General features: G+C 36.9%; 41 protein-coding genes, 2 tRNA genes and 2 pseudogenes (1 of these 45 cut by a window edge). 12 read left to right on the forward strand and 33 right to left on the reverse strand.

Features of this window, described 5'->3' with window-relative positions:
* From atpA to ACG72T_RS04850, 10 genes are all read right to left on the reverse strand, one after another.
* A protein-coding gene (gene atpA, locus ACG72T_RS04805) for a F0F1 ATP synthase subunit alpha (protein WP_395264987.1) crosses the window boundary here: on the reverse strand, positions 1-1,316 show its 5' portion. The gene continues 232 nt to the left of window position 1, outside the view; only the first 1,316 of its 1,548 coding nucleotides appear in the window; it begins with the start codon at positions 1,314-1,316; the stop codon falls past the left edge of the window.
* 15 nt (positions 1,317-1,331) lie between these two features.
* Positions 1,332-1,880 (reverse strand): ATP synthase F1 subunit delta, encoded by a 549-nt coding sequence (atpH, locus tag ACG72T_RS04810; RefSeq protein WP_395264988.1) that lies wholly within the window; start codon positions 1,878-1,880, stop codon positions 1,332-1,334.
* Positions 1,867-2,385 (reverse strand): F0F1 ATP synthase subunit B, encoded by a 519-nt coding sequence (atpF, locus tag ACG72T_RS04815; RefSeq protein WP_395264989.1) that lies wholly within the window; start codon positions 2,383-2,385, stop codon positions 1,867-1,869. The genes atpH and atpF overlap by 14 nt, the downstream gene beginning before the upstream one ends.
* Before the next feature lie 83 nt (positions 2,386-2,468).
* Complete coding sequence (gene atpE, locus ACG72T_RS04820; RefSeq protein WP_395264990.1) at positions 2,469-2,681, reverse strand: F0F1 ATP synthase subunit C; 213 nt, start codon at positions 2,679-2,681, stop codon at positions 2,469-2,471.
* Positions 2,682-2,703: 22 nt separating this feature from the next.
* On the reverse strand, positions 2,704-3,414 hold the full coding sequence (gene atpB, locus ACG72T_RS04825; protein ID WP_395264991.1) for a F0F1 ATP synthase subunit A: 711 nt from the start codon (positions 3,412-3,414) through the stop codon (positions 2,704-2,706).
* Between the two features lie 87 nt (positions 3,415-3,501).
* A complete protein-coding gene (gene upp / locus ACG72T_RS04830; protein ID WP_395264992.1) occupies positions 3,502-4,131 on the reverse strand; it encodes a uracil phosphoribosyltransferase in 630 nt (209 codons plus the stop codon).
* 11 nt (positions 4,132-4,142) lie between these two features.
* The gene (locus ACG72T_RS04835) at positions 4,143-5,153 is read right to left on the reverse strand and encodes an L-threonylcarbamoyladenylate synthase (protein ID WP_395264993.1); all 1,011 of its coding nucleotides are present in this window, start codon (positions 5,151-5,153) and stop codon (positions 4,143-4,145) included.
* Between the two features lie 2 nt (positions 5,154-5,155).
* The gene (prmC, locus tag ACG72T_RS04840; protein ID WP_395264994.1) at positions 5,156-6,037 is read right to left on the reverse strand and encodes a peptide chain release factor N(5)-glutamine methyltransferase; all 882 of its coding nucleotides are present in this window, start codon (positions 6,035-6,037) and stop codon (positions 5,156-5,158) included.
* The gene (prfA, locus tag ACG72T_RS04845; RefSeq protein ID WP_395264995.1) at positions 5,982-7,079 is read right to left on the reverse strand and encodes a peptide chain release factor 1; all 1,098 of its coding nucleotides are present in this window, start codon (positions 7,077-7,079) and stop codon (positions 5,982-5,984) included. The genes prmC and prfA overlap by 56 nt, the downstream gene beginning before the upstream one ends.
* Positions 7,080-7,098: 19 nt before the next feature.
* Complete coding sequence (locus ACG72T_RS04850; RefSeq protein ID WP_395264996.1) at positions 7,099-7,680, reverse strand: thymidine kinase; 582 nt, start codon at positions 7,678-7,680, stop codon at positions 7,099-7,101.
* Positions 7,681-7,832: 152 nt separating this feature from the next.
* Between ACG72T_RS04850 and ACG72T_RS04855 the strand changes: the two genes are divergently transcribed.
* Positions 7,833-9,170, forward strand: a complete 1,338-nt coding sequence (locus ACG72T_RS04855; RefSeq protein WP_395264997.1) for a MurT ligase domain-containing protein — start codon at positions 7,833-7,835, stop codon at positions 9,168-9,170.
* 66 nt (positions 9,171-9,236) lie between these two features.
* Here ACG72T_RS04855 and ACG72T_RS04860 read toward each other — a convergent pair whose 3' ends face one another.
* From ACG72T_RS04860 to ACG72T_RS04870, 3 genes are all read right to left on the reverse strand, one after another.
* Positions 9,237-10,205, reverse strand: coding sequence for a serine hydrolase domain-containing protein (locus ACG72T_RS04860; protein WP_395264999.1), 969 nt, complete (start codon positions 10,203-10,205; stop codon positions 9,237-9,239).
* A gap of 74 nt (positions 10,206-10,279) precedes the next feature.
* Positions 10,280-12,154: an ABC transporter ATP-binding protein gene (locus ACG72T_RS04865; RefSeq protein ID WP_395265000.1), complete on the reverse strand. Its 1,875-nt coding sequence runs from the start codon at positions 12,152-12,154 to the stop codon at positions 10,280-10,282.
* Positions 12,154-13,875, reverse strand: a complete 1,722-nt coding sequence (locus ACG72T_RS04870) for an ABC transporter ATP-binding protein (RefSeq protein WP_395265001.1) — start codon at positions 13,873-13,875, stop codon at positions 12,154-12,156. The genes ACG72T_RS04865 and ACG72T_RS04870 overlap by 1 nt, the downstream gene beginning before the upstream one ends.
* A 96-nt stretch (positions 13,876-13,971) precedes the next feature.
* On the opposite strand from ACG72T_RS04870, the gene ACG72T_RS04875 reads away from it, so the two are divergent.
* Both ACG72T_RS04875 and ACG72T_RS04880 read left to right on the forward strand, forming a co-directional pair.
* Positions 13,972-14,670: a lysostaphin resistance A-like protein gene (locus tag ACG72T_RS04875; protein ID WP_395265002.1), complete on the forward strand. Its 699-nt coding sequence runs from the start codon at positions 13,972-13,974 to the stop codon at positions 14,668-14,670.
* Positions 14,667-14,885, forward strand: a complete 219-nt coding sequence (locus tag ACG72T_RS04880) for a hypothetical protein (RefSeq protein ID WP_395265003.1) — start codon at positions 14,667-14,669, stop codon at positions 14,883-14,885. The genes ACG72T_RS04875 and ACG72T_RS04880 overlap by 4 nt, the downstream gene beginning before the upstream one ends.
* A 123-nt stretch (positions 14,886-15,008) precedes the next feature.
* Here the strand turns inward: ACG72T_RS04880 and ACG72T_RS04885 are convergent.
* The 10 genes from ACG72T_RS04885 to ACG72T_RS04930 form a co-directional block, all read right to left on the reverse strand.
* Positions 15,009-15,081 (reverse strand) — tRNA-Glu (locus tag ACG72T_RS04885).
* A 278-nt stretch (positions 15,082-15,359) separates the two neighbouring features.
* The gene (locus ACG72T_RS04890; RefSeq protein WP_395265047.1) at positions 15,360-17,048 is read right to left on the reverse strand and encodes an alpha-glucosidase; all 1,689 of its coding nucleotides are present in this window, start codon (positions 17,046-17,048) and stop codon (positions 15,360-15,362) included.
* The gene (locus ACG72T_RS04895; RefSeq protein WP_395265004.1) at positions 17,041-17,457 is read right to left on the reverse strand and encodes a PTS sugar transporter subunit IIA; all 417 of its coding nucleotides are present in this window, start codon (positions 17,455-17,457) and stop codon (positions 17,041-17,043) included. The genes ACG72T_RS04890 and ACG72T_RS04895 overlap by 8 nt, the downstream gene beginning before the upstream one ends.
* Before the next feature lie 10 nt (positions 17,458-17,467).
* Positions 17,468-18,280, reverse strand: coding sequence for a PTS system mannose/fructose/sorbose family transporter subunit IID (locus tag ACG72T_RS04900; protein ID WP_395265048.1), 813 nt, complete (start codon positions 18,278-18,280; stop codon positions 17,468-17,470).
* On the reverse strand, positions 18,273-19,070 hold the full coding sequence (locus ACG72T_RS04905) for a PTS mannose/fructose/sorbose/N-acetylgalactosamine transporter subunit IIC (RefSeq protein WP_395265006.1): 798 nt from the start codon (positions 19,068-19,070) through the stop codon (positions 18,273-18,275). The genes ACG72T_RS04900 and ACG72T_RS04905 overlap by 8 nt, the downstream gene beginning before the upstream one ends.
* 14 nt (positions 19,071-19,084) lie before the next feature.
* Positions 19,085-19,552, reverse strand: coding sequence for a PTS sugar transporter subunit IIB (locus ACG72T_RS04910; protein ID WP_395265007.1), 468 nt, complete (start codon positions 19,550-19,552; stop codon positions 19,085-19,087).
* A 57-nt stretch (positions 19,553-19,609) separates the two neighbouring features.
* Positions 19,610-20,617, reverse strand: a complete 1,008-nt coding sequence (locus ACG72T_RS04915) for a LacI family DNA-binding transcriptional regulator (RefSeq protein ID WP_395265008.1) — start codon at positions 20,615-20,617, stop codon at positions 19,610-19,612.
* A gap of 319 nt (positions 20,618-20,936) precedes the next feature.
* Positions 20,937-21,122: a CsbD family protein gene (locus ACG72T_RS04920; protein WP_395265009.1), complete on the reverse strand. Its 186-nt coding sequence runs from the start codon at positions 21,120-21,122 to the stop codon at positions 20,937-20,939.
* Between the two features lie 25 nt (positions 21,123-21,147).
* Complete coding sequence (locus tag ACG72T_RS04925) at positions 21,148-21,285, reverse strand: hypothetical protein (protein ID WP_395265010.1); 138 nt, start codon at positions 21,283-21,285, stop codon at positions 21,148-21,150.
* A 13-nt stretch (positions 21,286-21,298) separates the two neighbouring features.
* On the reverse strand, positions 21,299-21,544 hold the full coding sequence (locus tag ACG72T_RS04930) for a GlsB/YeaQ/YmgE family stress response membrane protein (protein ID WP_395265011.1): 246 nt from the start codon (positions 21,542-21,544) through the stop codon (positions 21,299-21,301).
* A 223-nt stretch (positions 21,545-21,767) separates the two neighbouring features.
* Between ACG72T_RS04930 and ACG72T_RS04935 the strand changes: the two genes are divergently transcribed.
* The 4 genes and pseudogenes from ACG72T_RS04935 to ACG72T_RS04950 all read left to right on the forward strand — a co-directional run bounded on the left by ACG72T_RS04935 (position 21,768) and on the right by ACG72T_RS04950 (position 25,522).
* On the forward strand, positions 21,768-23,051 hold the full coding sequence (locus ACG72T_RS04935; RefSeq protein WP_395265012.1) for a replication-associated recombination protein A: 1,284 nt from the start codon (positions 21,768-21,770) through the stop codon (positions 23,049-23,051).
* A 75-nt stretch (positions 23,052-23,126) separates the two neighbouring features.
* Positions 23,127-23,865 (forward strand): annotated as a pseudogene (nfsA, locus tag ACG72T_RS04940) (oxygen-insensitive NADPH nitroreductase).
* Between the two features lie 171 nt (positions 23,866-24,036).
* Positions 24,037-24,852 (forward strand): helix-turn-helix domain-containing protein, encoded by an 816-nt coding sequence (locus tag ACG72T_RS04945; RefSeq protein WP_395265013.1) that lies wholly within the window; start codon positions 24,037-24,039, stop codon positions 24,850-24,852.
* A 43-nt stretch (positions 24,853-24,895) separates the two neighbouring features.
* Complete coding sequence (locus ACG72T_RS04950; RefSeq protein WP_395265014.1) at positions 24,896-25,522, forward strand: NUDIX hydrolase N-terminal domain-containing protein; 627 nt, start codon at positions 24,896-24,898, stop codon at positions 25,520-25,522.
* Positions 25,523-25,621: 99 nt separating this feature from the next.
* Here the strand turns inward: ACG72T_RS04950 and ACG72T_RS04955 are convergent, their stop codons facing one another.
* Positions 25,622-27,394, reverse strand: coding sequence for an oleate hydratase (locus ACG72T_RS04955; protein WP_395265015.1), 1,773 nt, complete (start codon positions 27,392-27,394; stop codon positions 25,622-25,624).
* A 451-nt stretch (positions 27,395-27,845) separates the two neighbouring features.
* Positions 27,846-28,928 carry a serine hydrolase domain-containing protein gene (locus ACG72T_RS04960; RefSeq protein ID WP_395265017.1) on the reverse strand — a complete coding sequence of 361 codons (1,083 nt, stop codon included), beginning with the start codon at positions 28,926-28,928 and terminating at the stop codon, positions 27,846-27,848.
* Between the two features lie 172 nt (positions 28,929-29,100).
* Between ACG72T_RS04960 and ACG72T_RS04965 the strand changes: the two genes are divergently transcribed.
* On the forward strand, positions 29,101-29,649 hold the full coding sequence (locus ACG72T_RS04965; protein WP_395265018.1) for a LemA family protein: 549 nt from the start codon (positions 29,101-29,103) through the stop codon (positions 29,647-29,649).
* A gap of 12 nt (positions 29,650-29,661) precedes the next feature.
* Entirely contained in the window at positions 29,662-30,567 is a 906-nt protein-coding gene (htpX, locus tag ACG72T_RS04970) for a zinc metalloprotease HtpX (RefSeq protein WP_395265019.1), read from the forward strand.
* A gap of 134 nt (positions 30,568-30,701) precedes the next feature.
* Here the strand turns inward: htpX and ACG72T_RS04975 are convergent, their stop codons facing one another.
* Complete coding sequence (locus ACG72T_RS04975) at positions 30,702-30,938, reverse strand: SHOCT domain-containing protein (RefSeq protein ID WP_395265020.1); 237 nt, start codon at positions 30,936-30,938, stop codon at positions 30,702-30,704.
* Between the two features lie 281 nt (positions 30,939-31,219).
* Here ACG72T_RS04975 and ACG72T_RS04980 point away from each other — a divergent pair, with 281 nt between their 5' ends.
* Positions 31,220-32,029, forward strand: coding sequence for a DNA/RNA non-specific endonuclease (locus tag ACG72T_RS04980; protein WP_395265021.1), 810 nt, complete (start codon positions 31,220-31,222; stop codon positions 32,027-32,029).
* Between the two features lie 4 nt (positions 32,030-32,033).
* Positions 32,034-33,278 carry a serine hydroxymethyltransferase gene (glyA, locus tag ACG72T_RS04985; RefSeq protein WP_395265022.1) on the forward strand — a complete coding sequence of 415 codons (1,245 nt, stop codon included), beginning with the start codon at positions 32,034-32,036 and terminating at the stop codon, positions 33,276-33,278.
* Positions 33,279-33,365: 87 nt separating this feature from the next.
* Here the strand turns inward: glyA and ACG72T_RS04990 are convergent, their stop codons facing one another.
* The 5 genes and pseudogenes from ACG72T_RS04990 to ACG72T_RS05010 form a co-directional block, all read right to left on the reverse strand.
* The gene (locus ACG72T_RS04990) at positions 33,366-34,190 is read right to left on the reverse strand and encodes a hypothetical protein (protein WP_395265023.1); all 825 of its coding nucleotides are present in this window, start codon (positions 34,188-34,190) and stop codon (positions 33,366-33,368) included.
* Between the two features lie 300 nt (positions 34,191-34,490).
* On the reverse strand, positions 34,491-35,780 hold the full coding sequence (locus ACG72T_RS04995) for an SLAP domain-containing protein (RefSeq protein WP_395265025.1): 1,290 nt from the start codon (positions 35,778-35,780) through the stop codon (positions 34,491-34,493).
* A 124-nt stretch (positions 35,781-35,904) separates the two neighbouring features.
* Complete coding sequence (gene yjeM, locus ACG72T_RS05000) at positions 35,905-37,440, reverse strand: glutamate/gamma-aminobutyrate family transporter YjeM (RefSeq protein WP_395265026.1); 1,536 nt, start codon at positions 37,438-37,440, stop codon at positions 35,905-35,907.
* Positions 37,441-37,486: 46 nt separating this feature from the next.
* A complete protein-coding gene (locus ACG72T_RS05005) occupies positions 37,487-38,917 on the reverse strand; it encodes a C69 family dipeptidase (RefSeq protein ID WP_395265027.1) in 1,431 nt (476 codons plus the stop codon).
* Between the two features lie 10 nt (positions 38,918-38,927).
* Positions 38,928-39,253 (reverse strand): annotated as a pseudogene (locus ACG72T_RS05010) (heavy metal-binding domain-containing protein).
* Positions 39,254-39,642: 389 nt separating this feature from the next.
* Between ACG72T_RS05010 and ACG72T_RS05015 the strand changes: the two are divergent.
* Entirely contained in the window at positions 39,643-40,497 is an 855-nt protein-coding gene (locus tag ACG72T_RS05015; RefSeq protein WP_395265029.1) for an SLAP domain-containing protein, read from the forward strand.
* A gap of 559 nt (positions 40,498-41,056) precedes the next feature.
* Here ACG72T_RS05015 and ACG72T_RS05020 read toward each other — a convergent pair.
* Positions 41,057-41,128 (reverse strand) — tRNA-Gln (locus tag ACG72T_RS05020).
* A gap of 97 nt (positions 41,129-41,225) precedes the next feature.
* Positions 41,226-41,420: a hypothetical protein gene (locus ACG72T_RS05025; protein WP_395265030.1), complete on the reverse strand. Its 195-nt coding sequence runs from the start codon at positions 41,418-41,420 to the stop codon at positions 41,226-41,228.
* Positions 41,421-41,521 lie beyond the last annotated feature (101 nt).

Consider the following 41,521-nt stretch of genomic DNA (forward strand, 5'->3'; position numbering starts at 1 on the left):
GCAAACAAGATCAAAACTTGTTTTTCAACTGGAACTGGTGAGTGTACTGGTTGTTTAAGAACTTCTTCAGTACGACGACCACGATCTAGTTTTGCTTTAGTTGCTTCGTCAAGGTCAGATCCAAATTGGGCGAATGATTCCAATTCATGGTATGAAGAAAGGTCCAAACGTAAAGTACCGGCAACTTTCTTCATCGCTTTGATTTGGGCATCCCCACCAACACGAGAAACAGATGTACCAGCATCGATAGCTGGACGTGTACCTGAGTGGAACATATCACTACTCAAGAAAATCTGTCCATCAGTGATAGAAATAACGTTTGTTGGAATATAGGCAGACACATCACCGGCTTGTGTTTCAACGATAGGTAGAGCAGTCATTGAACCGCCACCTAAATCGTCACTCAACTTAGCAGCACGTTCTAGTAAACGTGAGTGCAAGTAGAAAACATCACCAGGATATGCTTCACGCCCAGGTGGTCTACGAAGCAATAGTGATATTTCACGATAAGCATTAGCTTGCTTGCTTAAATCATCATAGACGATTAAAACGTGCTTGCCGTTATACATGAAATATTCACCCATTGCTGCACCAGCATATGGTGCAAAGTAAAGCATTGGGGCTGGTTGACTTGGACCAGCTTCAACGACGATCGTGTAATCCATGGCACCATGTTTTCTCAAGGTTTCAACTTGTGCTCTGATTGTTGATTCCTTTTGTCCGATAGCAACATAGATACAGATCATGTTTTGATCTTTTTGATTTAGAATTGTATCAATAGCAATTGATGTTTTACCTGTTTTACGGTCACCAATGATCAACTCACGTTGACCACGACCAATAGGAACAAGCGAGTCAACAGATTTCAAACCGGTTTGCAATGGTTCGAAAACTGACTTACGTTGCATAACACCAGGTGCAGGTGATTCAATAGGACGTGTTTTATCAGTCTTGATTTCGCCTTGACCGTCAACTGGTTCACCCAATGAATTTACGACACGACCAATCATTTCTTCTCCGACTGGAACTTCCATGATACGACCTGTTCTCTTAACAGTATCGCCTTCACGGATCTTATCGTAAGTACCTAAAATGATGATACCAACATCATCACTTTCAAGGTTTTGAGCCACACCAAAAGTACCGTCTTCGAATTCTAGCAATTCATTTGCCATAGCATTTTCAAGGCCATTAGCACGAGCAATACCATCACCGATGTATGTAACTGTACCTACTTCATCAACTGAGAGTTCATCTTTATAGTTCTTTAACTGTTCTTTGATCAGCGAACTAATCTCTTCAGTTTTGATGCTCATTCTTTTCACCTCGACTTAATTATTAACCAATAGCGTCTTCTTGATGTCATTAAATCTCTTAATAACACTACCATCGATAATTTGATCTCCAACACGGATTATAACCCCACCGATGATAGATGAATCAACTATTTTCGTTAAATTTACTTTATTTACTGAAAATCTACTCTTGATCACAGATTCAAGATTCTTAACTTGAGCCTCATCCAACTCAATAGTCGTAGTAACTGTAGCTTCCACAATCCCGTTTTCCTCATCATATCTCTTGATGAAAGCATCGGCGATTTCTTCCACACAGTCCATGCGGTTATTGTCAAAAATCATACCCAAGAAATCTTGCATTAATTCGCTAAATTGGCTCTTCAATGTATCCAAGATCTTAGCCTTTTCAGTGCGAGAAATAGAACGTCCTGCTAGAGCAAAGCTCAAACTAAGATTTTCTTCGTAAACCTGCTTTAAAGACTTTAAATCATCAAGCATTTCGTCTACAGAATTCTGTTCTAAGGCGACTTCATAAAGTGCCTTACTGTAACGCTTTCCCACTTGTTCTTTACTTAGATTCATTTGCCGTCAACTCCTTAATATAAGAGTCGATCAGTGACTTTTGATCGTCTGCATTAAGCTCTTTAGAAATAACTTTTGAAGCAATTTCCAAAGATAAGTTTGCTATGTCATTTTGTGCACTAGCCATAGCATCCTCTCTAGCTTTAGCTGCATCCGATTTAGCTCTTTGTCTTAATTCTTCAGCTTCGCTATGTGCATCGGAAACGATAGACTTCTTTTGAGTCTCGCCACTTTCCTTTGCTTTATTAACAATTTCCACTGCTTCAGCACGTGAATTCTTAAGTGCATCTTCACGTTCTTTTGCCAACTTTTCAGCACGAGAGCGTTCTTGGTCCGCATAATCAAGATCTCCACTGATCTTTTCAGATCTAGCATCCATCATCTTGGTTACAGGTGCCCAAGCAAAACGCTTTACTAATAGTGCTAAAACGATGAAAGAAATAAGAATGAAAAGCATGTCACCCAAAGCTACTTTACCAGCTCCGAGAACTAATAAACCTGCCATTATTCTTCACTCCTTCCTTTCTTAATAAACATATAACGTAAAAAGGCGTCTATCATAGATCGCCAAGTTTTTGGTTGTATGTATTAAACGAAAAGAATAACGAACGCAATAGCAATTGAAATGATAGGAACAGCTTCAATAAGACCAACACCAATGAACATTGTTCCTCTTAATTTGTCAGCTACTTCTGGTTGACGGGCCATACCTTCAAGAGTTTTTGAAATAACAAGTCCGTTACCGATTGATGCTCCAAGAGCAGCGATACCAGCTGCAAGAGATGCTGCAAGATACTTCATAATTTAAATCCTCCAATAGATGTTATTCTTGTTCCATTTTACGTGAAATATAAACCATTGATAAGGTGGTAAATACGTACGCTTGGATGGCTCCAATAAATACTGAAAAGCCTTGCCATACCATTTCTAATGGCATTGCTCCAACAAATGTCACAGCACCAAGACTATTAGCAACAGTTCCAATAAGTGCAAGAAGTACTTCACCGGCAAAAATATTACCGTAAAGACGTAATGACAATGTTAGGAAGTTGGTAAACTCCTCCAGAAGGTTAATTGGGAGCAAAAACTTAACAGGTCTCGCATAATTGGACAAATAACCACCGAATCCAAACTTCTTCACAGCATAATAGTGTGAAAGCAACAATGAAATCATCGCAAGTCCCATTGTAATCAAGGGATTAGATGTTGGTGACTTTAGATATGTGAAACCGTCGACCTTTACTTCTAAGATTAAACCTAATTGGTTCGAAACGAAGATAAATAGGAATAATACAAATGCGTAAAGATTGAATTGCTTACCTGAACCGTCTGGCATTGCTGATTTTACGATACCGTTCGTAAAATCGATCATCCATTCGAGTACATTCTGTGCTTTACCTGGTCTCATTGTGATCTTACGAGATAATGCAAACACCAAAATGAAAACAAGGACTGCAGAGACTAGAATTGACAAGTCATTTGCAACATTGAATTTTAAGCCTAAGAAATTGACATACTTATAACTTTCATTCAATTATAACCCTCCTTTCTTTGCTTATTGAAAACAATTGATACCTCAAAATAATAACACTAAATTTTATATATTCAAACAATGAAATGTTTATTTTGTCCCAAATAATCTGTCGCCAGCGTCGCCTAAACCTGGGAAAATATATCCACTGTCGGTAATCTTTTCATCAAGCGAAGCAGCGTAGATATCAACGTCTGGATGTGCTTCTTGAACAGCCTTTACACCTTCAGGAGCAGCCACTAAAACTACCAAACGCATGTGTTTGGCGCCACGTTTCTTCAAAGCTTCGATCGCCATATTGGCTGAACCACCAGTAGCAAGCATTGGATCAACGATAAATAGTTCACGTTGGTCGATGTCGCTAGGCAATTTAACGAAGTATTCATGTGGCTTCAAAGTCTTTTCATCACGATACATACCGATATGACCAACCTTAGCAGCAGGAATCAATTCAAGAACACCGTCAACCATACCAAGACCAGCACGGAGAATTGGAATGACAGCCAATTTCTTACCTGCTAATACCTTTTGAGTAGACTTACCCATTGGTGTCTCAACTTCCACATCCTTCAAAGGCAAATCACGGGTAATTTCGTAGACCATCAATTCACCAATTTCGTTGGCAACTTCACGGAATACCTTAGTACCTGTGTGCTTGTTACGGATAATTGTAAGTTTGTGTTGGATCAATGGATGGTTTAATACTGTAAATTTAGACATTTTAAATCTCCTTAGTTTTTATAATGTGCATTTCCTGCTGATTTATTCAAACGATTGCTATAGGCAGCTCCATGGCCTTCATCAGGGAAACCTTGCGCCAAAATATATTGAACGTGGTCATTATCTAATTGACGCAGACCCGCAAATAATTGCCGTGAGGCACTGATAACATCATCACCCAATGAGAAAGTTTCAATGTCGTCAGGTACCTGACTCAAAACTTCATCAGTGGCTAGAACTGCCATGGGAACACCCTTAGCACTGTATTCAGCAATCGCTGCCCCAAAGTCATTTTCGTCATTGACGATGACCACCTGAGCGTTGGGAGCATAGTGTTTGTATTTCATACCTGGTGCCTTTGGAACTTCGGTGGCGGTCACTTTATGATGATCAGAATTAACGTTATCGATCACTTTCAATAAGTCATCTGAATCGATCATCCCCGGGCGGAGAATAGTTGGAATATCAACTGATAAGTCGATTACCGTTGATTCAACTCCTAGCTTCGTTGGTCCATCATCTAAAATCGCCGCAATCTTTCCATGCAAGTCATGATAAACGTGTTTTGCTAGGGTTGGACTAGGTTTACCACTGGTATTAGCAGATGGCCCAACGATTGGCTTACCAAATGTTTTAATTAAATTCAAGGTAGCTTGGTTGTTAGGCATTCTAAAAGCTGCAGTTGACAATCCACCTGTCACTTCTTTAGAAAGCTTCCCCGGTTGAATTGGCATAATGATCGTCAATGGACCAGGCCAAAATGCTTTCATCAACTTTTCAGCCAATGGACGATAACTGGTATCGGCGTATTCCCACACCATCTCCGGTCCGGAAACGTGCACGATCAACGGATTATCGCTTGGGCGTCCCTTAGCAGCATAGACATCTTTGACAATATCTGGTCTGGTGGCGTCAGCACCTAAGCCGTAGACAGTTTCAGTTGGAAAGGCAACTAATTGCCCTTTGGCTAAAAAATCTGCCGCTGCTTGAATCTGTGTACTCTCTAGTATCTCAGTATCCAATACTACATCTCCTTTTTAGCTTTTAGATATCGATAATTTCCACTCATATCTTTATGAAATTCTACAACATAATCAGGCAAATTATCACGAAAAATCTGATTTATTGCATTTTTTTGTCGAAAACCAAACTCCATATACAAAATTCCATCATCGGCTAAATATTTTGGTATTTTTTGCGTGATAGCTTCATAAAATTCCAAGCCGTTATCTTGACCATATAAAGCTAAATCAGGCTCATATTTGATAACGCTAGTATCCATATCAACTTTTTCTGATTCAGCAATGTATGGTGGATTAGAAACTATGACATCGAATTTTTGTTCAGGAATATCTGCAAATAAGTCGCTTTGTTTAAAAAAGACATTGTTAGTTTGGTAATTATCGGCATTGAGCTGAGCAACTCGGAGTGCCGATTCAGAAATATCGGTTGCTAAAATCTCATCGTCAGGAAACTCCAACGCGAGACTGATAGCGATTATTCCTGAACCTGTCCCGATATCGCAAATTGATTCTACTTGACTCGAGTGCTCGTCGATAATTTTTTGGACCATTTCCTCGGTGTCTTGTCTAGGAATCAAAACGTGCTCGTTAACTGTAAAATTACGATTCATAAAATAAGCGTAACCTAAAATGTATTGAACTGGTTCATCCAACAATAATCTGCTTAGACCATCACGAAATTTACGTTTGACATCACTAGGCAATTCATCATTTCGATGCAATTGTAATTGCGTATAGTTAAAGCCTGTCAATTCTTCCATTAAGTACTGTGCGTCTTCCGGAAACTTATCATGGCTCTTTAACATAGAAAAAGCCCTTTTCAGGGCATTAGAATAACTTAGCTTCTCCACTTTGAATCTGCTCCAACTTCTTGGTTTGGTCATCAACGATCAAGGCATCAATGATTTCTTCCAATTCACCATTCATAATTCGATCAAGTTTATTCAAAGACAAACCAATTCTGTGATCAGTCACACGATTTTGAGGATAATTGTAAGTTCTAATTCGTTCTGAACGGTCACCTGTACCAACAGCAGACTTACGTTGCTCATCATACTCGCTTTGATTTTGTGATTCATAATAATCATAAACACGTGACTTCAAAATTTGCATCGCTTTTTGACGGTTTTGTTGTTGTGAACGTTGATCTTGCATGGCAACAACAATACCAGTAGGCAAATGGGTCATTCTAACAGCTGATGAGGTCTTATTGATATGTTGTCCACCGGCACCAGATGAACGATAAACGTCAGTTCTAATGTCTTTTGGATCGATATCAATATCAACTTCATCATATTCGGGCATAACAGCTACTGTGGCAGTTGAAGTATGCACACGACCCTGTGATTCGGTTGCGGGGATACGTTGAACACGATGTGCCCCATTTTCGTATTTGAGTTTTGAATAAACATTAGTACCAGTAATCATCACGGCCACGTCTTTGTAGCCTCCGACTTCGGTATCAGTTTCATCAATTATGTCAAAATTCCAGCCTTGCTTTTCAGCATATTTGCTGTACATACTCAATAGATCTGCGGCGAACAGACTGGCTTCATCTCCACCAGCAGCTCCACGGATTTCCATAATGATATTTTTGTCATCATTAGGATCTTTAGGCAACATCAAAAGTGTAATCTGATGTTCAACATCATCAAGTTCTTTTTTCGAACTCTCCATTTCGTCTTTAGCCATAGCCTGCATTTCAGCATCATCAGTTTCACGTAAAATCTCATCACTATCGCTAATACTTTGTTTTAACTCTTTGTAACGCTTAAAAGCAGCTACGACATCACGCATATCAGCTTCTTCTTTTGAATAAGCCATATATCGCTTCGTATCATTAATAACTTCAGGGTCACTCATTAACTCTTGAAGTTCTTGATATCTTTCAAGCAGTGTTTCTAGTTGTTCAAATATTTTATCCAACTTAACTATCCTTTCTTAATTAATCTTTTTGAAGCATTGGAGGATGGTTATAATGTCGACGGCAAACTGGATAATACATTTCGTTTCCACCAATTGCGACTTGTTCACCCTCAAAAACCGGCTTACCATCAAGCATGCGCATATTCATTGTAGCTTTTTTGGTACAGAACCAACAAATAGTTTTCATTTCTTCTAACTTATCAGCATACAATAGTAAATACTTTGAGCCCTCAAATAATTCATTGCGGAAATCATTCTTTAAACCAAAGGCCATCACAGGAATTCCTAAGTCATCGACGACTTGTGTTGCTTGAATCACTTGCTCTTTAGTCATGAATTCACATTCATCAATTAACACGCATGATGCATTAGGATTCTCTGATTTGACAATGTCAAAAACGTTTGAATCATCTTTTAAAGCAATAGCTGCACGGTCTAACCCCATACGACTGACAATTTTTCCAGCTCCTGATCGAGTATCCACAATACTGGTCATCAGAATAACTGACTTACCTTGTTCCTCATAATTATGTGCCACTTTCAAAATCTCAACTGATTTTCCACTGTTCATAGCACCGTATTTAAAAAATAATTGAGCCAAATTTACGCCTCCAAAATTATGTCCTACAAGATTATAACGAAAAAACGTCTCCTTGAACATATTAAACATTTTTCATTTTCAAACAAAAATGGCTAAAATGGTTGGTAGGTGTGATAATATTATTTTAATTAATTTAATTTGGGGTTTTGGTAATGACATTCAAATCAGGAATAGCAACACTTACAGGAAAGACATCTTATTTCATTTTGAGTAAGTTTTTCAACGGTGGTTCTTCATATCCCGGAAAAATTGCTTACAAAATTGATCCAGATATTTTAAAGAGCCTGGGCAAAGATTACGACTTGATCGTCGTTACAGGTACAAATGGTAAAACATTGACGACATCTTTGATCAACAAAATGTTGATTCAGAAATTTGACGACGTATTAACTAATCCAATGGGATCGAACATGATTCAAGGTATCGTCACAAGTTTTGTCACTCATCACAAGAAAAGTAAACGTCCACTTGCCGTTTTGGAAGTTGACGAAGCTAACGTTCCCATTATTTGTAGCTACATTAAACCAAAGTACTTCGTTTTGACCAACATCTTTCGTGACCAAATGGACCGTTACGGTGAGATCTATACTACCTATCAAAAGATTCTCGATGGTATCAAATTAGCGCCTGAAGCAACGATCATTGCAAATGGCGACGCTGCTATCTTCTCATCTAAGAAATTGCCTAACAAGGTCGTTTACTACGGCTTTTCTGATAAAGGCCATGAAAATGAAGATTTCAAAGTACCAACTAACACTGATGGCGTCCTTTGTCCTCAATGCAACCACATCATGCACTATCATATGATTTCTTATGCAAACTTGGGCAGCTACTTCTGTCCTAACTGTGGCTTCAAGCGCAATGAGTTGAAGTATCAAGTTACTGATATTTCAACCCTACTACCTAATAAAACGGAATTTTCGATCGACGGTCATAAGTTTACAATGAATATTGGGGGAAAATACAACGTTTACAATGCCTTAGCTGCTTATGCTATTGCTTCTGAAATGGGTATCAGCATTGAACAGATGCAAAAGGCCTTCGCTTACGATGAAAAAGTCTTCGGTCGTCAAGAGACAATCGATGTCGATGGCAAAGATGTTAATATCATTTTGGTCAAAAATCCTGTCGGTCTAAATCAAGTTATTGAAACGGTCCTGAGTGATAAAGATCCTTATACTTTAGCCTTTCTTTTGAACGCCAACTATGCTGATGGTATCGATACGAGCTGGATCTGGGACGCTAATTTTGAAGATTTTGACTACGATAAATTACCTTTAGTTATTACTGGTGGTAAACGAGTTAAAGATGTCACCTATCGCTTTAAGATTGCTGGTCTCGATATGAAGAAGAATATCGAAACGGTTGAAATTGAGGACTTCGTTAAAGAAATCCCTAAGATTCCAACTAAAAAACTCTATGTCTTAGCAACATACACTGCCATGCTAGGATTACGTAAAGCTTTAAAAGATAAAAACTATCTCAAATAATAATAACCTCTGAATTCGCATATTATATGCCGACTCAGAGGTTATTTTTGATTACGATAAAATTATTTAATTACTTTCTTGCAAAAAAGTATTCAAAATTGTCTCCCGACGCTTTAAGAATAATTGATTATTCTGTATCGGATGAACTCGATTAGTCATGACGACCATGGCGTTTTGATGTTGAAAGTCAACGGCAATAAATTCACCAGTATAGCCTGTATGGAACAAAACATGACCAAAACCATCAGGTTTAACGTCCCAGCCCAAGGATCGACCAGGATTTAAAGATGTGAAATTATGGTACAAAAACTGCTTGTCCGGCAACAGCATATCTTTAGCAAACTGCAAAACATCATCTAAGTTAGCAAACATTCCTGCCGAACCACAATCTTTTCCAAGTTGGCGTGCTTTAGGGTCATTGGCGATTCCCTGCAACATTTGCCCGTTCACTTCATAAGTTGGTAGACAAAGATCTGGATCTGGATCAAAAGTTGCACTCGTCAAACCTTCTGGTTCCATGACATATTTCATAATCGTCTTTTGCACTGGTATTTGATAAAACTTTTCAATAATAAATCCTAAAAAGATCAAGCCGGTGTCAGTGTATACCACTTTTGTATTAAAAGTATCAGTTACTGGTAACTTCAATAATGCACTGATCAACTCATCATGGCTCAAAGAATCTCGATTAGGGATATAGCCATGAATTCCGGAAGTATGTGTCAACAAATGAAAGATTTCAACTCGCTTGTCACCAAATTCTGGTAAATACTTGTTGACTGGGTCGTGCAAAGTTATCTTTTTTTCGGCGAGCATCTTCACTATCAAAGGAACAGTCCCCATCACCTTAGTTAAAGACGCCAGATCGTACAATTCATCACCTTTAAGCGGTAAAATTTCTGGGACCCATGATTTATTACCATAGATGAATTTTTGGCTCTGATGTGAATTAATGAAGCCAAAACTGGCTCCTGGAACAATTCGTCTATTCACAAGATCAATAATCTGTGCTTTCGTCTCTTCAAATTTTGCCATACTAGCCCACCTTCATAAATTTCAAAAAAAGAACGTGCCAACAGCGACACGCTCTCATTATATAGCTATTAATTTTACAATGCGACATTTCCAGCAAATTGAGAATTGTAGAGATCGGCATAAAAACCATTCTTGGCCATCAATTCTTCGTGATTACCAGTTTCAACAATTGAACCATGGTTCATCACGATAATCTTGTCAGCATTTTGAATAGTTGAAAGTCGATGAGCAACAACGAAACTGGTCCGATTCTTCAGGAGTCGTTCCATCGCATGTTGAATATGCAATTCAGTTCTAGTATCGACTGAAGAAGTAGCTTCATCCAAAATCAAAATTTCAGGGTCAGCCACAAACGCACGCGCAATTGTGATCAACTGTCTTTGACCTTGAGAAATATTTGAAGCCTCTTCGTTCAAGACGGTATCGTACCCATCTGGTAATTGACGAACAAAGTTATCCACATGAGCTGCTTTAGCTGCTTCAATGATCTCATCTTTAGTGGCGTCTTCACGACTATACTTCAAGTTGTCGTAAATTGAACCTGTAAAGAGCCAAGTATCTTGAAGCACCATTGCGTAATGACTTCTGACATCCTCACGAGTCATGTTACGGATATCTTTGCCACCAATTTTGATCGAACCACCATCTACATCGTAGAAACGTTCTAGTAAGTTGATAATGGTTGTCTTACCGGCACCAGTAGGTCCAACGATAGCCACCATCTCACCCGGCTTGACATTGAGATTATAGTCCTCAAGCAATGTAGGACGACCTTCATAACCAAATTTAACGTGATCTAAGGTTACTTTGTCATCAGTCTGGACATCAGGAACATCGACCGACTCATCTTCCATTTCTGGTTCATCAATGATTTCAAAGATACGTTCGGCAGAAGCCACTGTAGCTTGAATGGTATTAGTCAAGTTTGCTAGTTGGGCGATAGGTTGCGAAAATTGATTCATATACTGCAAGAAGGCTTGAATATCACCTAAAGCAATTCGACCATTGGCAACTTGAATACCACCATACATAGCAACGAAAACGTAACCTAAGTTATTAACGAAAGTCATCAATGGCATTACGATACCAGAGATTAGCTGAGCTTTCCAAGAAGCCTTGTAAAGTTTGGCATTCTCTTGTTCGAACTCATCGATCGACTCTTGTGCATGGTTAAAACTTTTAACGATTACATGTCCAGCATAATTCTCTTCAACTTGGTTATTCAACAAACCAAGTGAGGCTTGTTGACGCTTGAAGAATTTTTGTGATTGTGGTGCGATAAGTCCAACAACAATCAAACTCAAGGGCACCGTAGCCAAGGCAATCAGCGTCATTTTCCAACTGATGGTAAACATCATCCAAATAACACCGATGAAAGTGACCGTACTAGTAACAAACTGCGTTAAACTCTGTTGCAAAGTTCCGGCAATATTATCCATATCGTTGATCGCACGGGACATAATATCACCATTTGAATGTGAATCATAATAACTGATTGGTAAACGACGCATCTTAGATTTCAAATCGCTTCTTAGTTTGTAAACGGTTCTTTGAGAAATTCTCGTCATCATGAACTGTTGTACAAAACTAAAAGCAGCCGAAGCAAGATACATCAAGATTACGATCATAATTATTTGTTCGATCTTATTAAAGTTGATGGGCAGGCCATTGATCTTCATACCCGCTTTTTGTTGGGCCAGACCAGTCATCAAACCTTTATAGATCTCTGTTGTTGCTTCACCTAAAATTTTAGGAGTTTCAATTTGGAAAACTGCTGAAGCAATCGCTAGTGCTAGAACTGCGATTAAACCGATGACATAACTCGACATATAACGAGCAAGACGTATAGTAGTTCCCCAGAAGTTTTTGGGTTTCACCACAATTGCAGGTCCACGATTACCAGGACCATGTCCAACTGAAGGTGAAGATTGAGGTTTTTTATCAGCCATTACTTAACCTCCTTGATCTGTGACTCAATAATTTCTTGATAGGTCTTATTATTTTCTTTCAATTCTTGATGAGTACCCAAACCGACCATCTTACCTTCATCCAAGACGACGATTTGATCAGCATCAGCTACAGTTGAAATACGTTGTCCAACAATTACGATGACTGACTTGTTGATTCTTTCATCATTCTTCAAGGCTGTCCGTAAATTCAAATCAGTCTTGAAATCAAGTGCAGAGAAGGAATCGTCAAAGACATAGATTGAAGCATCTTTAACTAAAGCACGAGCAATAGCTAAACGTTGCTTTTGACCACCTGAGAAGTTATCACCAGCTTGTTCAACTTCGCCATCTAATTGACCATCTAAATCTCTGACGAAATCAGCTGCTTGGGCAATATCTAAAGCATGCCAGATCTCTTCATCAGTGGCATCTTCTTTACCATAGGCCATGTTGTCACGAATCGTACCTTTGAACAAAAAGGCTTGTTGTGGCACCATTGAAACTCGGCTATTGATATCATCAGTACTCAAAGCCTTAACATCAGTACCATTGACACTGACAACACCAGTTTCGGCATCATAGAATCTTGGAATTAAGTTGATCAAAGAACTCTTACCAGAACCAGTTCCACCAATGATTGCTAGTGTCTGTCCTTGAGTTACCTTGAAATTCAAATTAGACAAGGCCAAGTTTTCAGCGCCTTGATATCTGAAGTTCACATCATTAAAACTCAATGAAGCTTCATCGCCAACTTTAGCTGGTTTAGCCACGACATCAATTTTACTTTCAGTTTCAAAAACCTCTTGAATACGAGCTGCTGAAGCTGAAGCACGAGGAACGAAAACAAAGACCATTGATAGGATCATAAAACTCATCAAGATCTGCATAGCATAAGTCATAAAGGCAATCATATTACCAATTTCCATAGATTGGTTAGCAATATAATGTGCACCTAACCACGTGATTCCAACGTTAGTACCACTCATAACCAAAGTTACGACTGGGAACATGATCGCAACGATCGTGAAAACTTTGACCGCATTGTTAGTGTAGTCAGCGTTAGCATCTTTGAAACGATCTTGTTCAAATTGATCCTGACGGAAAGCCCGGATAACACGAACACCAGTCAATCCTTCACGAAAGACCAAGTTCAAACGATCAGTTTTCTTTTGCATAGCTTTAAATAGCGGCACGGCAAAATACATAACCAATCCAACAACAATGATCAAAATAGGGATTGAAATCAAGAAGATCTGTGTCATTTCAGTGTTCTTCTGATATGCCATAAAACTAGCACCAATCAACATAATTGGAGCCATGATCATCATTCTTAACATCATGATCATAACGTTTTGGATTTGCACAACATCATTGGTAGTTCTAGTTGTTAATGATGAAGTTTCAAATTTATCGAATTCATCATGAGTAAAGTTTAATATCTTGTTGAATAAGTCAGAACGAAGCTTTTGACCTAAACCTTGTGAAGCTTGTGAAGCCATCAAAACATTTCCAAAGGCGGCGACAACCGTAATAAGTGAGACAATAATCATCTTTATCCCAGCATTTACGATATAATTAGTATCACCAGTGATAACACCTTTGTTAACAATGTCAGATGTAATATTGGGGATATATAATGTTGCAACTACTTGGAAAATCATGAAAATGACTGCACCAAGAACTTGCCAACGATTAATCCTACCTCGAGCAATCTTGAACATTTATTCACTCCCTTTAAAACTCAATATAGCATTATAGTATTAAAGCACTAATCGCAAAAAAATTCTAATAATTCTGTTCGAAAAGGCGGTATTTCTATGAATAATCAAAAAAATACTTATCAACCTATAAAAGCCATATCTCATATTATAGCCTTTTTGGGACTGTTTTTGCTGGAACAATTACCACTAAGTTTCTTGATTTTAGACAAAAAAGATCTCGGTAAAAATTACTCCATCTATGAAAAACTTGCTCCAGTTGCTACTATTATATGTCTAATCATCTCTGCAGCCATAATTATTTATACTTTTAAAAGGGTCAATAAGTTCCCAAATTACAAATTCACCAAGAAAACTTGGACAATAATTTTGGTGGGAACACTGTTAACCGCGCTGATTAATTTAGCTACGGTACCATTTATTCACGGCAAAATTGACAATGTGGACGCTTTGAATCAAGTCGCAGGAAAAAGTATTATTATTTTACTAATTTTTTCTATTCTTGTAGCACCAATTTTGGAAGAAATTATTTTTCGGGGGATATTCATGAATTGGTTCTTCGTTAAACAACCGCTGATAGCAGTAATTGCCAGTGGCTTGGTTTTTGGCTACGTTCATGCGCCATTCAATGCCCAGACAAATTGGTTATATGCCCTCTCAAAAATTCTTCTTGGAATAGTTTTGGCTGGCGTTTATTACCGCACTAAAAATATCAAGGCAAATATTACAGTCCATTTTCTCAATAATTTATTGGCCATCCTTAGTGGCCTTGTTATGTCAGGAGTAATTTTATTTTGAAAAATAATAATCAAAAAAAATTCAATGAAATATATCAAGATTTGCTAAGACGAGTCGTGATGTTTGGTGTCTTAGCAATGCTTCTGATTGCCAGCGCCCGAGTAACTGGTTGGATTATTATGGAATATGCTGGTTTCGCTAGTGCGATATATACGATTGTTTTAATTGGAATGATGATTTACGTGCTGATTATTAAGGAAAAAGATAAGAAATGAAGTCGTTAATTATATTTTGTGATTTTTGGAAATGACTTTGCTTTCAGTTTGGTTACAAAAAAGCCGTAAACTCAACGTTTACGGCTTTTTTATAAAGTAATTGTGTTGGATATTAGTACAAAATCACCCGTATGGGAATCGAACCCATAACTCCACCTTGAGAGGGTGGCGTCTTAAACCATTTGACCAACGGGCAAATTTAACAACATCCATAATTTTAACTGTAAAACATGGTTTCTGTCAATATCAATATTGATTTTATTTTCTAGAATTTTTATTACACGCATAATCAATAAAAATATCTACCAATTCTTCAAAATAACATACACAAATACAACCCGAATCTTAAAACTATTCTGAACCTCTGTTCTGAACCTCTTTAAGATAATGAAACTCAAAAATTCATTGTCCTTTTCCTAACACAATATTCAATCAGAGTAGTAAACACCATTAATATCTTAGTTACTTCTCAATCTAATTATTGTATAAACATACAACTGTTCCATATGGAGATAAATTAATCTCTGAACGGGTAATCTCATTATCAAAGTTACTGATAATTAGATTACCTTTTTTAAATTGTAAATCATCAGGTAATCTAACTACTTGTTTCTTATTCGTAAAGTTACCTGTCACTAGTAGCGTCTGTTTATCCGTTTTTCGCAGATAAGTATAAGTATCTTCATTTTCCTTATCTAACAGAATATATTTTCCAGTAGTTATAATTGATAACTCATGTCTTAACTTAATTAACTTTTGATAGTAATAAAACACGGAATTCTGATCTAAAAGCGTTTCTTTAACATTTATCTCTTTATAGTTTGGATTTACTTTTATCCACGGTGTTTGATCGGAGAAACCCGCATTTTTCTCTTTTGACCAAGGCATTGGCGTTCTGGCATTATCACGAGATTTTAAATAAATAGACTTCATCGTATAGTCTTCGCTGAACTTTTTATTATTTATAAAGTCGTTATAAATATTCTTTGTTTCAATATCCTGATAATCTGTGATAGCATTGAACCTTGCATTTGTCATACCAAGTTCCTCACCTTGATAAATAAAAGGAGTTCCTTGTTGCATATGCAAAATCGTACCCAACATTTTAGCAGATTGCTCGCGCCATTTAGTATCATCGGCACCAAATCTAGTGACAGGACGTGCTTGATCATGATTACTCCAGTACAAACTGTTCCAACCATCATTTTGAGACATACCATCTTGCCATCTTGTGAAAACCTTTTTTAATTCGGATAATTTAAAACGTTTTGTTGAAAATTTACCATTTTCATCATAGTCTAAGTGCATATGATCAAAATGAAACACCATATTAAGTTCATGGCGCTTAGCATCTGTATACTTCACAGCCTCATTTATATTTGTATGAGGTGTTTCTCCAACCGTCACAATATCATATTTACGTAAAACTTTTTGATTCATCTCTTGGATATACTTATGAATCTTTGGACCATTCGCAGCACCTTTGTAATAACTTCCATACTCTTTATTTTGAATTACTGGTCCATTTGGATAGGATGGATCTTTTGATAATAGACTAATAACATCCATTCTAAAACCGTCAACACCTTTATCTAACCAAAAGCGCATGATGTCATATACTTCTTGACGAACCTTAGGATTTTCCCAATTTAAGTCAGGTTGTTGTTTGGCAAACAAATGCAAATAATATTGTCCTAATTTATCAACATACTCCCAAGTTGATCCACCAAAAGATGAGCCCCAATTATTAGGCAGCTTCTTGCCATCGCCGTTCTTCCAAATATAATAATCATGATATGGATTATTTTTGCTAGTTTTTGCTGATTTAAACCATGGATGCTGATCCGATGTATGATTTACAACTAAATCTAAAATTATTCTCATATGTCGTTTGTGAGACTCATCCAATAAATTTTTAAAATCAGCCATTGTTCCAAATTTTTCGTAAATTTCCCGATAGTTACTAATATCATAACCATTATCAACTTGAGGAGATTTATAAATTGGATTTAACCAAATAATATCTACTCCCAATTTTTTTAAGTAATCTAACTTTTCAGTTATTCCCGGAATATCACCAACCCCGTCGTTATTACTGTCATTGAAACTTTTTGGATAAACTTGATAAACGATACTTTTACGCCACCACTCTATATTATTCATCGTCATCATCAACATCCACCTTCATTTCATTGACATAAACAATGGCTTTCTTAGCTTCCTCAACAATTTCATTCATTCTCTCAGAAGTAATTTCGTGATCTTGCGGTTCCAATGCGACTGCTAGAGCCAATGGTAAGTTCATTCCGCTAATAATGTGTGTATGTGGGCGATTGCGATAATTAAAGAATTGTTGATTAACACTACCAGATAACATATCGGTTAAAATGACTACCTCAGTTTCATTAGGAATACTATCCATAACTGACCTAACTTGTTTATCAACTGGTTGATTATCCATATAAGCTGAAAGATCTGTTACATCGGCTATTCCATTAGAAATAAAATTAAGTGTGTCCGCTAAACCCGCGGCTAATTTGTGGTGTGATGCTAAAATTATTTTACGTTTCATTTTTACTCCCCTATGCCTTAAAAATTCCAAAGAATGTGCCAACTAACGAAATAGCAATAACAAGAAGAATTATTCTAGTTGGCGTCCATTTCTTATTACCCAATAACTTGTAAATCAGTAAAGTTAATAATGCAGGTAAAAGTGCTGGCATAATTTTGTCAAAAACACCTGTTTGCAAATTCAATTTAACTTTTCCAAATTGGAAAATTACGGGCATTGAGATTTTAACTACTGTTGCGACCAAAGCACCAACGACACTTAATCCAACAATCGACGCAGACTCAGTGAATATATTTAATCGCTCACCTAAAGATGTAATTAATTTAGTACCAGAGGTAAAACCAACATCGAACATTTTTAATTTGACAAACCAGAAAATTATATTGGCAATCAGCCATACAATAGCACCTAAAGGATTTCCTTGTAACGCCATATATCCAGAAATCGAGCCCATAATTATTGGCCACAAAACCCAAACTAAGGTATCCCCAACTCCGGCTAATGGACCCATTAAACTAGTCTTAAGTGATTGAACCGCATCTTTAGCACCAATTCCATCACGCTCTTCCATTGCAAGAGATGCACCTAGTATAAGTGATGACATCACGGTTGTTGAATTATAGTAATTAAAATGATTCTCAAGAGCCATTTGATACTCATCATCATCAGGATATATTTTTCTCAATGCTGGTGCTAAGGCCCAAGCAACTGCTGGTCCCATTTGTGACTCGTAATTAAAAATATTACATGCCATAAAATTATAACGGACTGCGGCATGACGACGATCCTTTTTTGTCAATTGAACTTTCTTTTCATCACTCATCATAATCGTCTCCTTCATCTTCAGTTTCATCTGCCGTTACAGCTGATGCTGTGACTTTCTTTGACTCACTGATGAAGTACCAATATGCGGCAGCAAAACCAATCAAAGCTACTCCTAAAACACCAACTTTTAAATAAGCTGCTAATACAAATCCAACAATAATATAACTGAGAAATTTTCTTACTGGCATATATCTTAATAACATACCAACACCAACGACTGGCAACATACCACCTGCGACTGTTAAACCATCAGTAACCCAAGATGGAACAACATTCAAAATAAATTTAACTACATCTGGGCCAAAGAAAACGATCAGAATTGCAGGAAGTCCAGTTTGTAAACTGAACAGTGCTGGTCCCCACCATGCTTCACGTTGCATCTTTTTAAAATCATGATTTTTGACATCAGTTAACATTCTATGTGCCAGAAAGTTTACAATAATTCTAGCAACTACCTCTAACTGAATGGCTAACAAACCTACTGGTAATCCAACAGCTATTGCAGATTTGATACCCGTACCGGTTCTAACAGCAACAAAAATACCAACAATTGTCGCCAAACCATAATTTGGTGCAGAAGCACCACCTAAAGCTGCAACACCTAACATCATTAATTGAAAAGTACCAGCAATAGTTAGAGCTGTCGTTAAATCACCCATGATAATCCCAGTAATTGTTCCAACAATAACTGGGAACCAGGACATGATAACTAATCCATTTTGATCAATGGTCATATATGCCGCTAAAATAATAATTAGTATATCTTGAATAAGATTTATTCCTGACATAATTCGTATCTCCTCTATGCGTTAAATGTTTCCTCATTGTCTGTAGGAACATATTGAATAACTAATGGAATTCCCTCAGATTGAATATTTTTTAAGTCCTGACGCTCTTTATCATCTAAAGCCACAAATTTTGAAACTGGTGTACGTCCGTTTTCATTAAAGATAATTCCTAAATCGACCTTTGGTATTTTAACTCCACCGTCAATTAACTTAATTAAAGTTTCTGGTTCTTTTACTAAAACAAAAACTCGTTGTGAATCGTACTTCCCAGCATTAAAATTAGTGATAGCTTTTTGAGTATCAATAATTGACATACCTGTACCAGTTGGTTTTGACATTCTCATACTTGCTTTAATGGATTCATTAGTGCTTAATTCATCATCCACAACCATAAAACGTTTAACATGTAATGATTGAGCCCACTGATTAACAATCAATCCATGAATCAATCTTTGATCTATTCTTGCTAATACTACTGTCATAATTAAATCCTCCATTTTTTGGTATCGATACCAAATTTCATTTTTAAAAAAGAGCTTCTATATAGATGCCCTTTTGACAATTTTTAATTTAAGTACTTTTGGCTTCTCAACCACATCCCCTGACATCAACTCCAGCATGGCCATAGCTGATCTAATCCCCATCTCATTGACAGGTTGTTTAATAGTCGTCAGTGGAATACTTAAGTTAGCTGAAACGGGTTGATCATCAACCCCAAGTACTCCTAAATCGTTTGGAATCTTTATTTGTCGTTCTTGTGCTTGTTGAATTATTCCCATTGCTACTTCATCACTACCCGCAATTATTACATCAGGCCGATTTTTTAAAAGCATTATTTCATTTAAAATTTTTTTTCCATCTTCTGCCGTATGAGCACCTGTAAACAGCCAATCATAGTTGAAACCTGTTCCATGTTCATTTAATGAATCCTGAAATCCTGCAAAACGGTCAGAATCAAAATTTTCACCTCTTTTCATAATTGTTATAGCTTTTCGACCAGTCGCATAAGCTATATTTTGATATCCATTTTCAAACAAAAAATTAGTAGCCTGATAAAATCCGGAGTATTGATCTGCTTTTATTGTGGGCACTTTTATATTTTCTTTAAAGTATTCATTAACTAGAACAATTTTTCCATATTTTAAATAATCTTCTATAACAGACCAAGGATTTTCGATTGAACAAAGAATCACTCCATCAACCTGCTGATTCTTCAATAGATTTAAAGCCGTAATTTCCTCTTCAGGTCTACTGAATGTCTGTACGATCAATGTACTATAACCTGCTTCATCTAACTTCTGTTCAATTGCATCCACTAGGTACGAAAAAAAAGGATTAACAATTCTTGGAATTGTAACAGCCATGGTATTTGTTTTCGAACCACGTAATTGGCGAGCTGCGGGAAGTGGTACATATCCGAGTTCTTGCATTGCTGACTCAACTAAACTTCTTTTTCTTTCGGATACGTGAGGACTATTATTAATCACTCTTGACACAGTTGAAACTGACAATCCTGCCAACTTTGCCACATCTGATATTGTTGTCAAAAAGCTCCCCCCTTTTTATTGAAATCGTTTCCATATGCATATAATATTAGCTTCTTACTTGTTTGTCAAACATTTTTTGATATCGTTACCATAATTTTTTAACTATTCTCAATATCTTGAATTTCTACCTCCATTCTTTAATCATTAATATTAAACAAATTTAGAATTGGGTTAATGAATGAATAAAAATACTTGGTAATTATCTCAAAACAAAAAACGCTCAACATGATAATTCTGAACGCAAAGAAGCATCAAAATCACCATAATGATTTTGATGCTCCTTTTAGACGAAGTTTTTATTTTAAACAAACCCGAAATATTATTCTTCAGTTTTGTTATTTATCTTTCCAGCAACTTTATCCAACATATCGTCAGCTTTTTCCTTAGCTTGTCCGACCTTTTCTTGGACCTTGCCTTTCAGTTCTTTCTTTTCATTACCAGTTGCCTTACCAACTGTCTCATTTGTTTTACCTTTGATCATGTCTTTTTTACTTTCAATACTCATTTTGAATTCTCCTTTAAAATATATTTTAATGAATCTTTTTTTGTAACTTATCGCCTACGTTATCAATACCTTTAGCGGCGACAACGGTCCCTCCAATTAATACGCCACCAACGATCAACGTACTAACGGCCATAAACTTAAAAACATTCTTTAATACATCCATGGGATTATCCTCCTCAAGTACTCTTTTTTAAGAAAAATGATGCAATCAATACTAAAATTATCGCACCGACTAAAGATGGAATGATTGCCATTCCTGCAAGTTGTGGACCCCATGATCCTAGTATTCCTTCACCAATGAAAGATCCCACAATACCGGCAATTATATTAGCAATCCACCCCATCGATGCTCCTCGATTAGTAATTGCTCCAGCAAGGGCACCAATGATGGCACCGACGATAAGAACCCATAACCAATGCATATAATCACTCCTTTTTTTTAGTAATAATAGCGTAATATATTGCGAAAACTTTAACAAATTATAAGCACACGAATAAAGTCTACTAATATGATTTTAAAAAAATATTATGTGTTAGAATAATCACCACTTTTAAACAAGATACAGCCTTAAATAGGCCATACTTTCAGTGGTTGTATTACAATTTACTTGATACAATTGCTCAAATTACGAAGGGAGAACTATCTTGGCATTTAAAACACCATTAGCCGACCAGATGCGGCCCCAAAAATTAGCACAAATGGTCGGTCAACAAGAACTGTTAAAAGAAGGTCAACCACTCCGTCAAATAATCGATCAGCACATCAACATCCCATTAATTCTCTGGGGGCCTCCTGGGACTGGTAAGACTACTCTAGCCAAAATTATCGCCACCCAAAATAATTATCCGTTTGCTTCCTTTAATGCGTCGATTGACAATAAAGCCAAATTGGTTCAACAGATCGAACAGTATCCTGATGATTCATTCGTATTGCTGATTGATGAAATTCATCGTATGACAAAAACTTTGCAAGACTTTCTCTTGCCACATTTGGAGAACGGCCATGTAATGTTGATTGGTTCGACGACTGAGAACCCAATTATGTCAATTGTGCCCGCAATTCGTTCTCGCTGTCAGATTTTTGAATTTAAGCCCCTTAGCGACAAAGATATTTTGATCATGCTACAGCGTGCTGGAAAGGATGTTTATCAACTCGACGACCAGCACCTTGAAAGTGACGCCTTAAATTTAATTGCTATTTCAGCAGATGGCGACTTGAGGGTTGCCTTGAATATGTTAGAAACAATTCATGCCATTAATCCGAATGAAATCACCGTCGCTGATGTAAAAAACTTTGCCCAACAACAACACTTTAGTTACGATAAAAAGGCTACTAAGCATTACGATTATCTTTCGGCTTATTCCGATTCTATGGCTGGTTCAGATACTGATGCCGCCCTCTATTATTTGGCTGTCCTCTTGAAAAATAATGATTTACCCTCAGTAGTTAGAAGATTGCGTGAAATTCCGTACACTTATATCGGTTTAGCCAATCCCGAACAAGCGACCCAAATTGTGATAGCAGCTAATCAAGCGGAGAAAGTCGGTATGCCCAAAGCTAAATATCCCTTGATGTTTGCGACTATGTTTATGTGTATTTCTCCTAAGTCAGGTGCCTTCGATGAAATTTGGGAGAAGGTTGATCAAGATAGCGAGCATCCTAATGAGCATCCGATGCCTAAAGGTTTACGAGATATGCACTACAAGCATTCTGAAGAAATAACTGGTGGTGGGCTTATCCAATCACCTTTCACTGCACCTCATCAAATTGCGTCTCAAAACTATATGCCTCAAGGACTTGAAAATCGCCGCTATTACTATCCCAAAGATAATGTCAATGAGAGAAAACTAGGTGAACAATACCTGAAACTACATCGTCTGATTTATCAAAAAGATTATCCAGATGAACAATCTGAAAAACATCACTAAGAGTTTAAAAGCAATCCCATTAGTAACAAGTGTTATCATACTAAGATATGTAAAAATATGGGAAGAGGTTTTAAAATGAATCCAACTATCGAAAAAATGCTTCAACACGTTTCGGTCCGTGACTTTACCGACCAACCCGTGACAGTTGAGGAGAAAAATGCTTTATTAACAGCTGCTCAGCATGGTTCATCTTCTGAATATATCGAGGCTTTTTCTATCATCGAAATTACGGATCAAAATTTACGTAACAAATTGGCTGACATTACTATCAGTTCCCCTCACGTCAGAAAAGCTGATACTTTCTATGTCTTTATTGCCGATCTACACCGTCAAGCAACGATTTTACGAGCACACCATCAAAGTGTCGACAGTTTAAAGAACATGGAGTCTTTACTAGTCGCCACGATTGATACTACGATTGCTGCTCAAAGTATGGCTTTGGCTGCTGAATCAATGGACCTTGGAATTTGTTATATCGGAAGTCTTCGCAACAATATCAAACAAGTAGCACAACTTTTGCAGTTGCCTGACTTTACAATTCCTTTATTTGGAATGGCAATCGGTCATCCCCAAACCAAAAATCAATTGAAGCCTCGTATGAAAAAAAATAATCAAGTTGCAACTAATTCTTATAATGAGACTCAATTCACAGATTTAACTGAATTTGATCAAACAGTAAAAGACTATTATTTAGAACGCAAGACAAATCCCGCCACAACTACTTGGTCTGAAAAAAAGTCTCGGCATTTTTAAAGATATTCGTCGCGCTGATGTGGCGGACTTTTTGAGGGAACAAGGTTTCTCATTAAACTAATAAAAAGGTGAAACAACATTCATAAAAAATATGTTGTCTCGCCTTTTTTAATTTTCTTTACACAATTGATACAAACCTTTACATTAATTGAACAAAAAATACACACTACTTTCTTATCATTAATTTATAGCAATTAATAAATTATTTCACTGATAAGTAGGTGCAGAAAATATGGATAATTTAGGTGATATTTTAAAAGAGACCCGGCAACAACGTCAACTTTCTCAACTGGAAACATCTGAAGATATTTGTTCGCAATCCACGCTCTCCGAAATTGAACACAATAAATACATCCCCAATACCAAACTATTGATCAATCTCTGTGAAAGACTTTCAATTGCATTCGATGATTTAACCTTAGCTTCTAATTTCAAAATAAGTAAGGAGAAATACTTCAACCAAAAAGTAAATTACTTCTATAAAAAACACGACTTTCGACAATTACAATCATTTCTAAACCGCCCCACGGTGACGGAAACGGTCAAAACCGGCAAACAAACTCAGGCCTATTATTTCTATCTTGCCTTATGTTCTTTAAAGCTCGAACGTAAATTCGATACTCCCAAAGAGTTCTTAAAATTATCTTTGGCCAGTGCTAGTCACAGTCGTAAGCAAACAACTTTAACCAGATTGGGAAATATTGCTCTAGCTTACGTTTATGCTCAACAAGGTTTCAAAACTTTTGCTTTATACCAGATTCATCTAGCTTTTGATGATCTACTGTCAGTTGAATACGAAGAAAATCTCAACCTAATTTTGTATGTCGCTGCCCTATCATATTTTCAACTTTCTAAATTCGATTTGGCCTTACAAACGATTCAGCAAGGGATAAACTTCATCCGTCAACACGATTCACACTTCATGTTGCTGAATTCACTTTATCTGATGGCTAACATTGAGGAAGATATTCATCGCCACAACCCTCAGTTAACTATTAGTAGTTATGCCGATTTCGTACACCGCTTAACTTTTGAAAACGCCAATTGATGAAAGCGTTCTAATGTTATAATCCCAATAAGGGGTGGTAACGATGGATGAAACAGAATTATTGTTAGAGCAATTGCAGGCGATTGCTCAAAGTGGCAAACACTATGGAAAAGACGTCTTTGACTTGGAAAGATATCAGCAACTAGAAACAGTGGCTAAAAAACTGACGGCTAGACTAGTTAAAAATTCCACGCCCAAAGCTTTGGACATATATTTTGATGCTGACACTGGCTATGTAACTCCTAAAGTCGATATTCGAGCTTGTACTTTCAAAGACGACAAAATCCTGCTGGTTAGAGAAAAAAGCAGTGGCCAGTGGTCGATTCCCGGTGGTTGGGGCGATATTGGCTACTCGGCTTCAGAAATCGCTGTTAAGGAAACTTTTGAGGAAGCCGGTATCAAAGTCGAACCACTCAAATTAATCTCCATTAAAGATATGCAAAAAAATCATTATCCAAAGAAAAATCTCAATTATATTTACAAACTCTTCTTTGAGTGTGCTCCTAAAGAAGCTGATATTCACAGTGGCGTCGAAACATCTGATGTCCGATACTTCACACTAGACCAGGCATTAAAATTGGACTTATCTTTAGCCCGAAATATGCCAGATGATTTTCACCGTGCTTTTGAGTGTCACCACCAAAAACAATGGACAACTTATTTCGATTAAAAAGGGCCCCTCTGATTCCGCAGATAGAATCAGAGGGGCTCTTCGTTTAATAATTGAAAACCGATCTTTTTAATACAGCTTTCTTCAGGCACATATTATTTAGAGAAGGTGTGCATCCTTCAGTAATTCTTCAATATAAGTACCATGGATCTTCTCCATAGCTTTCTTTTCAACCATTCTTTCCTTAAATGGCAACTTGATATCAGTCAATTTCTGCTTGCCATCCAAGTAGTAGATTGCTCTCATCAAAGTCCGGGCATCAAAGGCTGAAGCAAATACCTCTGGCACTCCACGGTCGACATCGAGCAAAGTGTATACAGCTTCCATTGCTGTTCTAACTGAATATTCAGTTGTAAAGACGGTGTCACGTTCTGTTTCAGCGAAGTTACCAATAAAGGCTAAATTCTTTGAGCCTTCAGGTACTACCAATGGACGGTCGCCGACTTTTCTAGGCATGAAGTAGGAAGTGATGTAAGGCATATGAGCTGGAATCGTATTAGCATGATTTTCAGCAATATCTTTGATCTTATCTACTGGCACACCGATATGATAAAGCCACTCTTCACAAAGTTCATCACCAGTACATTCAGTAATCTTCTTGTGAACATAATTACCTGGTTTATCTGAGAACAAACCATAAACCCAAACAATCAACTCGTTATCCTTTTGTTGCTTAAAATGCTTCTGACGACTAATTGAATAACCATAAAGCCAATTAGAATCCTTAATACTTACGGGTCCACTAGTTACAATGGAACCGCTGTGAGGATCTTTTTGACTGATTTTTTCGATATATGGTGTTACTTCATCGTCTGTTAAAGTGATCGTTCCGGAAATTGTCCAGTTAGCTTCAGGAATATTCTTGCAAAAAGCATCAGGATTACCAAAGGCTTTATCTTGTTTAGCCAAATTTTCCCACAATGACCAACTGCTGCCGAGTTCATGCTCTGTTGGTGCTGGATGAGTTTTATCACCATAAGTTGTACTTTCAGTAATGGAACCATTGGTTACAAAGACTAAGTCATTTTCAGTCAATTTGACCGTGCTATCTTTACCATCAGTTGTCATATCAATTTCTGTAGCAACTTTAGATCCATTTGTCGTATCAACTTTAATGTTATCTACATGTGTATTGTAAGTAAATTGAACTCCTTTACCTTCCAAGAATTTGATCATTGGTTGGATCAAAGATTCATATTGATTATATTTAGTAAATCTTAGTGATGACAAGTTGGAAAGTGAGTCGATATGGTGAACGAAGCGCATCAAATAACGTCTCATTTCCATGGCACTAGCCCAAGGTTCGAAAGCAAACATCGTTGACCAATAGAGCCAGAAGTTTGAATTCAAGAAGTCCTCTGAGAATACCTCATTGATCTTCTTACCATCCAAATCTTTTTCAGGAGTCATGACTAAATCGATCAATTCTTTAATTGCAGTTGGTGTCAAAGTCAATTGCCCTTCTGTTGGTAACTCCTTACCTTGTTCCTGAATAACACGGCCATGTGAATAACTTGGGTCTTTCTTATTCAACCAGTAGAATTCATCCAAAACGGAAACATCAGGATTTTCAAGTGATGGAATTGATCTAAATAAATCCCAAAGTGTCTCAAAATGGGGTTCCATTTCACGTCCACCACGAATGATATAACCTTTCTGTTCATTCCAAATACCATCCATACTACCGCCTGGTAAAGCTAATTCTTCCAGAACATGGATTTTATCGCCTTTCATTTGACCGTCACGAATCAAAAATGTCGCAGCTGCCAAACCTGCCAAACCTGAACCTATGATGTAAGCCGATTTATCATCGACCCCAGCTGGTTTCAAAGGTTTTGCGAAAGCCTCATAATTACCATTACTTCTATACATAAGAACCACCTCTTGTTTAAATAGTATCCGTTATGTAACTGCTTACAGGTAGAATATAGTTCTTATTTAGTTAAAATTCAATAGAGAATCTGTGACTTTTTTGTGAATTTTAGATTTAATATTTATCATATTTTGAGACAATTATTTAAAAATGTAGTATTTAAGATAAAACGAAACATCAATCTCTTTTTATTAATGCTTATACAACTGGACTATCCACTCTTTTGTATTAGAGCAATGATTCAAATGATCTCAAAGCGTTAAGGCCCAGGTTCAAATAACAAAACTTTTAAATTAAAAAAAACGACAAAAAAAGTCCCACATCAATCCGTGATGTGGGACTCTAGGCTACTTTGCAGTAAATCTTTGGAATGTACAAAGCAGTCATTTTTAATTCACAGGTAGGCTACCTGCACATACAATCATACAGACTTTTCACCTAAAATACCAGTTAATATTTCTCTGTTTGAACCATTTTATAAATTTGTGAAACCATAGGTTTAGCATCTGCGGCTGTTCGTGAATAGTTTTGTAACGCTATGACAGCATTATTGCCATCATCAGAAAGATGGACAACGGCTTGATAACCATAACCCCAGCCATTAGCAAAATTATCATTTTTGAGATGATACATCCCACCGCCATAAGTACTGCTGCTACCGGGCGTAAACAAAGTCTCTCTCGACTTCTCAGTCAACATACTGCCGGTTGCAATATACTTCTCTGTCTTATAGAGATCATAAGCACTCATATAAACCTGACCAGTACCTAATTCATCATATTCAAAATACTTCTTATAGTCGAAAGCATTTTTATAATCCAACTTGCTAGACAATGGATCTATATTGTTGTAACCCGTAGCCTTTAAGAGACCGGAACGTTGGTTATAAGCAAAGATCGTATGCTTCAATTTTAGTTTTTTAACGTAGGTTTCTTCAAACAACTTCTCATACGATTTACCCGTCACTTGTTCCAAAATTCCACTCAATAAGTTGAAGTTGATCGGTTGATAATTCCACTTATTGTAATAAAGTCTCAAAAAGTGAATCTTACTAATATCAGCTTTAATTATATCAGGGTCTGATAAAACTTGGTTCGGACCAGCATCACCCATCGTCAAGCCAGAAGTCATATCTAGCATCTGTCGAATCGAAATATTTTGACTATTTGGTACTTCAGGATAAAACTTACTCAACTTATCACTGAGACTTAGTTTGTTTTCCTGTACTAATTTCATGATCATTGCTGCAGTCATAACCTTTTGTACCGAATCTATTTCATAAGCCGTATCCTTATTATTGTAAGTTCCCGCGGAAAAATCTGCATGGCCACGACTGGTCAGATAAACTGGTTTGCCGTCTTGAATAACTAATAATGTACCAGAGTAGCCTTTTTGGGCAATCAAATTGTCAATATCTGATCCCAATTGGCTACCAGCAGTTGAATCAACCGAATCATCAGCTAAAACAGTGACTGGCATTGAAGCCGAGCTCACTAAAAAAGCCATTAAAACGGACAAAAATAATTTTTTCATATCATACTCCACCTATGAAACCTGTTTCCCAGAACCTCTCTATTATTTAATTATAAATTATTTTTCAAAAAATCTATACTAATTAAACCAACTTAATCAAAGTTGCTTAGCTTTATACTTGCTAACTTTCGATATGGTAAAATAGGCATATTAAGAGAAGAAGGAGATTTACATGAAAACCATTATAATTATTATCGTTATACTATTAGTAATCTTCATCTATGCTGGTATGTATAACAGTTTAGTTAAGTATCGTAATCGGGCTCGTGAATTTAGTTCTCAAATTGACGTACAACTAAAACGTCGGACGGATTTGATTCCTAACTTAGTTGAAACGGTCAAGGGTTATGCTAAGCATGAAAAAGAAACTTTGGAACAAGTTGTTGAATTGAGAAATAATGTTACTAATGCAAGTTCTCTTCAAGACAAAGTTGACGCTGATAATCAACTGACGGGAGCCTTACGTCAAGTCTTTGCTTTAGCTGAAAATTATCCTGATCTAAAAGCTAATCAAGAATTTTCACAATTAATGGAAGAACTCTCCAACACTGAAAATAAAGTTTCTTATGCTCGTCAAGCATATAACAGTCAAGTACAAGCATACGATACGGCAATTCAAACTTTCCCTCGCAATATCGTTGCAGGAATTCACGGTTTCAAAGAAATGGACTTCTTGCAGATTCCTGATGTTGAAAAAGAAGCACCTAAAGTTAAGTTTTAATCGAGGTAGCCTATGATCTATGAGCAAATCGATCGCAATAAACGTAAAACTTACTTGATATTCTTCATTTTCTTTTTGATTCTAGCAGCAATCGGTAGTTTTTTTGGTTTGTATTTTTTTGACAATTTGTACGCTGGTATCGTTATTGCCTTGATCATTGCTATCGTCTACACTTTGATCACTTATTTTCAATCGACAAGCATTGTCATGCAAATGAATCGAGCTAAAAAATTAAACTCGGAAAAGGATGCCCCCGACCTGTGGCACATCGTAGAAGATCTGTCGATGGTCGCTGATATTCCGTTGCCTGAAATCTACATCATCGAAGACGACAGTCCCAATGCTTTTGCGACCGGACGTGATCCTCAGCATTCGGCAGTTGCCGTCACTAGAGGACTTTATAAAATGATGAACCGTGAGGAACTTGAAGGTGTCTTAGCTCACGAAATTTCACACGTCAGAAACTATGACATTCGTGTCTCCACGATTTCCGTGGCTTTGTCATCGGCAATCATTCTCATCTGCTCCATTATCGGAAATGCATACCGTTGGTGGATTCCCTCTCGAAATGATCGAGATGATAGAAATTCTGGAGCGATTCAAGCAGTCTTATGGATCGTGGGATTGCTGTTTGCAATTCTCGGACCATTGATTGCTAGTTTAGTTCAAATGGCAATTTCTAGAAACCGTGAATACCTGGCAGATGTTTCCGGCGCTGAATTGACGAGAAATCCACAGGGATTGATCAACGCTTTAGGCAAATTAGAGACCAGCACTAAGCCAATGAAACGAGTTGACGATGCCAGTGCGGCACTCTACATCGATGATCCGACTAAGAAAAAACATTTTTCAGGATTGTTCGACACACATCCACCATTGGATAAAAGAATTGCCGCTTTAAAAAAGACTTTTGAATAATATCAATTATCATGTCCAGTCATCTTGGATCAAATCCACTGATTATTGACTAGAGACAACAAAAAGGCCACAAGAACTTGCTAAAAGTCCCTGTGGCCTTTTGAATTAAGAGTTTATCCACTTATCAATTCAAATTACTTCTTTAAATTCTCTTTTCGTTTCAAATAATCATCATCAGAGACATTACCCTTGGCATATTCTTGATCCAAAATATCCAGAGCACTGTTAGTAGTAACTTTTTGGCGGTGATTATTCTTGGTTAAAGATACGACGATCAAGACCAAAAAGGCAATAATACCAATCACGTACCAAAAACCTCCACCCATGAATCCTAGACCCATGGGTCCACCACAACTCGCAAAACCCATCATATCAATCATCTCCTTTTTATAACAAAGTATAAGAATTAATTTTCCCACCATCAACAATCTTGCCCACTAGTCAGTGGAAACTTTTGAGGAAACGTAATCCAGAAATCAACTAAAAATAGTGCCTGTTTTTCAGAGAAATATTACAAATCTTATATGTTTTTACCAATTATATATTATACGAATAAAAATTAGCAATTTTGGAAATATAGTTCTTGATTTCTGAAAATCTATGCTAAAATCAAACATGAAGATAACAAATCTTCATAGTGAGGGGATATTTTATGTATATGTTGTTAATGGTTGTTTTAGGGGCAATCGTTTTGTTTACAACTTTTATGGTTAAACCAAAACGACGAGTTCATCGCCGTTTAGTTTCCTTAGGTATTTTACTGGTTGTTGTTGGTGGATCTGGTATTTACGAATCGTATCAGAACCAAGTACCTGCGGGTGACAATCCACGACAATCAACCACGGAGCCTAATTCAACCAACACTGATTTGTCGAAGTTGAATTATAATGGCAAACAAGAAATTGTCGTCAACAACAATACGCCTACTTTCACAAAATCCGAACTAAATGTTTCAAACGGTCCTTGGCAACGTTTCGCTGATTTGGATAATCTCAACCGAGCAATTCAAGCTGATGCCTTATTGAGTAAAAGCTTGATGCCTACAGCAAAACGGGAACCTCTTTATGTCAATCCTACTGGTTGGCACAACAAGAAACTCAAGGATGGCTGGCTATATAATCGTTCACATTTGATTGGTTATCAATTAAGCGGGCAGAATAACAACCCCAAAAATTTGATGACTGGAACTCGCTCACTGAACTCTCCCGAAATGCTCAAACACGAAAATGACATTGCTTATTATCTTAAACAGAATCCTAATAATTACATTAGATATCGGGTCAAGCCAATTTATCGTGGTAATGAGCTTTTAGCTAGAGGTGTTCAGATGATGGCAGAATCGTTAAATAGTAATGGTCAAGCTGATCAGCAAGTTTCCTTCAATGTCTATATTTTTAACATTGAAAAAGGTGTACAGATTAATTATAGCGATGGTACTAGTGTAGTTAATAACAATTATTAGGGAGATGGTCGTAGTGCAATACAGTACAGGTGATAAAGAAATATTCGATCTTATTAAGAAAGAAGAAAATCGACAAAATAGAAATATTGAATTGATTGCTTCTGAAAACATCGTTTCTGACAATGTTAGAAAAGCCCAAGGTTCTGTTTTGACTAACAAATACGCTGAAGGTTATCCAGGGCACCGTTACTATGGTGGCTGTGAATACATCGATCAAATTGAGCAAATTGCCATTGATCGTGCTAAGAAACTTTTCAACGCTGAATATGTTAACGTTCAACCACACTCAGGCTCACAAGCTAATGCGGCTGCTTATCAAGCTGTTCTAAAACCTGGCGATTCCGTTCTTGGTATGGATCTTAATGCGGGTGGTCACCTAACACATGGTTCCAGAGTCAACTTCTCTGGTAAAATGTATCAATTCCATTCATACGGTGTTAATGCCCAAGGTTTGATCGATTACGATGATGTTCAAAAGATTGCACAAGAAGTCCAACCAAAACTTATCGTTGCTGGTGCTTCAGCTTACAGCCGAATCATTGACTTCAAGAAATTCAGAGAAATAGCTGACTCCGTCGGTGCCTACTTGATGGTCGATATGGCTCACATCGCTGGTTTAGTTGCCGTGGGATTACACCCTACTCCAGTTGGTGTAGCTGATATTGTTACTACAACTACTCATAAAACTTTACGTGGACCTCGTGGTGGTATGATTTTAGCCAATGCTGAACTCGGCAAAAAATTGAATTCGGCCGTTTTCCCTGGTACTCAGGGTGGTCCTTTGGAACACGTAATTGCTGGTAAAGCTGTTGCCTTTGGTGAAGACCTTCAACCAGAATTCAAAACTTATATGGAACAAGTTATCAAAAACGCTGCTGCCATGGCTAAGGTCATCAACGACGCTGACAACCTTTCCGTCCTAACTGGCGGAACTGATAACCACTTGCTCAACGTTGTTTTGACAGACTGTGACTTGAACGGTATGGAAGTTCAAAATCTTCTCGATACAATTCATATCACAACTAACAAGGAAGCAATTCCAAACGATCCATTGCCTCCAAAATTGACATCTGGTTTACGTCTTGGTTCTCCTGCCATTACCTCAAGAGGATTTGATGAAGAGGATTGTAAAGAAGTAGCACGTATTATTGTTGATGCTATCAAGTATCATGATGATGCTGAAAAGCTTCAAGAATTGGATGCACGTACTAAGGCTTTAACTGACAAGCATCCCGTTGAATTTAACTAAAATAATAACCAAAGAGACCGGTTTGAAATTAATCAAACCAGTCTCTTTTTTAGTAATTGATGGAAATTTCATTAGTCAGATGATGACCTATTCAGCAACGGCATCTTTTGACACAAAATTAGTATCAGGATTTGATCCTGTATAATTGTAAATATCCCGGAATCCTTGGCCAACTTCTTGATTCCATTTTGCCTCAAAGGCTGTTGAATTATCTGACATGCCCAACGAAGCTGGTGAGCCACTATAAATCAATTCAGCACGATGGCCGAAATGACCAACTTCACCTAGATTTGCCGATACATTATTATTATCGTCGTACCAGTCTTTTAAGAGATAATAAGCGACATCCCTGTCCGATGTCATGCCTTCGTATTGGCCGTATTTAAGAATATAACTATAACCAAATCCGCACAGATTTTCTTCAGATGCTAAAGGTGAATCAGTATCGTGGTTCATAGTGTCACCCACCTGCTGATAAGCTCTCAAGTTTGCGTACTCAAACAACTCTGGCGTTGAATAAATTGTTGGAACGTTATTTGCAACATGTAGCGCATTAATATATTTCATAAAATACTCATTGATTCGCTGAATATTAGGTGTGTAATTCAATGATTCATTCGCATTGTCAAACAATTTCTCCGACTCATTTGCCTTCAAGTATTCATTGGTAGCCACTTGATAATAAGTTTCATTGTTATGAGTGAAAATTCTACCAACTGCCCAATCAGTTTTTGGAGCTAAACCACGGTTGGAAATCTCCTTACCATCAACAGTATACAAACGATAATAACTTGCATCATTATTTGTTCTGGTAACTGTCTTCGCATCTGCTTGTCGTTGTGAACCCATTATTGCACCTGTCGCACCAATTAAAAATGTTGCTACAAGGATAACTGTTTTTTTAAACTTCATAAAATAACTCCCCCTAGAATATATGTATCTGTCTACATTTACAAGGTATCAAATTGGCATGTCACGTTATGTCATTATAATGATTTATCAAAATTAACTTTATTCTGGCACAACATCTTTTGACAAAAATTTCGTATCTGGATTTGATTCAATATAGTTATGTATACCATTAGTGACAAACATCCTGTTGAATTTAATTAAAGATAATAGAAATAATTCCCGTTGTAATTATTCCAAAGTGGAAATTAATTACAGCAAACATCCTTTATTTTTTGCGATAAATGTCTACGATTTTTTTATTTATTGAATATCACTAGCCGCTACCCATTCATCAGTAGCAACACGATACATCTTTTGACCATTGATTGTAGCTGATCTGTCCGTAAACCAAACAGTATTCTTGGCTAAGGCACGGTTAGTTATTTTAATACCCTTTGAATTATATAAAATGGCTTCCGAACTTGTTGTTACTGTTCCTTTATTAGGAATAACCTCCAAACCATCATCTTTTTTGACCCACTCATCTGTGGCTACTCGATAATAAGTTTCGCCGTTAAGCGTCATCGTTTGATTAACTGCCCAAACAGTGCCTTTAGCAAGAGCACGATTTGAAATAACTTTACCCTCTGAATTGTACAGTAAAGCCTGAACAGATGGTGAGTAAACCTTTGTCACGTTTGAAATATTGGTTGGTTTATTATCGTTATTCTCCGTAACATCAGTAGTTGGTGTTTTATTGGTTGAGGAAGTATTGCTTCCAGCATTCGTATGATGATTGTGATTTGTTGTTGGTGTATTTATTTTTGTATAAACTATTGGCGCACTAACTAGGGTCACTCCATTATAATTATAATAGCGCAATGCAATTGTAGCCTCTGGATACTTCAATGTATAACCTTCATATGTTGGTAGAGTGAATGTATAACTGTCTATGTTACTTAGATGATTAGCACCTTTAACTGGGATTTCAATTTTCTTACCATCCTTTGTTGCTGGAATACTGCCATTGAAAGTATATGAACCATCTTCATTCTCAGTTATGCCACCATCGATATAAACATAATGCTTAGGATCATAGCCACCATCGTTTGGAATTCTATCAATGATTTGAGTTGCGACATAATTACCATCATCCGTCTCAGAAGCCTCACCGGTCTTGTTATAAACAGGTTCATTGCTCAAAGTAACAAATCCGATAACTTTTCCTTGAGCATCATATTTCAATCCCATCAGTTCAATCGAATAATCAACTGATTTTCCATCACCAATGGTGTACCCCTCAATAGCAGGCAATTGTAATTTAACTTCTTCATAATCTTTCTTATTATCAAACATAATAGGATTGAACTTAACGTTCTCGAACTTAATTTCAATTTGTTTACCATCTTTTTTAGCTGGAAATGTTCCGCTAACCGAATAGGATCCATCTTGATTACAGACTAAATTTGTTACGCTATAACCATTAGTGCTCTTTGCTTCTTCAGCCTTAACAGTATTTTCAGTACTACTTTCAGCGTTGACATTCATAACTGGTGCAACAGCTAACAACACAGCTGCTGTAACTCCCATATATCTAATCCCTTTTTTCAAAATCCATTCCTCCAATAACATTTAAATTACACCTTTAGGTTAACAAATCAGAGTGACACCATCTGACACTGCAACTTTTTTCCAAAAAAAAATAGACCTTATCAAATTGATAAGATCTATTTTTTTACTTAGTTGCTGATGCATCAATACTTTCAGCATTTTTAGCATGTTCTTTATGTTCATATCTGTAATAGAGAATGAATCCAACTAATCCAAAGACTACTGGTCCAAGAATTGTCCAAAGAGCGTCAGTATAAGCACCCTCCATTAATGGTTGTAACAAGGTAAAGATAATTGCGAAAGCTAAGACTAAGAAGACAACGATTGAAACAGTCCACATAGCTTTTTTATTCTTATAGAATAAGTATGGCTTTTCGATATCTTTATTCATGTTAAAGAATGGATAAGCACCAACTAAGAATAAGTAAGGTACAGTTGTTGAAACATTAGCCATCAGTGTCAAAACATTATACAAGGCTTTGGCGTTTTTACCACCCATATCGACAATCAAAATTAAAACGATAACCACGATAGCCTGAACCCACATTGCGTAAGCGGGCATACCGTGTTTGTTCAAACGAGTAACTTTTTCTGGCCAAAAATCCTTTGGCGTACCCATAACGAATGATTTCAATGGTGAATAAATCAAGACGAAGAAGGCACCCATATAAAGAATAAACATGTCAAAACCAGTAAAATGAGCTAACCATTCACCCAAAGTGATGGCAGCTGCACTGCCTAAACCGATATGTGTTCCAAAGGTATAACCAAGGTTACTCATCATAACATAAGTAATATTACCCAAGTTAACGTTACCTTTAGCAATAACCGCATTCCAGTTAGCACTCATTGACCAACAGAGAATTGTTAGTGAATAAAGTAATGTGATAACAACCGCTGAGATCAAGACACCACGTGGGAAATCTTTCTTAGGGTTCTTCATACTATCGGTCACACCACCAACTGATTCCATACCACCATATGCAAAGATTGCATAAACGATGAACGATACCATCCCTAGTGGTGAAGCGAAGGCTGGATTAGCTGAATGGATAAAAGTATCCAAACCAGAAATTGGTTCAGCTGTATGGAAGCCTGACATAAATAGAACTGATAAACTCAATAGGAAGAAGACAACTTGTAAGACAATCGTCATAATTCCCCCGAAACTTGAAACTTTTGATATCTTATCCATACCTTGACTAGCAGTGTATGTAACAAAAATGATCCAAAGTACCGCTAAAAGACCGATTACTTGAGTAGCTGAAAGTCCAAACATTCCCCAAGTTTGCGTTGTATCATGACCGGCAAACATAGTTGAAAGTGGAATCCAAACTTTAGAAGAAGTTGACACCAGCCATACTTCCCAAGAAGCTAACCACATAAATGTACCGATGAAAGCCCATTTTGCACCCACAGCTCCATCGATCCAAGAATAAATTCCACCTTTAGCTTCATTAAAAGCGGAACCATACTCTGCCATCATAAATCCTACGGGTAGGAAGAAGAATAAAGCAGCGAAAACATACCAAACAATACTTGCTAATCCCATCTGTTCGTAAGCAACAGTAGTGTTAGCAAATCCAAAGATCGCCGTGAAGATCATCATTATTAAGCCAAACAATGTGATTGTTTTTGTCGGCGAATTACCATCATTCATTTTTATAAACCCCTCAGTTAATATTCAATGTATAAAATTATAATTTCTATAAATTCATATCTGTCTTGAAGTTTAGAGGTGAAAAATCAGTCGAGTCCGTAATTAATTGAGCAATTAGCTCTTTATAGCCATCAAGTGAAATTTTTGCCATTTCAAATGAAGCTTCTGTTAAATAATTAGGTAATTTATCATCATCTTTGCTCAAGGCTATTTGATCAAAATCATGCAACTTTTTACGTAACGTGATATTGATTTCCTTTTGCTTTGCTTGAAAATCTTTGCCAAGCTCTTGGTAATGACCGTCTAAAAGAACTCCGGCCAACTTATAAGTCCAATAGGCTGACTTACTATCGTATGGCAACTCACCAAGTTTGTATTCTTCCGGAGTATCGTTGATCCCCATATAAAATGGAACGTAAATACTCTGTGAAGCTACGCCCATGGCTAACCATTGCACACAAGCTATCTCAGGTTTCATGTTTGGTCTAATTTGTAAAACATGTGACTCCTGAGTCTTAGCCAAACTTATTGGACGATAGCGTTTGTTATTAGCTGACTTGTTCAAAGGATCGAACTCGGTCTTTTGATAATGAGAAGCTAGATAATCTTGCGCATCATCAACACTCAACAACCGATTAGCTTTTTTGATAAAAGCTAAGTCTTTACTTTCGGGACTCTCTGAAGTTTTCCCAGAAAATTGTTGTTGACCCCACCAAACACGAGGCGTGCTGTAAATCTCATCAGACAAATCATGTGTGCCAAAAATTTGTCTAAAGTTAAAACTATCAGGTCGGTTGTTCAAATGATTTTCTTTCACAAAATCCTCGATACCTTGGTGATACATAAAATTGTCAGTATCATTGAAATCAATCTCTTGAATCGCCAATTGATTAGCAACCACGGCATAACTATCGTCGGGGATACGTTGTGCCACCCAATAGTGCCCTGATCCACTTTCGAAGTACCAAACTTCTTCTTTATCAGAGAAAAGTACCCCATTCGTTTCACAAGTACCATAATCTTCAATAATCTTACCTAAGCGTAAAACGCCTTCCCTAGCGTTTTTGATATAAGGCAAAACAACTGTGATCATGGCTTCTTCACCAATACCATTTTCAACTAGAGGATCGACACCTAAAACACGCTGATTGGAATAAGCACTTTCTGTAGCACTCATCCCAACCCCGTATTCATTAAAACCATCCTCTTCAAATAATCCTTCTTTGAAGGTCCATTCTGGAGTAGCAGAATATTTATAGCGAATTTTAGGCAAATCTAATTGAAAGTCATTGGCTTTAGAGATAAAACGTTGATCCTCGGTAAATTCTTGATGCTGATGAACCACGAAATGTTTAGGCCAAGAAGCTTTGGCATCCTCATTTCTACCTATAATAGTTGATCCATCGACGGTTGCTTTTTTCCCGATCAAGATACTAGTACAAGCTGATAAAGAACTCTTGTTATATTCCAATGCCATTCTAACCACCTTACTTAAATTTGACTGCAGTACCATAGGCTGCAACTGTTTCCATGTCTGTGCTGATCGAGTCAGAATCAAAACGCATCATTACCACTGCATCGGCTCCCATATCAGCAGCATTACTTCTCAGACGTTCAATTGCAATATCACGGGCCTCAGATAAAAGTTCGGTATAAGCTTTTATCTCACCGCCGACGATATTCTTTAATCCAGCACCAATATTTGAACAACATTTTTTGATTGAGTGGTTAAACCAAAAACTTCACCAATAATCTCATAATCTTGTCCAGGAATATTTTCAGTTGTAGTTACTAAAATTTCGCTTTTCTCCATAAATTCACCTCACAAAAATAATTATTTCACTCCATAAATAATGTAACACAATTAGGCTCTAAATTGGCTATATCCTAAGAATTAAAGCTTTTAATTTACTCTAATTTTTATTGAATATTTGCCACAAAAAATGCCCCTCACCTTATGACTTAAGATGAGGGGCTTGAACAGTTTATTTATCGGCTGATTAGAATAATTTTAACCTAATAATATTCTTACACCTTTGCAATTAACGTTACGCAGACTATTTACAAGTCATTTCTATAGATGAAAACACTTTTTCAGAAAATTTATTGACTATCCTATTTCAAGGTTCTAATATAAATACAGTTACAATTGATGAGATTAAATACAATATATGTGTGAATTATATCGGAGGATCTTTTTAAATGAAAATATCTAAAATTTTGACGTTGTCTGCCATTTTCCTAATGGCAGCATCTTCTTCTGTTGCCATGACACAAGAAGATGTCAAAGCTGCGTCTGTCGCAACCACAAATGCCAGTGGAATTGCTCGACTATATACTGCTGATGGGAAGCTCATTTCCAATCGTGCCCTTGCGCCAAAAACTGACTGGGCCGTTGGGAAGGTTATCACTATTGATGGTACAAAGATGTACCAAGTTGCTACCAGCGAATATCTGAAAGCTAGTGATGCCACACTAACTGGAGATACAGTTCAAACCGCAGCGACAAATAGTGCTGAAATCAATAATGCTGAAACTGCTCCTGCCAAGAACGGTCAATATACACCCAACATCAGTAATATAAATAAATACTTCGTAGCTTACGTAAATGCCTTACACCAAGCTAACGGAACTAGTCCAGTTCACTCTACCAATGACCTTATTTCCTATGCTGGTCAAAGAGCTGACCAACAAGATGGGAATCATTTAGATCACAGTACCGCTGCTAGAAATATGTCAGAATGTCTATCTGGCGCCGGCTATAACTATATTATCAATCACAACGGTGCTAAGTCTGACAAGGAAGTGGCTTACTTCCTATTAAAAGAATGGTATGACGAAGATAACTGCGTTGACCCATTAGGTACACTAGGACACTTTGGCCACCGTTCTTCACTAATTTATGGTGGGCCCAACGTTGGATTGAACATTAATGACAAAAACTCTGCCTATGAAGCAGATTGGGACATTAATACCCTTGATAAAGCAAAAGCACTTTATAATTTTACTGGAAGCAACCCAAATACGAAGTTTATCTCTGAAGATTCCGTTCAATAAACTCCGCATTAACTACGACCTAGGAGGACTAAACTCTGCCTTGGGTCTTTTTTATTTATTTTAAAATTTGAGATCATCATCTGATCTAACTCTAAAAAAATTGATGAGATTAAATTAGTGTGTAATATCGGATGACTTCGTTTAACTATTTTTAAATACAATTAGTATTGTACTAGTCATTTTTACAAAAATAGTTCCACTTTAGAAAAGAATTCTTTTCCAAATATGGAACTACTTTTAGAAAATAACTTTGGCACATCTAGAACACTTCATTAAAAACATCATCACAGGGGCATGCTATTCTTTATACCTATTTTTCTACGGCAAGCTTTATAATCAAGTTCACCACTTTGATTTTTGTAGAATTGTTCCTGTTGTGGCAATAATATCGACTCTTACAACCATCAAATTTCATAAAAACAAATCTTTATTGACAAAAAAAGAAACTGCAAAAAGTTCTCAAGTTATGTGAGTTTTTAAGCTCGGACAATAACTCGGATGCTTTTCCAGTTTCAAGTGTTGAAACCCTTGAAATAATAAGGGTTTCTTGTTGTATATATTGGGCATATTGGGTTCGAACCAATAAATTGCGGATTCAGAGTCCGCTGCCTTACCATTTGGCGAATGCCCATTAACAATAAATCGATAACAGTAAAATGTTATAAAAGATTGAGTTTATTGTCAAGGGCTGAATCACCTTATCGAGCAATAAATTTATTAAAAATGCCTCAAGCAAAAATTAGCAGTAAACTTACGATCACTATCACTGCCAAGCAGATTTTTAAATTATGACGATTACGTATCGAAACAATAATTTCTTCATCCCCATTAAAAAGTTGTGCTCTAACTGGCCAAAAAACTCTCACAATGTATGCAAAGGCCATCAAGAATAACATCAATTCCAGAATAGTTGCTACTCGCATGCAAATTAATCCCCATTTCTTCTAAAATACTTTTTCAATTATATCTGAAAGGATAAATTTCCGGTGTAGTTTTTTAGAATTCAAGCATTGTTATTCAATAT

Source organism: Companilactobacillus sp. FL22-1 (genome assembly GCF_043951805.1).
Classification (GTDB): Bacteria; Bacillota; Bacilli; order Lactobacillales; family Lactobacillaceae; genus Companilactobacillus.

Bases quoted from the DNA above. Each gene is read 5' to 3' on its own strand.
- atpH (WP_395264988.1), bottom strand. From the start codon at position 1,880: ATGAATCTAAGTAAAGAACAAGTGGGAAAGCGTTACAGTAAGGCACTT.
- atpF (WP_395264989.1), bottom strand. From the start codon at position 2,385: ATGGCAGGTTTATTAGTTCTCGGAGCTGGTAAAGTAGCTTTGGGTGAC.
- atpE (WP_395264990.1), bottom strand. From the start codon at position 2,681: ATGAAGTATCTTGCAGCATCTCTTGCAGCTGGTATCGCTGCTCTTGGA.
- upp (WP_395264992.1), bottom strand. From the start codon at position 4,131: ATGTCTAAATTTACAGTATTAAACCATCCATTGATCCAACACAAACTT.
- prmC (WP_395264994.1), bottom strand. From the start codon at position 6,037: ATGACCAAACCAAGAAGTTGGAGCAGATTCAAAGTGGAGAAGCTAAGT.
- ACG72T_RS04855 (WP_395264997.1), top strand. From the start codon at position 7,833: ATGACATTCAAATCAGGAATAGCAACACTTACAGGAAAGACATCTTAT.
- ACG72T_RS04860 (WP_395264999.1), bottom strand. From the start codon at position 10,205: ATGGCAAAATTTGAAGAGACGAAAGCACAGATTATTGATCTTGTGAAT.
- ACG72T_RS04865 (WP_395265000.1), bottom strand. From the start codon at position 12,154: ATGGCTGATAAAAAACCTCAATCTTCACCTTCAGTTGGACATGGTCCT.
- ACG72T_RS04870 (WP_395265001.1), bottom strand. From the start codon at position 13,875: ATGTTCAAGATTGCTCGAGGTAGGATTAATCGTTGGCAAGTTCTTGGT.
- ACG72T_RS04875 (WP_395265002.1), top strand. From the start codon at position 13,972: ATGAATAATCAAAAAAATACTTATCAACCTATAAAAGCCATATCTCAT.
- ACG72T_RS04890 (WP_395265047.1), bottom strand. From the start codon at position 17,048: ATGAATAATATAGAGTGGTGGCGTAAAAGTATCGTTTATCAAGTTTAT.
- ACG72T_RS04895 (WP_395265004.1), bottom strand. From the start codon at position 17,457: ATGAAACGTAAAATAATTTTAGCATCACACCACAAATTAGCCGCGGGT.
- ACG72T_RS04900 (WP_395265048.1), bottom strand. From the start codon at position 18,280: ATGAGTGATGAAAAGAAAGTTCAATTGACAAAAAAGGATCGTCGTCAT.
- ACG72T_RS04905 (WP_395265006.1), bottom strand. From the start codon at position 19,070: ATGTCAGGAATAAATCTTATTCAAGATATACTAATTATTATTTTAGCG.
- ACG72T_RS04910 (WP_395265007.1), bottom strand. From the start codon at position 19,552: ATGACAGTAGTATTAGCAAGAATAGATCAAAGATTGATTCATGGATTG.
- ACG72T_RS04920 (WP_395265009.1), bottom strand. From the start codon at position 21,122: ATGAGTATTGAAAGTAAAAAAGACATGATCAAAGGTAAAACAAATGAG.
- ACG72T_RS04925 (WP_395265010.1), bottom strand. From the start codon at position 21,285: ATGGATGTATTAAAGAATGTTTTTAAGTTTATGGCCGTTAGTACGTTG.
- ACG72T_RS04930 (WP_395265011.1), bottom strand. From the start codon at position 21,544: ATGCATTGGTTATGGGTTCTTATCGTCGGTGCCATCATTGGTGCCCTT.
- ACG72T_RS04945 (WP_395265013.1), top strand. From the start codon at position 24,037: ATGGATAATTTAGGTGATATTTTAAAAGAGACCCGGCAACAACGTCAA.
- ACG72T_RS04950 (WP_395265014.1), top strand. From the start codon at position 24,896: ATGGATGAAACAGAATTATTGTTAGAGCAATTGCAGGCGATTGCTCAA.
- ACG72T_RS04955 (WP_395265015.1), bottom strand. From the start codon at position 27,394: ATGTATAGAAGTAATGGTAATTATGAGGCTTTCGCAAAACCTTTGAAA.
- ACG72T_RS04960 (WP_395265017.1), bottom strand. From the start codon at position 28,928: ATGAAAAAATTATTTTTGTCCGTTTTAATGGCTTTTTTAGTGAGCTCG.
- ACG72T_RS04965 (WP_395265018.1), top strand. From the start codon at position 29,101: ATGAAAACCATTATAATTATTATCGTTATACTATTAGTAATCTTCATC.
- htpX (WP_395265019.1), top strand. From the start codon at position 29,662: ATGATCTATGAGCAAATCGATCGCAATAAACGTAAAACTTACTTGATA.
- ACG72T_RS04975 (WP_395265020.1), bottom strand. From the start codon at position 30,938: ATGATGGGTTTTGCGAGTTGTGGTGGACCCATGGGTCTAGGATTCATG.
- ACG72T_RS04980 (WP_395265021.1), top strand. From the start codon at position 31,220: ATGTATATGTTGTTAATGGTTGTTTTAGGGGCAATCGTTTTGTTTACA.
- glyA (WP_395265022.1), top strand. From the start codon at position 32,034: ATGGTCGTAGTGCAATACAGTACAGGTGATAAAGAAATATTCGATCTT.
- ACG72T_RS04990 (WP_395265023.1), bottom strand. From the start codon at position 34,190: ATGAAGTTTAAAAAAACAGTTATCCTTGTAGCAACATTTTTAATTGGT.
- yjeM (WP_395265026.1), bottom strand. From the start codon at position 37,440: ATGAATGATGGTAATTCGCCGACAAAAACAATCACATTGTTTGGCTTA.
- ACG72T_RS05005 (WP_395265027.1), bottom strand. From the start codon at position 38,917: ATGGCATTGGAATATAACAAGAGTTCTTTATCAGCTTGTACTAGTATC.
- ACG72T_RS05015 (WP_395265029.1), top strand. From the start codon at position 39,643: ATGAAAATATCTAAAATTTTGACGTTGTCTGCCATTTTCCTAATGGCA.
- ACG72T_RS05025 (WP_395265030.1), bottom strand. From the start codon at position 41,420: ATGCGAGTAGCAACTATTCTGGAATTGATGTTATTCTTGATGGCCTTT.